Source organism: Sporolituus thermophilus DSM 23256 (genome assembly GCF_900102435.1).
In the GTDB taxonomy this organism is placed as follows: Bacteria; Bacillota; Negativicutes; order Sporomusales; family Thermosinaceae; genus Thermosinus; species Thermosinus thermophilus.
The window spans coordinates 1-57,671 of the sequence record NZ_FNBU01000012.1; the positions used below are offsets into that span (position 1 = coordinate 1).

At 49.7% G+C, this 57,671-nt stretch carries 48 protein-coding genes, 11 tRNA genes and 1 pseudogene (1 of these 60 running past the window's edge); 9 read left to right on the forward strand and 51 right to left on the reverse strand.

Annotated features, from left to right (window positions below):
- The 18 genes and pseudogenes from BLQ99_RS08250 to BLQ99_RS08335 form a co-directional block, all read right to left on the reverse strand.
- Positions 1-220, reverse strand: a pseudogene (locus BLQ99_RS08250) (ISLre2 family transposase); the annotation flags it as partial.
- A 241-nt stretch (positions 221-461) separates the two neighbouring features.
- Positions 462-1,205, reverse strand: a complete 744-nt coding sequence (locus BLQ99_RS15290) for a 3D domain-containing protein (protein ID WP_281240879.1) — start codon at positions 1,203-1,205, stop codon at positions 462-464.
- A 107-nt stretch (positions 1,206-1,312) separates the two neighbouring features.
- Positions 1,313-2,014 carry a 2-phosphosulfolactate phosphatase gene (locus BLQ99_RS08260; protein WP_171904637.1) on the reverse strand — a complete coding sequence of 234 codons (702 nt, stop codon included), beginning with the start codon at positions 2,012-2,014 and terminating at the stop codon, positions 1,313-1,315.
- 8 nt (positions 2,015-2,022) lie between these two features.
- Entirely contained in the window at positions 2,023-3,240 is a 1,218-nt protein-coding gene (locus tag BLQ99_RS08265; RefSeq protein ID WP_093689957.1) for a Zn-dependent hydrolase, read from the reverse strand.
- A 62-nt stretch (positions 3,241-3,302) separates the two neighbouring features.
- Positions 3,303-3,974, reverse strand: coding sequence for a nitrite/sulfite reductase domain-containing protein (locus BLQ99_RS08270; protein WP_093689959.1), 672 nt, complete (start codon positions 3,972-3,974; stop codon positions 3,303-3,305).
- Between the two features lie 108 nt (positions 3,975-4,082).
- Positions 4,083-4,214: a DUF2970 domain-containing protein gene (locus BLQ99_RS08275; protein ID WP_093689961.1), complete on the reverse strand. Its 132-nt coding sequence runs from the start codon at positions 4,212-4,214 to the stop codon at positions 4,083-4,085.
- Between the two features lie 134 nt (positions 4,215-4,348).
- Complete coding sequence (locus BLQ99_RS08280; RefSeq protein WP_093689963.1) at positions 4,349-6,124, reverse strand: ABC transporter ATP-binding protein; 1,776 nt, start codon at positions 6,122-6,124, stop codon at positions 4,349-4,351.
- Entirely contained in the window at positions 6,121-7,791 is a 1,671-nt protein-coding gene (locus BLQ99_RS08285; RefSeq protein WP_245690379.1) for an ABC transporter ATP-binding protein, read from the reverse strand. Before BLQ99_RS08285 ends, BLQ99_RS08280 begins: the two co-directional genes overlap by 4 nt.
- 181 nt (positions 7,792-7,972) lie before the next feature.
- Complete coding sequence (locus tag BLQ99_RS08290) at positions 7,973-9,886, reverse strand: type I glutamate--ammonia ligase (RefSeq protein WP_093689967.1); 1,914 nt, start codon at positions 9,884-9,886, stop codon at positions 7,973-7,975.
- Between the two features lie 299 nt (positions 9,887-10,185).
- Positions 10,186-10,274: transfer RNA gene (locus tag BLQ99_RS08295), tRNA-Leu, on the reverse strand.
- Positions 10,275-10,408: 134 nt separating this feature from the next.
- Positions 10,409-11,377, reverse strand: coding sequence for a bile acid:sodium symporter family protein (locus tag BLQ99_RS08300; protein WP_093689969.1), 969 nt, complete (start codon positions 11,375-11,377; stop codon positions 10,409-10,411).
- A gap of 18 nt (positions 11,378-11,395) precedes the next feature.
- The gene (gene ilvD, locus BLQ99_RS08305; protein ID WP_093689971.1) at positions 11,396-13,057 is read right to left on the reverse strand and encodes a dihydroxy-acid dehydratase; all 1,662 of its coding nucleotides are present in this window, start codon (positions 13,055-13,057) and stop codon (positions 11,396-11,398) included.
- 261 nt (positions 13,058-13,318) lie between these two features.
- A tRNA-Cys gene (locus BLQ99_RS08310) sits at positions 13,319-13,393 on the reverse strand.
- 6 nt (positions 13,394-13,399) lie between these two features.
- Positions 13,400-13,474 (reverse strand) — tRNA-Gly (locus BLQ99_RS08315).
- Positions 13,475-13,478: 4 nt separating this feature from the next.
- Positions 13,479-13,554 (reverse strand) — tRNA-Phe (locus BLQ99_RS08320).
- Between the two features lie 7 nt (positions 13,555-13,561).
- Positions 13,562-13,637: transfer RNA gene (locus BLQ99_RS08325), tRNA-Asp, on the reverse strand.
- 97 nt (positions 13,638-13,734) lie between these two features.
- Positions 13,735-14,139: a response regulator gene (locus BLQ99_RS08330; protein WP_093689973.1), complete on the reverse strand. Its 405-nt coding sequence runs from the start codon at positions 14,137-14,139 to the stop codon at positions 13,735-13,737.
- Between the two features lie 45 nt (positions 14,140-14,184).
- On the reverse strand, positions 14,185-14,865 hold the full coding sequence (locus BLQ99_RS08335; RefSeq protein WP_093689975.1) for a hypothetical protein: 681 nt from the start codon (positions 14,863-14,865) through the stop codon (positions 14,185-14,187).
- A 127-nt stretch (positions 14,866-14,992) separates the two neighbouring features.
- On the opposite strand from BLQ99_RS08335, the gene BLQ99_RS08340 reads away from it, so the two are divergent.
- Genes BLQ99_RS08340 through BLQ99_RS08350 form a run of 3 tightly spaced genes read left to right on the forward strand, consistent with a single transcriptional unit; the run spans position 14,993 to position 17,700 of the window.
- On the forward strand, positions 14,993-16,069 hold the full coding sequence (locus BLQ99_RS08340; RefSeq protein ID WP_093689977.1) for an ABC transporter substrate-binding protein: 1,077 nt from the start codon (positions 14,993-14,995) through the stop codon (positions 16,067-16,069).
- Positions 16,070-16,113: 44 nt separating this feature from the next.
- Positions 16,114-16,887: an ABC transporter permease gene (locus BLQ99_RS08345; RefSeq protein WP_093689979.1), complete on the forward strand. Its 774-nt coding sequence runs from the start codon at positions 16,114-16,116 to the stop codon at positions 16,885-16,887.
- Between the two features lie 15 nt (positions 16,888-16,902).
- On the forward strand, positions 16,903-17,700 hold the full coding sequence (locus BLQ99_RS08350; RefSeq protein ID WP_093689981.1) for an ABC transporter ATP-binding protein: 798 nt from the start codon (positions 16,903-16,905) through the stop codon (positions 17,698-17,700).
- A 145-nt stretch (positions 17,701-17,845) separates the two neighbouring features.
- On the opposite strand, the gene carB (BLQ99_RS08355) is transcribed toward BLQ99_RS08350, so the two are convergent.
- From carB (BLQ99_RS08355) to BLQ99_RS08475, 25 genes are all read right to left on the reverse strand, one after another.
- Positions 17,846-21,067: a carbamoyl-phosphate synthase large subunit gene (gene carB / locus BLQ99_RS08355; RefSeq protein WP_093689983.1), complete on the reverse strand. Its 3,222-nt coding sequence runs from the start codon at positions 21,065-21,067 to the stop codon at positions 17,846-17,848.
- The gene (carA, locus tag BLQ99_RS08360) at positions 21,046-22,134 is read right to left on the reverse strand and encodes a glutamine-hydrolyzing carbamoyl-phosphate synthase small subunit (protein ID WP_093689985.1); all 1,089 of its coding nucleotides are present in this window, start codon (positions 22,132-22,134) and stop codon (positions 21,046-21,048) included. Before carA (BLQ99_RS08360) ends, carB (BLQ99_RS08355) begins: the two co-directional genes overlap by 22 nt.
- A complete protein-coding gene (locus BLQ99_RS08365) occupies positions 22,131-23,420 on the reverse strand; it encodes a dihydroorotase (protein ID WP_093689987.1) in 1,290 nt (429 codons plus the stop codon). The genes carA (BLQ99_RS08360) and BLQ99_RS08365 overlap by 4 nt, the downstream gene beginning before the upstream one ends.
- The gene (locus BLQ99_RS08370) at positions 23,404-24,360 is read right to left on the reverse strand and encodes an aspartate carbamoyltransferase catalytic subunit (RefSeq protein ID WP_093689989.1); all 957 of its coding nucleotides are present in this window, start codon (positions 24,358-24,360) and stop codon (positions 23,404-23,406) included. Before BLQ99_RS08370 ends, BLQ99_RS08365 begins: the two co-directional genes overlap by 17 nt.
- Positions 24,361-24,851: 491 nt before the next feature.
- Positions 24,852-24,927: transfer RNA gene (locus tag BLQ99_RS08375), tRNA-Trp, on the reverse strand.
- A 1-nt stretch (position 24,928) separates the two neighbouring features.
- Positions 24,929-25,003: transfer RNA gene (locus BLQ99_RS08380), tRNA-Gly, on the reverse strand.
- 2 nt (positions 25,004-25,005) lie between these two features.
- Positions 25,006-25,081, reverse strand: a tRNA-Asp gene (locus tag BLQ99_RS08385).
- 167 nt (positions 25,082-25,248) lie between these two features.
- Positions 25,249-25,821: an orotate phosphoribosyltransferase gene (gene pyrE / locus BLQ99_RS08390; RefSeq protein WP_093689991.1), complete on the reverse strand. Its 573-nt coding sequence runs from the start codon at positions 25,819-25,821 to the stop codon at positions 25,249-25,251.
- A gap of 20 nt (positions 25,822-25,841) precedes the next feature.
- The gene (gene pyrF / locus BLQ99_RS08395) at positions 25,842-26,570 is read right to left on the reverse strand and encodes an orotidine-5'-phosphate decarboxylase (RefSeq protein WP_093689993.1); all 729 of its coding nucleotides are present in this window, start codon (positions 26,568-26,570) and stop codon (positions 25,842-25,844) included.
- A 13-nt stretch (positions 26,571-26,583) separates the two neighbouring features.
- A complete protein-coding gene (locus BLQ99_RS08400; RefSeq protein ID WP_093689995.1) occupies positions 26,584-27,504 on the reverse strand; it encodes a dihydroorotate dehydrogenase in 921 nt (306 codons plus the stop codon).
- Positions 27,501-28,274 (reverse strand): dihydroorotate dehydrogenase electron transfer subunit, encoded by a 774-nt coding sequence (locus BLQ99_RS08405; protein ID WP_425440875.1) that lies wholly within the window; start codon positions 28,272-28,274, stop codon positions 27,501-27,503. The genes BLQ99_RS08400 and BLQ99_RS08405 overlap by 4 nt, the downstream gene beginning before the upstream one ends.
- A gap of 455 nt (positions 28,275-28,729) precedes the next feature.
- The gene (carB, locus tag BLQ99_RS08410; RefSeq protein WP_093689997.1) at positions 28,730-31,951 is read right to left on the reverse strand and encodes a carbamoyl-phosphate synthase large subunit; all 3,222 of its coding nucleotides are present in this window, start codon (positions 31,949-31,951) and stop codon (positions 28,730-28,732) included.
- An 11-nt stretch (positions 31,952-31,962) separates the two neighbouring features.
- A complete protein-coding gene (gene carA, locus BLQ99_RS08415) occupies positions 31,963-33,018 on the reverse strand; it encodes a glutamine-hydrolyzing carbamoyl-phosphate synthase small subunit (protein ID WP_093689999.1) in 1,056 nt (351 codons plus the stop codon).
- 337 nt (positions 33,019-33,355) lie between these two features.
- Positions 33,356-34,663, reverse strand: coding sequence for an amidohydrolase (locus BLQ99_RS08420; RefSeq protein WP_093690001.1), 1,308 nt, complete (start codon positions 34,661-34,663; stop codon positions 33,356-33,358).
- Between the two features lie 47 nt (positions 34,664-34,710).
- Positions 34,711-35,964, reverse strand: a complete 1,254-nt coding sequence (dcuC, locus tag BLQ99_RS08425) for a C4-dicarboxylate transporter DcuC (protein WP_093690003.1) — start codon at positions 35,962-35,964, stop codon at positions 34,711-34,713.
- 213 nt (positions 35,965-36,177) lie between these two features.
- Positions 36,178-36,263, reverse strand: a tRNA-Leu gene (locus BLQ99_RS08430).
- 23 nt (positions 36,264-36,286) lie between these two features.
- A tRNA-Leu gene (locus BLQ99_RS08435) sits at positions 36,287-36,373 on the reverse strand.
- Between the two features lie 84 nt (positions 36,374-36,457).
- The gene (locus BLQ99_RS08440; protein WP_093690005.1) at positions 36,458-38,095 is read right to left on the reverse strand and encodes a peptide ABC transporter substrate-binding protein; all 1,638 of its coding nucleotides are present in this window, start codon (positions 38,093-38,095) and stop codon (positions 36,458-36,460) included.
- Between the two features lie 11 nt (positions 38,096-38,106).
- Complete coding sequence (locus tag BLQ99_RS08445; RefSeq protein WP_093690007.1) at positions 38,107-38,676, reverse strand: lytic transglycosylase domain-containing protein; 570 nt, start codon at positions 38,674-38,676, stop codon at positions 38,107-38,109.
- 63 nt (positions 38,677-38,739) lie between these two features.
- Complete coding sequence (gene coaE, locus BLQ99_RS08450; RefSeq protein ID WP_245690381.1) at positions 38,740-39,372, reverse strand: dephospho-CoA kinase; 633 nt, start codon at positions 39,370-39,372, stop codon at positions 38,740-38,742.
- A complete protein-coding gene (mutM, locus tag BLQ99_RS08455; protein WP_093690011.1) occupies positions 39,351-40,175 on the reverse strand; it encodes a bifunctional DNA-formamidopyrimidine glycosylase/DNA-(apurinic or apyrimidinic site) lyase in 825 nt (274 codons plus the stop codon). The genes coaE and mutM overlap by 22 nt, the downstream gene beginning before the upstream one ends.
- A gap of 17 nt (positions 40,176-40,192) precedes the next feature.
- Complete coding sequence (gene polA, locus BLQ99_RS08460) at positions 40,193-42,817, reverse strand: DNA polymerase I (RefSeq protein ID WP_093690013.1); 2,625 nt, start codon at positions 42,815-42,817, stop codon at positions 40,193-40,195.
- Positions 42,818-42,989: 172 nt separating this feature from the next.
- Positions 42,990-44,216 (reverse strand): L,D-transpeptidase family protein, encoded by a 1,227-nt coding sequence (locus BLQ99_RS08465; protein WP_093690015.1) that lies wholly within the window; start codon positions 44,214-44,216, stop codon positions 42,990-42,992.
- Between the two features lie 111 nt (positions 44,217-44,327).
- A complete protein-coding gene (locus BLQ99_RS08470; protein WP_093690017.1) occupies positions 44,328-45,464 on the reverse strand; it encodes a two-component system sensor histidine kinase NtrB in 1,137 nt (378 codons plus the stop codon).
- 349 nt (positions 45,465-45,813) lie between these two features.
- Positions 45,814-46,176, reverse strand: a complete 363-nt coding sequence (locus BLQ99_RS08475) for a hypothetical protein (RefSeq protein WP_093690019.1) — start codon at positions 46,174-46,176, stop codon at positions 45,814-45,816.
- A 158-nt stretch (positions 46,177-46,334) separates the two neighbouring features.
- Here BLQ99_RS08475 and BLQ99_RS08480 point away from each other — a divergent pair, with 158 nt between their 5' ends.
- On the forward strand, positions 46,335-47,264 hold the full coding sequence (locus tag BLQ99_RS08480; protein WP_171904638.1) for a DMT family transporter: 930 nt from the start codon (positions 46,335-46,337) through the stop codon (positions 47,262-47,264).
- Between the two features lie 91 nt (positions 47,265-47,355).
- Here BLQ99_RS08480 and BLQ99_RS08485 read toward each other — a convergent pair whose 3' ends face one another.
- A complete protein-coding gene (locus tag BLQ99_RS08485) occupies positions 47,356-48,588 on the reverse strand; it encodes an exo-beta-N-acetylmuramidase NamZ family protein (protein WP_143005888.1) in 1,233 nt (410 codons plus the stop codon).
- A gap of 123 nt (positions 48,589-48,711) precedes the next feature.
- A tRNA-Leu gene (locus BLQ99_RS08490) sits at positions 48,712-48,797 on the reverse strand.
- Between the two features lie 153 nt (positions 48,798-48,950).
- Here BLQ99_RS08490 and BLQ99_RS08495 point away from each other — a divergent pair.
- Positions 48,951-49,664: a M48 family metallopeptidase gene (locus BLQ99_RS08495; protein ID WP_093690023.1), complete on the forward strand. Its 714-nt coding sequence runs from the start codon at positions 48,951-48,953 to the stop codon at positions 49,662-49,664.
- Here the strand turns inward: BLQ99_RS08495 and BLQ99_RS08500 are convergent.
- Positions 49,661-50,107 carry a C-GCAxxG-C-C family (seleno)protein gene (locus BLQ99_RS08500; RefSeq protein ID WP_093690025.1) on the reverse strand — a complete coding sequence of 149 codons (447 nt, stop codon included), beginning with the start codon at positions 50,105-50,107 and terminating at the stop codon, positions 49,661-49,663. The two genes, BLQ99_RS08495 and BLQ99_RS08500, sit on opposite strands and share 4 nt — an antisense overlap.
- A gap of 116 nt (positions 50,108-50,223) precedes the next feature.
- On the opposite strand from BLQ99_RS08500, the gene BLQ99_RS08505 reads away from it, so the two are divergent.
- The gene (locus tag BLQ99_RS08505; protein WP_093690027.1) at positions 50,224-51,312 is read left to right on the forward strand and encodes an NADH:flavin oxidoreductase; all 1,089 of its coding nucleotides are present in this window, start codon (positions 50,224-50,226) and stop codon (positions 51,310-51,312) included.
- A 15-nt stretch (positions 51,313-51,327) separates the two neighbouring features.
- Positions 51,328-51,606 (forward strand): MoaD/ThiS family protein, encoded by a 279-nt coding sequence (locus BLQ99_RS08510; RefSeq protein WP_093690029.1) that lies wholly within the window; start codon positions 51,328-51,330, stop codon positions 51,604-51,606.
- A gap of 44 nt (positions 51,607-51,650) precedes the next feature.
- Here BLQ99_RS08510 and hcp read toward each other — a convergent pair whose 3' ends face one another.
- From hcp to BLQ99_RS08525, 3 genes are all read right to left on the reverse strand, one after another.
- Entirely contained in the window at positions 51,651-52,949 is a 1,299-nt protein-coding gene (hcp, locus tag BLQ99_RS08515) for a hydroxylamine reductase (RefSeq protein ID WP_216093647.1), read from the reverse strand.
- A gap of 122 nt (positions 52,950-53,071) precedes the next feature.
- Positions 53,072-53,578, reverse strand: a complete 507-nt coding sequence (locus BLQ99_RS08520; RefSeq protein WP_093690031.1) for an ECF transporter S component — start codon at positions 53,576-53,578, stop codon at positions 53,072-53,074.
- A gap of 18 nt (positions 53,579-53,596) precedes the next feature.
- Entirely contained in the window at positions 53,597-53,920 is a 324-nt protein-coding gene (locus BLQ99_RS08525) for a hypothetical protein (protein WP_245690382.1), read from the reverse strand.
- A gap of 125 nt (positions 53,921-54,045) precedes the next feature.
- Here BLQ99_RS08525 and BLQ99_RS08530 point away from each other — a divergent pair, with 125 nt between their 5' ends.
- Positions 54,046-54,390 carry a hypothetical protein gene (locus BLQ99_RS08530; protein WP_093690035.1) on the forward strand — a complete coding sequence of 115 codons (345 nt, stop codon included), beginning with the start codon at positions 54,046-54,048 and terminating at the stop codon, positions 54,388-54,390.
- Between the two features lie 51 nt (positions 54,391-54,441).
- Here the strand turns inward: BLQ99_RS08530 and BLQ99_RS08535 are convergent, their stop codons facing one another.
- Positions 54,442-55,329, reverse strand: coding sequence for a dihydrodipicolinate synthase family protein (locus tag BLQ99_RS08535; protein ID WP_093690037.1), 888 nt, complete (start codon positions 55,327-55,329; stop codon positions 54,442-54,444).
- Between the two features lie 734 nt (positions 55,330-56,063).
- Here BLQ99_RS08535 and BLQ99_RS08545 point away from each other — a divergent pair.
- Entirely contained in the window at positions 56,064-57,260 is a 1,197-nt protein-coding gene (locus tag BLQ99_RS08545; protein WP_171904639.1) for an MFS transporter, read from the forward strand.
- A gap of 181 nt (positions 57,261-57,441) precedes the next feature.
- Here the strand turns inward: BLQ99_RS08545 and cytX are convergent, their stop codons facing one another.
- Positions 57,442-57,671, reverse strand: the end of a protein-coding gene (cytX, locus tag BLQ99_RS08550; RefSeq protein ID WP_245690383.1) for a putative hydroxymethylpyrimidine transporter CytX. The gene runs 1,003 nt beyond the window's last position; only the last 230 of its 1,233 coding nucleotides appear in the window; its start codon lies beyond the right edge, outside the window — the gene reads right to left on this strand; its stop codon occupies positions 57,442-57,444.

The following is a 57,671-nucleotide window of genomic DNA, read 5'->3' on the forward strand; positions in this document are numbered from 1 at the left end:
CTACCCAGCCAGGACGAAGCATCTTATCTTGTTTGATCAGCTGGTCCATTTTTTCTAAAACCGCCTTGACGATCGTGCGCCCTACGTCATGTAGTTTATTTTGTAACAGCCGCTCAAATTTCTGAAAATCCATCTCATACAATAAACGCTCAAATTCTTTCTCGTCTTCTTCCAACTTCGAAAGGATAACCTCTTTGATATATCGAATAAATACTGTCATGAAGACATCACCCCTGGGTAATCTTTTTGGATTACTCATCCCGTCGAAGGATGGTGATGTCTTCTTCTTTTTTCTTCCTCAAAAATCCTACAGTAATTTTACACTAACACAATCAAAAAATGGAAATTTATTCCAAACCGTGAGCTAGTCGTCGTATAAACCATAGCTATGGCAATATATGCGTAAAAAAACGGTGCTTGGTAAGCCACCCAATGAAAAAGGATCGGATAACCCGATCCCCTTATTCAAGTACGTACACTTTTACTTTTTTAATGCCATAGTCAAGGGCTTCACTCCGCGTATTGAAAGCCAGGTCGATACGGTTACCTTTAATGGCACTACCTTGGTCCTCGGCAATCGCTTCACCATAGCCTTCCACCCAAAGCCGGGTCCCCATAGGGATTACATTAGGGTCAACCGCGGCAACGCCTTTGCGCACTTTGCCGCCCATATAGGTCTTATCTCCCCATTTGCCGTTATCCAGCGGACCGGGGGCATAAGCGGTAGCCGTCATATCCAGGACACGCTTATAGTTTTGTGGCGCTCCCATTAGAGAATTATTAGTGCGCACACTTTGCGGCGCCAGAACATTATTAAGATTAAACAGCATGGAGATAACGGCCAATTCCTTTTCATAAGAAACCAGACGGGCGCCTAAAGTTTGCTCGACTTCTTGCCGAAGGGCGGTTTCAACATCCTTATTTAGGTTCCTGTTCGCGGCAGAGGCGATAACTGCACCCGCTTCTTTCGATTGACTTGCTTTTTCCAAGGCTGTTTTGGCGAGTAAATCCCACAACGCTTCTTTCTTGCCTTGTTCTAAATCCTTCTTTACTCTCAGCAATTCTTGCACCCGTACCATATTGGGGTCGGCAGTGACAACTTCTGCGAGCTTGTCCTCAAGAAAAGCAGCATGTACCTGCGGCAATACAGGAGAAAACATATTGATGGTCAACGCCATCAAAGTGATAACTGCAGCTTTCTTCACAATTCATCTCCTTTCCCCTCTTGCTCCCCCCATTGTACCATATTGTTTACATAATTAACAAACGGTAATTTTAACAAAAAAACCGGCCAGATAATCGGCCGGCTTATTCAGGCTATTGTAATAATGCCATCACAATATTGGGGAACTACCGCAAAAATATCGTGCCGGAGACAAAAAGCCACATCATCGGCAAAACCGATTTCACGTAAATAACGCCCGTGCGACGAAGCCATCACCGTTTCAAGCAGCTCGGAGCGAACCCCCTCGTACATGGCACGGGCGGCAAGAGCTTTATCACTAAGAGTGGCCGATAAACCGCAACAGCGAACAAGCAGACCGGCACAGAGGACGTCCTCTATGGAAAAACGTCCTTCCGTACCGGCGCAGAGAAATACAACATCCCGCCCCATGTTGGCCAAACACTCACATACAGCCGTAGCATTGACAAATCCTGCCGTAAAAACGGCGGCGGCATTGCGCGCAAAGTTCAGCGCCCTAGTTCCGTTTGTCGTCGTCATAATAATCGTTTTACCATCCACTATATTGCGTACATACTCAAACGGGGAATTGCCAAGCTGAAAGCCAGGTATTATAAGCCCTTTTCTTTCACCCGCCAGTAATGCGTCAGGAAAACGATCCTGCTTTAAAGCAACGGCCTCTGCGACCGTCGCCGCGGGGACTAGCTTCCGGCAGCCATTGGCAAAAGCCGTGGCAATGGATGTTGTGGCGCGTAAAACATCAATAACAACGACAACACTAGCAGAAGACGCTAGATAATCATCTGGCGTAAAACATACATCGATTTGCAATAAAACACCTACTTTGCCAATTCATAGAGGACTTCCGTCAATACACGGATGCCTGCCTCAATATCCTGGGGAGAAGCGTACTCATCCGGATTATGGCTAATGCCGTTAGCGCAAGGAATGAAAATCATGCCGGACGGAGCGATTTGGGCTATATTCATGGCATCATGACCCGCGCCACTATTGATATGCCGGTAAGAAACGCCTAGCTTGCGGCAAGCAGTCTCGATGACTTCAATAACATCGGAATGAAGCTGAACGGGTTTATCAGAAGATAAAACTTCGATAGCCACAGGTGTTTCCTGCGCCTCGGCAATGGTACTAACCGCATCCTTGATGTCTTGTAAAGTCTCGATGATACTTTCATGATCAACACCCCGGATATCCACCCACATCTCAACCCGCCCGGGAATAACGTTCATGACATTCGGATAAACCTTGATGGCGCCGACAGTTCCTACTGTGCCCTTATGGGATTGTTCTGACGCAACCTCCTGGACGGCTAGTATCACCATGGCAGCACTAACCAGCGCGTCCTGGCGCTGATCCATTGGGGTAGTACCGGAATGGGCGGCCGTTCCTTTAATAGTTATTTTTAACCTGGTCGGCGCAGCAATAGCGCCGACAATGCCAATTTGGACACCCTCTTTTTCAAGAACAGGCCCCTGTTCGATATGCAGTTCCACAAAAGCTTTAATCTCGCCTGGCGACCGGCTAACGCCAGACAACGCTTCAAAATCCAGCCCGCAGCGTTTCAGTACGTCGGGAAAACTATTCCCTTCCTGATCCCGCGCTTTGCTCCAGGCCAATAGATTAGCGGCGCCAACCATTGCCTTGCTGCCCATGGTGGCGAACCCGAACCGGCTCGATTCCTCGGCAGCAAAAATAATCAGCTCCACGGGATGAGTAAGAGGCCCGCGTGCTTTTAATTCTTTAATAGCGGCAAGCCCCCCTACGACGCCGACAACTCCATCGTATTTACCGCCTTCGGGGACGGTATCAAGGTGGGAACCGGTAACAACAGCGGGAGCATTGGGGGCAGTGCCATCCATACGGCCGATAACGTTACCAATCTGGTCCACCCGTACAACCAACCCTGCTTCACGCATCAACCCCATTATGTATTCCCTCGCCTGAAGATCAGCGGTAGTATAAGCCAGACGCGTAACACCCTGTTCGCCCTTACCCCACTGCGCAATACGCTCAATTGTTTCATTGACCCAGTCCATTCTTCTCGCCCCCTTCATTTTACCTTATTGTGAGTATACCCCCCAATTGGCAATTAATCCAACTAGCCCAAAATATCTTGTTTTACCTTCTCAAAGCCGAGACGGTCAATCATCATACCCATACGTTCATAGTTACGAGCATTTTCTTTATAATATGTAATAATTCTATCAACTAATGGCAAAACAGCGTCCGGCGCTACATGTTCAGCCAACAGATTTGCCAGCCGGGGTTTTATGCCCGCGTTGCCGCCAATTAGGATATGGTAGCCCTTAGGCGTTCCGATAATCCCCAGGTCTTTGATCGCCGGTTCGGCACAGGAATTCATACAACCGCTAACGCCGATTTTAAACTTTGAGGGAAGGTTCATACCATGGTAACGCTCGTCCAAGGCAAGTCCAAGCGTTACCGCGTCCTGCTGCGCCCGCTTGCAGAAATGGGTAGCCGGACAGATTTTCACACTCCGCACACATAACCCTACCGCATGACCTTTGCTCATGCCGAGTTCTGACCAGGCGGCGTCAATTTTATCCGGCTCAATCCCAACAATGGCAATCCGCTGCGCCGACGTTACCTTGAGCGCTTTCGCCCCGTATTTTTCCGCTACGTCGGCTAATTTGCGCAAAAGATTAGGATCTAAAATAATGCCACCCGGTATGTGGGGAGCAATAGCATAGGTTTCGTTATCTCTTTGCAAGATTGCGCCTTTATCCAGCATATCAGTCTTTACTTCCATGATAATCCTCCTAAACATTAATTTGGTACAAATAATTATTTGCCATTAACCGTCTAATTCCTGCAAAAAAATAACACCGTTGCCGGTGTAGTAAGAAAAGCAGGTATTCTACATGACGAAGGAAACAACCATGGTAAACAAGATAGCGGCGGCCATTACCCCGCCGATAATTAGGGCGGTACGGTTGAGATTACTGACATCATTTTTGTGATAAGCCCGTTTGCTCGTACCTTTTACCACAGCGTATCCCCCTGGAAAGAAGAATATCTACTTATAATTTTACGAATTTTGGTTGTTTTGACAAGAGCTTACAGCATTTTGTTCATAAAACCGGCATCAAAACGGATAGTTAATAGACATAGCCTGCCAAAAAACTACTGGCTGCAATAAAGCCGATAATAAAAACCACGCCTGGCCATTAACGTTTCGTGGGTCCCCTCTTCGACAACCCGGCCTTTGTGTAAAATGAGAATTTTATCGGCCCGCTCGATTGTCGAAAGACGATGGGCAATAACCAGCATACTGCGCTTTTGCCCAATCTTTTCAAGAGCGTTTTGAATCATAGCCTCGGTTTGGCTGTCAACGCTCGATGTCGCTTCATCTAAAACCAAAATATCAGGCTGGACGGCTAATGCCCGGGCCAAAGATAACAACTGCCGCTGCCCTGCGGATAGCAGCGCCCCTTGGTAACCTACTTCGGTATTATAGTGGTGCGGCAGCTCCCGCACAAAACGGTCCAAGTTGGCCATCTTCGCCGCCCAAACAATCTGCTCCGTCGTCATGGCCGGATCATATAGACTGATGTTGTCGGCCACCGTCCCTTTAAAGACATGCACATCCTGAAATACCGCTCCAATTTTCTTGCGCAGCAGACGGGGATGTATATCTTTAATATCAATGCCGTCAATGGTAATCCGTCCGCGCTGCGGTTCATAAAACCGCAGCAGTAGCCGCAGGACGGTTGTTTTCCCCGATCCCGACAGACCGGCAATACCGACAAATTCGCCCGGCATGATTTCAAAAGAGAGACCGCGCAACACCCACTCCTGCTCCTGATAGGCAAACCAGACGTTTTCAAAAGCAATGCGCCCGGTAAAGGCCAAGTCGCGCGTATATTTGTATTGGTCTTGACCCTCGGCCGGCGCTGCGTCGGTAAGTAGGTCATATACCCGTTCGGCAGCGGCAATCGCCGACTGCAGCAGATTATACTTTTCCGCCAAATCTTTAATTGGCCAAAAAAATTTTTCCACATACCGTAAAAAAGCAATAACCACGCCAACATCAATGCTTCCTGCCTTTTGCCAACCGCTCGACCACAGTACCAAAATAATTGCAATAGTATATATAACTTCTACTAATGGCCGAAATATTGCAAAGGTTCGCATTTCTTTTAGCCCCGCCCCCAGGTAATCCCGGTTCAGGGCGGCGTATTCCTGTTCTGTCCGGTTAAAGCGGGCAAAGCCCTTGACGGCGAGGATACCGTTTAATGTTTCCTGAATGAAGGTATTAATGGCGGCTGTCCGTTCACGAACTAGACGATAGGCCTGACGGGCATACTTTTGATAAGTTGCTGCCATAACAACCATCAAGGGAACAACCGCAAAAGATATTAAGGCCATTTGCCAATCCATTACCAACATGGCGATAACGATGCCGGTCAGAATGATACTATCGCCGGCAAATGCCACTAATACATCGGTATATAGATCACGGAGGGCTTCTATGTCATTAGTAACCCTTGTCACCATCCGGCCTACCGGTTGTTCCGCCGCCTCCCGGTATGGCTGTCCGGTCAATCTGGTAAAAACTTTTTGACGGACATCAAAAATAATACGCTGCCCAATATACTGAAGAAGATAAGCTTGTCCATATGCTAGCACGGCACCGGAAACAATGGTAGCCACATAGATGCCGGCAGTACGCATAAGACCTGCCGCGTCCTTAACGGCAACCTGTTCATCAATAGCTATTTTTAATAAATAGGGGCGGACAAGGTCGGCGGCCGTTCCTAACAGCATTACCAGCAGCGCCGCCGCAAACAGACCTTTGAACGGCCGGGCATAAAGCCACAGTAGCCGGAGCATTCTTTCGTCAATTCGCCGGGCGCTGTCAGTAGTATCATAGTCTTTTCCGCGAAAGTACATGCTCATTCCATATCACCGAAATCGGTTTGTTGTTCATAAAGCCGGCGGTATAGCCCATTTCTGGCAACCAACTCGTGATGGGTACCTTGTTCCACTATGCAACCTTTATCAATGACGACAATTAAATCGGCATCTTTTACCACCTTAACCCGTTGAGAGACCAGGATAGTGGTGCAACCTTGAATTGTTTCCCGTAAATTAGCGAGCAGTTCGGCCTGGGTCTGGTAATCAAGGGCGGAAAAAATATCGTCAAGCAGCAATACCGGCGGCTTTTTAATAAGGGCTCGGGCAATACTGATACGCTGTTGCTGCCCGCCAGAAAGAACTCTTCCTCTTTCTGCTAACAGTGTTTCGAACCCGAAAATTTTTTTATCAATCGCCTCTTTTACAATAGCTTTCCTGGCCGCATCCTCAATCTCTGTTCGCGAATAAGCCTTATCAAAGCCGATATTGTCCCCTACCGTCCGGGCGAAAAGAATGTTTTCCTGAGGAACATAGCCGAAAGCCTGCCGTAAACCAAAACAGTCTATTTCATGTATTTCCCGGCCGCCGATATAAATGGTGCCAACCGGCGGTTCGTATAGGCGGAGAAGCAGTTTGAGTAATGTAGATTTACCGGCGCCGGTAGGACCGACAATACCAACCGTCTTGCCAGGCGGCACCGTTAACGAAAACTTTTGCAAGGCCGGTTTTTCCGATAATCTATACCGGAATGATAAATTTACGATTTCAATGGCACTATTACGCAAATCAGGTATTGATGCTTCGGCGTAACATTCGTCCGTCCGTTCTGTCAGAATATTGGCCAGACGGGTTAGCGACGCCGTGCCGCGCTGGATAATGTTAATCAAATAGCCAAGTCCCATGACCGGCCAGATAATAAGCCCTAAATAGCCAATAAAGGCGGTAAAATCGCCAACAGTAATTGTACCTTCGATAAGCAGTAAACCACCGACATACAGGGCTATGGCATAACTCACAAGCGGCGCCAGATGGGTAAGCGGTATATACGCCGCCTGTAACTTCGCCATAGCCATGTTACTGGCCATCGCCTTTTCGCTCTCGGCTTTAAATTTTGCCGCCGCCCTCTGCTCCGCGGCAAAACCTTTAATAACCTGCAGTCCGGAAAATATTTCCTGGGAAAACGCCGTCAAGGCGGCAAACTGTTCCTGAACGGCCCGAAACCGCCGGTGTACAGTATCGCCCATCCAGGTAGCCAATACTAAAATCACTGGCAGCGGTAGAACGGCCAATACAGTTAACCCCCAATGGATTTGGCTCCCCATGACCAAGAGCGACACCAGCCCCATAATAACAGCATCAACGAACAACATGCTGCCAAGCCCAACGGCAACCCGGACTGCGGAAATGTCGTTGGTAGTCAACGCCATAATCTGCGCCGGTCCGTGCCGGTCATAATAATCCATCGGTAAACGCAAAGCATGCTGGTACAACTGTTCGCGCAGGTAAAATTCTAAAAGCCGGGCGCTACCCATAATTCCTTCCCGGTACAAATACCGAACCAAGGCAATAGCGGCCGTAACGACTCCCAGCAGTATGAGGTCACGGTTTAAAGCGTTGTCTGTGGTAGCAAGATGATCGATAGCGTTGCCAATTAGGCGGGGAATATATAGTTGCAGGATATCGGCAACCATTAAAAAGATAATGCCCAAACAATAGCGCCGCCATATCTTGCGAAAAAAGGGATACAAAAAAAGTAAATGCTGCAGTAGACATCACCTCTTGCTTTTATACAATTAACCTTATTGACTAATAATCCCTTTCGAAAACAATAAAAACTGACCGCCAAAACAGACGGTCAGTTTTTATTGTTTATCTGGATGCTAAATTTTATTAGCAGTCATGAATCATATTTTTTTTGTATTGGGAGTAGAGGTTTTGCAACTCGACCATCCGCTCGGACATCTCGATCTGAAGATCGGAGGCAGTAGCGTAATCGCCGGCTTGGATAGCTTCTTTTATGCGACTAAATAGTGACTTGTGGGCCATAGAATCTTTGGCCAGATATACCCGCAGGCTATTGATTTTTTCCCACATATACATGTCATAATCACTGGCATTGGCCGCATCGTGAAGACATTTGCATTCCTTAACGATTTCAAGGTTCTCCGGAATTATGCGGTTGATAAGCTCAGTCCGCCACCGCAGCAAGGCGCCTGCCTTGAAAGCGTCGATAATTTCCTGACGGAAAGCGTTGCTTGCCTTAAGAACCGCTAACTTCTCCGGATACTTAGTCAGGTTTTGCATATTTTCCCAGACAGTGGCAGGCGGTTTACCAAAGAGACGGTCGCGCTCTTCCGGCGAATAATCGTCAAAGACGTCATGCTCACTACGATACGCCCGATCAGTCTCAAGATAAAAACCAGGTACACCTGCATCTTTTGAAAGTTCGGCTTCCAGTTCTTTCAGCGTTCTGCCCGATTCCAGAGCGGCCTTGATTCCATCCAGCATGGTGATGTAAAAAGCAGCAATGGCAATATACGTATTAGTGTAAGGGTTGGGTGACCGCACTTCAAAACGAGTAGCCAGCGGATTAGTAACGTCGCGGACGAGGCCGGCGAGAATGGTCCGGTTACGCGACGGCACTTCCGGCGAATGACCAAGCGAAGTCACAATGCATACCGGCGCCTCAAAGCCAGGCTTGAGCCGGTTTAAAGAGTCATTGGTCGCCGAAACGAAAGGATTAACTACCTCATAGTTCTTCAGTAGCCCCATGATGGCTCCATAGCCAATGGCGCTTAAAAAGTCTTTTTTCATGTCTGCGGGAGCAAAAAGATTGACAATTTTACCCGATTTTAGTTTAGCAGCCATACCGATATGGGTGTGTTCGCCATTACCCGCAACACCAATAATGGGCTTAGCCTTAAACGTAACATCCAGACCATTAGCCCGGAAAACTTCCCGGATTACAATGCGAGCTTGCAGTTCATTATCCGCGGTTTGCATCGGTGTGGAATAGCGCCAGTCAATCTCTAACTGCTCCATAACATGGCTGAGGTGCCCTGCTTCATCAATTTTCGCCTTGACACCGCCGACTTCCTTATGCCCCATTTCCGGTTCAAGCCCATAATTGGCAAGCAATAATAAGGCCTGTTCCATGGCGGTGCGGACTTCACCGCGCGTGCGTTGCCAGTATTGTTCCTGCATGACCTGTGATGCGCGCAATTCCTCAACCTGAGCTTTATTGGCCGGCGTCTTAACCCAAAATTCCAGTTCAGTGGCTGCCGTAAAGATAATGTCATCGATTTCGTCGACATTGACATGTTCTAAGCCGGGGATATGCTTATACTTACTGAATAATTTCATAAGTTCGCTTTTTACATATTCCAGCCCCGTGGCTAAAATCGAGCGCGAGTCAACCCGCACACCATTATGCACAAGGAAGGCTGGGATGCGCAAAGTACCGACCGGTTTGCCGGTTTCTTCATCAATATGTTCATAGTTATAATCAACAAACCAATTGACATTTGGATCGGCTAGCATATCAACTTTTGCATTGTTAAGAGTGGCAATTCCGGTCAGCACTACCGAAGAACCATCTGTTTGCACAGCCGTACCGTTAAAAAAGTCGTCCATATTTTCCAATAAAAACTTAATGGGAATTTTTTCATCCGTATCATTGCCTGCCAGGTCAATACCTACTAAAGAAGCAAATTTAATTTCCGGATGTTCCCGAAGAAGACTTAAAATTTCGTCTTTGCTGAGTTTGCCCGCGGGAACCACATACAGTAAATCTTTCTTAACCATCATGTTTCACCTCTGCCTTTAGTTTGTTACAGGCCACTCGTGTCAATACAAAATAAGACAAAACTCCCCCGCACTACGTACAGGGGAGTCTTCATTGACTCGAGTTATTCTTATGTTTTTATTATAGCAAAGTTTTTCTTTTTGTCTAGAGGGAAGTAAATTTTTTAGTTTTCAAACTGAATGTTGGGACAGCAAATATATATTCGCCCCAATATTTACAATATGTTGATCTTAATAATAAAGATAAAGACAGCCAAAAAACAAAAATGCTTCGCCAGTCCGCGAAGCTCTAATTCCATTGGTGCCGAGGACCGGAATCGAACCGGTACGGGTGTTACCACCCGAGGGATTTTAAGTCCCTTGCGTCTGCCAGTTCCGCCACCCCGGCGAATATCAGGACAATAGTAATTATAGCTTAAAAAACAATATTTAGCAAGCTGCCAGCGGCGATAATGTGATTATCTTGGATAATGTCACCTTGTAGATTAGCGCGATAAAATGCCAGTCGATAAAAACGGCCAATTATGCCCCTGTTTTGGCGTCCGGCGTTTTCATTGGCTGCTTGCCAGCCTGTCTTGCCCACCATGAAGCTAAGGCCGGCCCGGAGATGTTGTGCCATACACTGAAGATGGCGCTTGGCAGCGCGGCAACAGGTGATAAGTGTACCATTGCCAATGCCGCGCCCAGACCGGAGTTTTGCATGCCTACTTCAAAGGATATCGCCTTAGCCTTATACTCGCTCATGCCGCAGAGTTTGCGGGCTACGATATAGGCGAACAGATAGCCGCATAGGTTATGTAGCATAACGCCAATGATGACCAGCCCTGCTACAGAAGCCAGGCGCTGCGCGCTGGCGGCGACAACAGCGGCCACAATGGCAATGATAGCAAGTACAGAAATCATCGGTACGACTTTAATAAATTTCTGGACGGCGACCCCCAAAACTTGCCGGATGACCACCCCGGTGACGATAGGTAGCAGGACGATTTTCAGAATATCAATCAATAAAGCGGTGGCGTTAACGGGAATATATTTGCCCCCTAACCAAAGGAAGAGATACGGCGTGACAAAAGGAGCAATAAGAGTGGTAACGGAACTTACCGTGACAGATAGAGCTACATCGCCTTTAGCCAAGTAAGTCATAACATTCGAAGCCGTACCGCTCGGAACACAACCGACTAGAATAAAACCAGCCGCTAAATCAGGGTTCATACCAATGACGGAGGCAATCAACACCCCTAACAGGGGCATAATAATAAACTGCAGCAATACACCGATAACAACATCACGGGGACGTTCAAATACGGCCACAAAGTCATTTTTGGTCAGCGTCAGGCCCATGCCCAACATCACTATGCCCAGGAGCAGTGGAATGTGAGGGGTAATTTGTTTAAAAGGCGCCGGATTGGTAAACGCAAAAGCGGCGGCGGCGATAACCAGAAGAGCAAAATAATCGCTCAAAAATTTTACAACCCGTTCTATAGTATTCATTCTTCTACCACCTTCATCCTATTTAAGGATAGCACCCGTGCTGGCCGACGTTACCAATTTGGCATACCGGGCAAGATAGCCTTTTGTCACTTTAGGTTCGGGCCTGACCCAAGCAGCGCGCCGCCGGGCCAATTCCTCGTCGCTAAGCCGCACGTTCAGTTTGCGCGCCGGGATGTCGATCTCAATAATATCACCTTCTTCAATCAAGGCCAGATTGCCGCCTTCGGCGGCCTCAGGCGAAATATGTCCGATAGCGGCCCCGCGCGATGCACCCGAAAACCGGCCGTCAGTGAGTAATGCTACATCTTTATCAAGACCCATACCGGCGATTACGGCTGTCGGATTAAGCATTTCCCGCATACCTGGGCCACCTTTTGGGCCTTCATACCGGATGACAACCACATCGCCCTTATTAATTTGCTTGTTGATTAAGGCGGCAATAGCGTCCTCTTCCGAGTTAAAAACGCGCGCCGGACCACTGTGGCGCAACATATCCTCTGCTACGGCACTCTCCTTAACAACCGCCCCATCCAGCGCAATATTACCACGGAGAATAGCAATTCCGCCTGTCTTACGATAAGGGTTCTCTACACTACGAATGACATCTGGCCGTTTAACTGCCGCACTGGCAATATTTTCGCCTACTGTCCGGCCATTAACCGTCAGGATTTCCGTATTAATGAGGCCCAGCTTACTAAGTTCTTTCATGACAGCAGCAATACCGCCTGCTTCGTGCAGATCCTGGATGTGGTGCGTTCCGCCCGGGCTAAGTTTCGTAATATAAGGTGTCTTGCCGCTGATTTGGTCAAATAGTTCCAACTCTAAAGTAATACCAGCTTCATGAGCGATCGCCGGCAGGTGAAGGACGGTGTTAGTGGAGCCGCCAATGCCCATATCCACGGTAATCGCGTTTTTGAACGCCTCCAACGTCATTATGTCGCGCGGCCGGATATTCTGACGGACAAGTTCCATTATGCGTTTACCCGCTTCTTTAGCTAGCATTCGTCTCGCGCCAAAATTAGCGGCGGGAATCGTGCCATTGCCCGGCAACCCCATGCCTAACACTTCCGTTAAACAGTTCATGGTGTTGGCAGTAAACATGCCGGCACAGGAACCACACCCCGGACAAGCGGCCATCTCCATCTCATGGAGTTCCTGGGCGGTAATTTGTTGAGACTCATAAAGGCCGGCTGCTTCAAACATATTACTTACGCTAATGTCACGGCCGTTGTAGCGTCCGGCCAGCATCGGCCCGCCGCTGACAACAATGGCCGGAATGTTGAGGCGCGCCGCTGCCATAAGCATGCCGGGAACAATCTTATCGCAGTTAGGAATTAGTACTAATCCGTCAAATTTGTGGGCAATAGTCATCGCTTCGATGCTGTCGGCAATCAGTTCACGACTGGCCAGAGGGTACTTCATCCCTTCATGCCCCATGGCGATGCCGTCGCAAATACCGATGGCGGGAAATTCAACAGGCGTGCCACCGGCAGCAATTACGCCGTGCTTGACGGCCTCGGCGATGGTATCAAGATGAATATGACCGGGAATAATTTCGTTTTGGGCGTTCACGATGCCGATAAGCGGCTTTGCCAGATCTTCCGGCGTATAGCCCATAGCGTAAAATAAGGAACGGTGCGCGGCCCGGGTAGAGCCCTTTTTGACTTCGTCACTAATCAATTAAATCACCTCATTGCTTTTTTTAGGAAATTTATTTCTGTTTTTATAATTTCATTCGTCATAAATCTCATCAATCCTCCTGTAGAAAACAACAGTGTATACAAAATGCATATAAAACGTAAACAAGACTAAATAAACCCTTTATTTTCTATGAAAGGGCAAAGATTTACAAAAAAAGGGTACCTATCAGGCCCCCACAATCTATATTTCCCGATATAGCAAAAAACTCCAGTCCCATGTAGACTGGAGTTTTTTGCTGTTTGGAGGCGGCACCCAGATTCGAACTGGGGAATAAAGGTTTTGCAGACCTCTGCCTTACCACTTGGCTATGCCGCCATAGTATGGAGCGGAAAACGGGATTCGAACCCGCGACCCTCGCCTTGGCAAGGCGATGCTCTACCACTGAGCTACTTCCGCCCGATGGTGCCTCAGGGCAGAATCGAACTGCCGACACGAGGATTTTCAGTCCTCTGCTCTACCAACTGAGCTACCGAGGCATTAAGATGGCGACCCCGATGGGACTTGAACCCACGATCTCCGCCGTGACAGGGCGGCATGTTAACCACTACACCACGGGGCCACGATGCAATCGCATTAGTTATTATATAAAATCAGAAGGTTACTGTCAACACCTAATTTTCATGTACGCTGGCCATAACCTTACTGCGGATAATATATTATCCCTTTTTGCTGTTATTGTCAAGTGTTTCTGTGAAAAATCGTGATACCAACACTTTATTAATGGTCTCCACAACCTGACTAGGAACAAAAGGCTTTACGATAAAATCTGACGCACCGGCTTTTAATGCCTCCGTAATAATACTTCGCTGGCCAACCGCCGTTACCATTATAATCCGTGCGAGCGGATCTTCTTCATGAATAAGCCTGACAGCTTCAATTCCATCCATTTTCGGCATTGTTATATCCATTGTCGTAAGGTCGGGCCGGTACTGCCGGTACATTTGAACGGCCTGTCTACCGTCACTAGCTTCCCCTATCACTTCGTGGCCATGATCTACGAGCACTTTCTTCAGCATCATCCGCATAAAGGCAGAATCGTCACAAATAAGTATTTTGGCCAATGTTTTAGCCTCCTCGTCCTGTAGCACCACCAATCCCCAACTGCATTAGTCAGATACCTTTTCCATATTTAGCTGCTTCCTTAAATTTTGCAGCGTGATCTGGAGATTAGCTTTAATGTTTTCTTCCAGCTCGGCAAGCGTCTTGGCATCAAAAGCGCTTACAACCTGCGGCGTTCGCCGCACGCGCAGCTCGCCAAAAAACTCATCACGATAAATGTTATAAAAGATAAGCAAACCGCTTTCAGCGGCAAAATCGCTATAATCAATTATAATATATGACCCGTTGATCCCCCTAACCGGCTCAGTAGGACGGATAAATAAATCAAATCCGGCTACTTTCTCCGGGAGCTGGCCGCCAAAAGGCCACTCGATGATTTTCTTAGCCCGAAATACACTACATAGTGAAGTCTGGTCAAAACCGGCGAGACTACGCAGCGACTGCTCCATGTTGGCCGCTAAAAGGGTTTCGAACGTATTGAGATCATCAGCGATAAAACGGATATCGTAAAATTCCGTTAAGCCAATGACAAGACGCACAAAATACTCTTTCGTAGTTTGGTCATAGAGAACCGAGAAATTCCGGCGCCGGTTTAGATTGCTGTATGTAAATATGCGGTACTGAGTTCCGTACTGCTTGAGTTCTACGACAAGCCGAAAATCCATCATCGTTTCGGGCAATTGCCGTAAAAAAGGCCATTCATTTATCTGCTGAATTATTTTCTCCATATTTTATCCTCTCACCTGTTTACAATAATTATTTCGGTGTCTGCTGAAAAAAACCTGCTTCATGGTAACCTCTGATCGCCATCCTGAATAGTATGAAGTAGTTTTTAAGAGGCTAGGAGGGATTTGAATGAAGAAACGTCTACTGGCAGCATTGGTGGCCCTAATTGTAGCGGCCCTGCTTATCACGGCTTGCGGCCAAAAACCATCCGCTCAAGTAACGCCGCAAAAAGGGCCGGCATGGGCGCCGAGTCTCGCTCCCCTGCCCCAGGAGGTAGTCGTCAAAGTCGGCATGAAGCAGGTAGTTTCGGATGCCGGCATCTTAATTGGTATGGCAAAAGGTTACTACCAAGACCTGGGTATTAAAATCGAACCTGTTCAGTTTAATTCCGGTCAAGAAATGATCAACCAGTTAGCCGCCGGTCAGCTAGATGTCGGTGCGACCGTCACCGCATCAGGCCTATTTAATGCCATGTCACGTGACATCCCTGTCAAAATTGTGGCCGACAAGGGCATTAACGTTCCCGGGAAAGGTTATTACCGCCTTGTCATCCGCAAAGACCTTGTTGATACCATAAAGGACTATAAAGACTTGCGTGGGCGAAAAATTGCCATCGTTGGCACCGCATCCCTTGATGAAATTGCCCTCGTACGGACCCTGCAAAAAGGCGGCCTAACCACCAAAGATATTGATCTACAGGTAATCCGCGCCTTCCCCGATATGCTGGTATCCCTCGGCAACAAGAGTATCGATGCCGCTATGGTGATTGAACCCTTCGTTACACAGGGAATGGTTAAAGGAATTCTTGACCCCTGGAAAGATCCATCAGAATATGATCCCGATGCGCAAACGGCCCTGCTCGTATTTGGTACCAGCATGACGAAACGTCCCGAAGTGGCTAACCGCTTTATGACAGCCTATGTCAAAGCGCTGCGTGATTATAATGACGCTTTCTTCAAAAACAAAAATAAAACCGAGATCGTTGATATTCTGTGCAAATATTCGGTAGTAAAGGATCCAGCCCTGTACGATAAGATGTTTCCGACAGGACTCAACCCCGATGGCTATGTCCGCATGAAAGGCATTGCCATGGATTTAGAATGGTATAAGGCCAACAACCTCCTGAAGTCGGATATTAAACTGGAAGACGCGGTAGATAACAGCTTTGTTGACTTTGCCGTCAACGTATTAGGTAAATATAAATAATCAACTTTTAAACTTTTACTTACATTTTCCGGGAGGTGAGGTGCATGGCAAAACTGCCGCACAGCAACCTAATAATACGCATCTTATCTGTTCTATCGCCACTGACCATCCTCTTGCTGTGGGAATTCCTGACCCGGATTAAAGCAATTGATACACGGTTGTTTTCGAGCCCCAGCCTGATATTGCAAACCTTTTTTCCCCTGCTGCTGTCAGGCGACCTGCTATATAACACCTTCATCAGCATTCAGCGCGTCCTTTGGGGATTTCTGGCTGGGGCTATCCCCGGCATTGTCTTGGGAATGAGCATGGGACTGTCACCAATATTGCGCTCGGCTATTGAACCAATGATTGCCGCTACCTACCCTATACCGAAATTGGCAATTATGCCGCTTATCCTGCTGATTTTCGGCCTAGGTGAAGCCTCCAAAATATTTACCATAGCAATTGGCGTCTTTTACCTCGTCGTCATTAACACAATGGCCGGTGTACTCAATATCGATAAAATTTACATCGATGTTGCCAAAAATTTTGGCGCCAGCCGCAAAGATTTTTATCTTACCGTTGCCTTTCCTGGCGCGTTGCCGATGATATTCGCCGGTCTTAAACTTGGCATGGGCATGGCCCTTATCCTTATTGTCGCCGCCGAACTGTCGGCGGCCAAGGCCGGGGTGGGTTGGATGATATGGCGGGCCTACGACATGTTCGATATCGAGCAAATGTTTGTCGCCTTAATGATGTTGTCTGTCCTTGGATATTTGTTCTCTCTGCTACTTGACCTAATTGAGCGTTTGGTCCTGCCATGGAAACAACAATGCTGACAGGAGGTCGGTGAAATGCCTTATGAAAGCGACAGTATCATAATTCGCAATGTCAGCAAGGAATTTCATACCCGGTCCGGCAAAGTAACGGCGCTCCACAATATTAATCTTACCATTGGCCAAGGTGAATTTTTTTGCATTGTTGGTCCAAGCGGCTGCGGAAAGACGACATTGCTCAGAATTTTAGCCGGGCTGGAAACGGCAAGTGAAGGCGACGTCATTGTTAAAACCATCGATGCCAACCGGCCCGTCAACTCGATGGTCTTCCAGGAACAATCAATTTTCCCGTGGATGACGGTGATAGAAAACGTCAGTTACGGATTGCGGATACGGGGAATCCGCAAGAAGCTTCGTGAAGAAATTGCCGAAAAATACATCCGGATGATCGGGCTTTCCAAATTTGCCCATTCCTATCCCTGCCAATTGTCGGGCGGCATGAAGCAACGCGTAAGTGTCGCCCGTGCTTTTGCCAACGACCCGGAAATATTGCTGATGGATGAGCCCTTCGGCGCTCTCGACGAACAAAATCGCATTATTTTGCAGCAAGAACTGCTAAGAATTTGGGAGCTTGCCCGTAAAACGACAGTTTTTATCACTCATAGTATTGACGAAGCCCTTTGCCTGGGCGACCGCGTCATGGTAATGACCGCTCACCCAGGAACCATCAAGACAATTATCGATGTTGATCTACCGCGTCCCCGCGATATTGCCACTATTCGTACCAGTATGCGTTATAACGAACTCTATCAGACTATCTGGTGCAACCTGCGGGACGAAGTAATGAAAGTTAAAGCCCAAGAGCTAAATGAGTAATTTTGTATATAAAAACCCACGGAGTGCAGTTTCCGTGGGTAATGTTGTTTCGCCAAGAGCAGTAGGACTCGCCCCCATAACCAACGGTTTGGAGACTACTGCTCCCCTATTGAGGTATGCTCCTATGGAAGGAAAAAACAGAATTTTAGACAAGAGCATCTCCATTGCTTACGTAATCTTGCATTGCCAGGACATACACCAAGCGGCGCTCTGACATGATCGACAGGGCGTTCATCACCTCACGGGCGGTGTCAATAGAGGTGAGGCAGGGTATAGCATATTCAACGGTAGCCCGGCGTATTTTAAAGCCGTCTCGCTCCGGCTCTTTTCCACGGGTTAACGTATTGATGACCATGTTAATTTGCCCCTGTTTGATCATGTCAATAATATTGGGATGATGTTCGCGCACTTTATGGACGGTTTCAACATCAAGGCCTAATGCCCTCAGGTGTTTCGCCGTACCGGCGGTGGCCACGAGTTTGTATCCCATTCCGGCAAAGCCCTCAGCAATTTCGCCCACTTCTTCCTTGTCTTTGTCAGCCACGGTAAACAAAACAGTTCCTTCCCGGGGTATGTGCAGTCCCGCCGCGGTAATAGCTTTATAAAGCGCACGGGGATAGTGATAATCAATACCCATGACCTCACCGGTCGATTTCATTTCCGGCCCTAAGGAAATATCGACTTGCTGCATTTTAGCAAAGGAAAAAACAGGAACTTTGACGGCTGTATAACCTTTCGGCGGCAACAACCCTGTTTGGTAGCCCAGCGATTTAAGCGATTGCCCCATTGCCACCTTTGTCGCCAGGTTTACCATAGGCACATTGGTAACTTTGCTTAAGAACGGGACGGTTCGACTTGAGCGGGGATTTACCTCGAGGACATAGAGCGTACCGCCGGCAATAACATACTGAGTATTTATCAGGCCGCGCACGTTCAGCCCGAGGGCCAAACGCTTAGTATAATCAACCACCGTATCAATCATTTCCTTGCTGAGAGATTTGGGAGGATAGACGGCTATGCTGTCGCCGGAATGAACGCCCGCCCGTTCAATATGTTCCATTATTCCCGGAATGAATACATCCTGTCCGTCAGCAATAGCGTCAACCTCAATCTCAATACCCTGCATATACCGATCTATCAGAACCGGGTGTTCAGGCGACGCCTTAACGGCATGAGTCATATATTCAACAAGCTCGGTTTCGTTGTCGACAATTTCCATAGCCCGTCCGCCCAGCACGTAGGATGGACGCACAACGACAGGATATCCTATCTCCCGGGCTTTAGCTATAGCTTGGTCGACGCTTGTTATACTCGCCCCCCGCGGGCGCGGAATATTCAATTTTTCCAGAAGCTGGTCAAACTTTTCCCGATCTTCCGCCCGATCGATATCCTCGACGCTTGTGCCCAAGATTTTCACGCCTGCTTTGGCAAGTGGTCCCGCCAGGTTTATCGCCGTTTGCCCGCCAAATTGAACAATTACCCCCTCGCACTTTTCTTTGTCAAGTACGTTTAAGACATCTTCGACCGTGAGCGGTTCAAAGTAGAGGCGGTCGGATGTGTCAAAGTCGGTACTGACCGTTTCCGGGTTATTGTTGATAATAACCGATTCAATTCCCATTTCCCGCAGAGCCCAGACAGAATGCACTGAACAGTAGTCAAACTCAATTCCCTGTCCGATTCTGATCGGTCCGGATCCGAGAACAAGCACTTTACGTTTTGCCGTTGTCGCGACTTCGTCTTCCTGGGCGTAGGTAGAATAATAATACGGCGTCACGGCTTCAAATTCAGCGGCGCAGGTATCGACCATTTTATAACACGGCTGAATCTGAAGGCGTAGCCGCATCTCGCGGATCTCTTCAGGCGATTTTTTCGTCAGGTGGCCCAAAGTCCTGTCAGAAAGCCCTATCTTTTTGGCCGCTGCTAGCAGCTGAGGCGACAAACCATCGCGCTGAATACGTTTTTCCATGGTGATAATGTTGCGAATTTTCTCCAGGAAGAAGCAGTCAATCCCGGTAATTTGATGAATTTCATCTACCGTAATGCCACGACGCAAGCTTTCGGCGATGACGAACAACCGCTCGTCATTGGCCAGGTTCAACTTGCCGCGAAGATCATCCGTGGTCAACGCAGCTATTTCCGGCACATGCAAACCATGCAAACCGATTTCCAAAGAGCGCACGGCCTTCAGCAATGCGCCTTCAAAGCTCCGGTCTATTGCCATGACTTCACCGGTGGCTTTCATTTGAGTACCAAGAATGCGATCGGCAAAGTTAAATTTATCGAAAGGCCAACGCGGAAACTTCACGACAACATAATCCAGGGCAGGCTCAAAGCAGGCCTTTGTTTGCTTGGTCACAGCATTGGTTATCTCGTCTAAGTGGTAGCCGATGGCAATTTTGCTTGCCACCTTGGCGATCGGATAACCGGTCGCTTTCGACGCAAGAGCGCTGGAACGGCTTACCCGAGGATTTACTTCGATTACATAATACTTGCTGCTGTTGGGATCAAGGGCAAACTGGACGTTGCACCCGCCCTCAATTCCCAGGGAACGGATAATTTTTAGCGCTGCGCTGCGCAGCATTTGGTATTCATAGTCATTCAACGTTTGGGATGGCGCGACAACAATGCTGTCGCCGGTGTGGATGCCGACCGGATCGAAGTTTTCCATATTGCAGACCGTTATGCAGTTGTCAGCGGCATCACGCATAACTTCGTACTCGATCTCTTTCCATCCGGCGACACTGCGCTCTAGTAGCACCTGACCGATCAGGCTGTACTTTAATCCCCGCGTGACGACATCAACGAGCTCAGCTTCATTGTAGACAATGCCCCCGCCTGTTCCGCCGAGAGTGTAGGCCGGCCGAACAATAAGCGGATACCCGATAGTTTCCGCAAAAGCCCGAGCGCTTGCCACGTCGGAAACAATAGTGCTTTCCGGGACAGGCTGGCCAATTTCCTCCATCGTTAATTTAAAAAGCTCCCGGTCTTCCGCTTTCTTAATCGCCGTGAGCGGAGTCCCCAACAATTCAACGCTGTATTTCGCCAAGACACCTCTTTTGGCAAGTTCTACGGCAAGGTTGAGCCCGACCTGGCCGCCCAGTGTCGCCAGAAGGCCGTCAGGGCGTTCCTTAGCGATTATTTCCTCCAGGCAGTCAGGCGTCAAAGGTTCGATATAAACACGGTCGGCAATATTGGCATCAGTCATTATGGTGGCCGGATTGCTGTTTACCAGGACAACCTTGATCCCTTCTTCCCTTATGGCCTGACAGGCTTGCGTGCCCGCGTAGTCAAATTCCGCCGCCTGACCGATGACAATTGGCCCGGATCCTATTACCATGACTTTTTTTAGATATGCCTTCTTCGGCATGTTATTTCCCCTCCTCGCAAGAGAGCACGAAACTCTCTGAACAGATAAGTGTTGTCATCCGGACCTGGCGCCGCTTCGGGATGATACTGTACCGAGAAGACCGGCAGCGTTTTATGTCTCAATCCTTCTACCGTTCCGTCATTTACCGCCCGGTGGGTAACGATAACATCCAGATCGGCCAGCGACTGTTCATCTACTGCATAACCGTGGTTCTGCGAGGTAATAGTTACTCTTCCGGTAAAGAGATCCTTGACAGGATGGTTAGACCCGCGATGGCCGAACTTAAGCTTGTAGGTATTGCCGCCCATGGCCAACGCGAGCAGTTGGTGGCCGAGGCAAATGCCAAAGATTGGTTTTTTCCCTATCAACTCTCTTATTGTTTTAATAGCGTAGGGAACATCCTTAGGGTCTCCCGGACCGTTTGAGAGAAAAACGCCATCGGGATCAAGACAGAGAATATCTTCTGCGCTGGTGTCCGCAGGAACGATCGTGAGATCGCAGCCAACCCCGGACAAGGAATTAAGAATATTTTTCTTTACCCCGTAATCGACGACAACCACACGCGGCCCGCTGTTTGGCATCCGGTATATCCGCTTGGTGGTCACTTCTCTTACCGTCTCCGTTTCGGTCGGAGTTTGCAAAAGGTGTTTAATTTCTTCTTCAGGAGCATTGGCCGGAACGATTATTCCCTTCATGGCGCCCTGCGAGCGGATTCTCCTCGTTACGGCCCTGGTGTCAACGTTATAGAGGCATGGTATATTCCGTGAGCGCAGATACTCACTTAGGCCGCCTTCAGCCTGCCAGTTGCTCGGGTGGGAGCAGAGCTCGCTAATGATAAGCCCGCGGACGTACGACTTTCTGGACTGGTCGAAAATAGCGGCGACTCCATAGTTGCCAATCAATGGATATGTCAGGGTTACGATTTGTCCGCAGTACGACGGATCGGTGAGAATTTCCTGGTATCCGGTCATCCCCGTATTAAAAACAACTTCGCCGACAGACTGACAAGGACTTAGCAATTGCCCGTAAAAAACGCTGCCGTCTGCTAAAATGAGTTTGCCTTTCACCTAATCACCTTTCCGTTCTTCATAACTATTTTACCCCCTACGATGGTTGCAACTGCCTTGCCCTTAAGCTTTTTGCCCTCAAACGGCGTGTGCTTGCCTTTGGTATAAAATTTGTTGCTGTCAACCACCCAATCAAGGTCGGGATCAAAGATCGTCAGATCAGCAGCCCCCCCAATCCTGATGACACCAGCATCAAGTCCCAGAATACGTGCCGGATTATAAGCCATTAATCTGACAATCTCCATAAGGCTTAGCTGCCCCGTATGATACAGCGCTGTCAAAATTACGCCCAGGGCCGTTTCCAGCCCGGCAAAACCACTGGGGGCGTAACGGTACTCCATGTCTTTTTCTTCATAGGCGTGAGGGGCATGGTCGGTAGCGATCGCGTCGATCGTGCCGTCTTTAACGGCCTCGACTAGTGCGAGGACATGGTCTTGGGACCTTAAGGGCGGATTGACTTTAGTAGCGGTATCAAATCCTATAACCGCCTCATCCGTAAGACTCAGGTGGTGGGGCGTTACCTCCGTTGTAACCTTCACCCCGCGTTTTTTCGCCTGACGGATAAGTTCAACAGCCCCTTTCGTGCTCACATGAGCGATATGAATGGGAGCGCCCACATATTCGGCAAGCAGGATATCCCTCGCAACAGCTATGTCTTCGGCAACAGCGGGGCGTCCCTTCATTCCCAGCATGGCGGAAACGGCGCCTTCGTGCATGTATCCGTCGGAGACCAGGCTTTCATCTTCGGCATGGGATATAATAGGTTTGCCAAACATTCCGGTGTACTCAAGGGCTGTTTTAAGCAACCTGGCGCTGTCCACATAACGACCGTCATCGGAAATGGCTACGGCGCCGGCTAAAATCATATCGCCAATTTCCGCGAGCTCTTTTCCTTCCTGTCCTTTGCTCAGGGCCCCGATGACTTTTAGGTTCACAATCCCCTCGGCTTGCGCCCGCTGGGTCAGTCCGGCAACCAAAATAGCATTATCAACAACTGGCTTGGTATTCGGCATGCAGGCTATGGTGGTAAAGCCCCCGGCCGCCGCCGCATTTGTACCGGAAACAATATCTTCCTTCGCCTCAAGACCGGGTTCGCGCAAGTGAGTGTGCATGTCAACAAAGCCGGGCGCAACCACCAATCCCGCGGCGTCAAAACACTCCGCGCCGTCAGCGGAAAGTGCCTCGCCAATCGCGGCTATTTTGCCTTCAGTAATCAATATGTCTTTAACAGCATCCATGCCATCCGCAGGGTTAATCACCCGACCGTTTTTAAGCAGAAGTTTCAAGGTTCTTCCCTCCTGTCAGCACTAAAAAGAGCAGCGCCATCCGTATTGCTAAACCGTTTTTTACCTGCTGCTGAATAACTGACTGGTCGCCATACGCCACATCCGGCGCAATCTCAAGCCCCCTGTTCATAGGGCCAGGGTGCATCAATAGCGCGTCAGGCTTCGCCAGCGACAACCTACTGGCATTAATGCCGAATATGCGGGCGTATTCCCGGGCGGTGGGAAAGAGGCCTTTTTGCTGGCGTTCGCGCTGAATACGCAGGACGTTGACTACGTCTGCGTTTTTTAAAGCGTCCTCAACCCTGGTGTGAACAGTTACGCCTAATTTGGCGATTTCCCTTGGCATCAGCGTTGCCGGGCCGGCAACATGCACCTCGGCCCCTAGCTTTAGAAGGCCGGCAATGTTTGAACGGGCTACGCGACTGTGCAGGATGTCCCCAATTATTGCAACTTTTAAGTCTTTTATTCTTCCCTTCTTTTCCCTGATTGTGAAAATATCCAGCAGCCCCTGAGTAGGATGGGCATGAGCTCCGTCCCCGGCGTTGATTATTATCGGTTTTACGACTTTGGCCGCGAAGTGTGCCGACCCTTCCGCTTCGTGGCGCATGACGATTACATCCACCCCCATAGCTTCCACCGTAAGCAGGGTGTCCCGCAGGCTTTCTCCTTTTACTACGCTGCTAGCGCCAACCGTTATATTCACAACGTCGGCGCCAAGATATTTTCCGGCCAATTCAAAAGAGGTCCTGGTCCTGGTACTAGGCTCAAAGAAAAGGTTGATGATCGACTTGCCACGCAGCGTAGGCAATTTCTTAATATCCCGGTCGATGATATTTTTCATCTCTTTGGCAGTTTCCAGAATAAGTTCCATCTCGTGGATCGTCATGCTCTCCATATCGAGAATGTCCTTATCCCGTAGCGAAACCTGGCTTTTTTTCACGATAAAATCCTCCTTAACATAAAACTCCTCGCTATCGGCAAGGAGTTAATGATAATCTGGCTTTGCCAGCACTACCCTTGCCGACCTCACAGGGCCGACTTAAAGGGACACTTGTATTTAATTTGTATAAAACCTTCATAACTTATGATGAACAAACAGGTATCTTCGGTAATAAAAAAGCCTTCTTGGCGTGTGAGGCGCACAAGAAGGCATACTTATCTCCCGTATTACTCGGTATACTCCTTGCCAGCCTCACAGGACCGGCTTAAAGGATCCCTATATATTTTAGCTATAGTTTATCAAGGCCCTCTAGCATTGTCAACTAAAAATTAATCGTCTTCTTGCTTTTTATATACCGCTTTTTGGTCTTTTTCCTTTTCCATCCCGCATATCTCGCCTTCTAAACTTTTACATGTCCGATCCTAGCGACCATTATCAAACAAATACAAAAAATGACGCAGGTAAAAAACCCGCGTCATTCCTGATTTTTCTGGCAGGGGCAGTAGGACTCGAACCCACAACCAACGGTTTTGGAGACCGCTACTCTACCAATTGAGCTATGCCCCTATGGAGCGGAAAACGGGATTCGAACCCGCGACCCTCGCCTTGGCAAGGCGATGCTCTACCACTGAGCTACTTCCGCATTGGCGACCCCGATGGGACTTGAACCCACGATCTCCGCCGTGACAGGGCGGCATGTTAACCACTACACCACGGGGCCGTTCCCGGTAAAGACTTGAAGCCCCTTACCGGAATTTTATAATAACATACCTTTACTTTTGCAGCAATCCACCTATAGCATCAGTATACAAAATTAGATCGCGCTAACGCTTTTTTTGTCGCAATATCTTCACATTTTACCTATCGCCACAATTTTATCAAACCAGGTTATTTCCGGCTTCCCGGTTTAATCAATGGTAATCCTTGCTTGCACAAAGGACAATCATGCGGGTCATAGTTATTCATACCGATAGTAAGCAGCGCCGTGTAAGGCACACTGATTTTGGCCGAACCATTGCTTCTGTCCACAATTGCCCCCACGCCGATTACCTGACCGCCCATGCTTTCCACCAGGTCGATAACCTCCTGGGATGACAGGCCGGTGGTAATGACGTCTTCCACTACTAACACCTTTTGTCCCGGCTTTATACTGAACATTCGCCGCAGAACTGTTTTACCGTCCTCTTTTTCCGCGAAAATTCCGGGGACACCCAATTGTCGCGCCACCTCGTAAGCTACAATTATACCTCCCAAGGCCGGACCGATCACCAGGTCAGGCTTAGCTTGCCGAAAACGTTCGGCAATAACAGCGCAAATTTTTTCCGCTAAGCGGGGTTCTTTCAGGAGAAGGGCGCATTGAATGTATGTATCGCCGTGAAGACCGGAACTGAACTTAAAATGCCCCTTGCGGAAAGCTTCAACCTCTTCAAGAATGGCCAAAACTTCGCTTTCAGTTAACATGTAATTCCTCCTCTTGTTTCTTAAAATTTCAAACCGCTTTCAGCCATTTCCCGTATCACTTGACAGGCTGCTTCAGCAATGTTCGGCGCCGCCGTAATAGGACGACCGATTACAAGATGAGTGGCTCCTGCTGCCAAAGCTGCCGACGGTGTAGCTATGCGGCTTTGATCGTCTTGGATAGCGCCAACCGGCCGAATACCCGGTGTAACAACCAGAAAATTGTCGCCACAGGCGCGACGGATAAGCGCCGCTTCCCGCGGCGAAGCCACGACACCATCCAAACCTGCCCTTTGCGCCAATTTGGCGAGATGAACGACTTGATCAGCCACAGGCGTTTTATGTCCCAAAGCCGTCCACTCACTTTCATTTATGCTAGTCAGCACCGTCACGCCGATTAATTTGGGCCTTGGAACACCGAGTTCCGCCGCTTTTTCCGCTACGGCCATAGCAGCCGCCCGCATCATGGCCGGTCCTCCACCAGTATGCAGCGTTAGCATGGAGGCGCCAAGCCGCGTTAGTATTCCTGCACCTTGCGCCACTGTATTCGGTATATCGTGTAGTTTTAAATCAAGGAATATTTCTTTCCCCATCCTCTTTAAATAGTTAATTACTGTAACACCGACACTATAGTACAGCTCCATCCCCACTTTATAAAAAACAACCCGTTCTCCCAGCGCCTCTACAATTTCACAGACCTTTTTCATATCGTTAACATCCAGAGCCACAATTAAACGTTTATCAGCCTGCATATATATCGCTCCTTTAGATACGGACTTGTCCTACCAACTGGCTTACATGACACAATCCGCGTTGTCTTAGGTAGTCGGCTATTCCTTCCGCAATTTGAGTGGCAGCATGAGGATTTATAAAATTGGCCGTGCCAACCGCTACCGCACTGGCTCCTGCCAGTAAAAATTCAACGGCATCTTCAGCAGTCATAATCCCTCCCATCCCAATAACCGGCACTTTAACGGCTTTAGCTACCTGCCAAACCATGCGCACCGCAATCGGTCTTACGGCCGGCCCGGACAGCCCGCCGACAATGTTTCCTAAGACAGGACGCCAGCTGTGTACATCAATAGCCATGCCCAGCAAAGTATTTATCAAAGAAATGGCATCCGCTCCGGCGCTTTCCACCGCCCGGGCCATAGCAACAATGTCGGTAACGTTCGGTGACAGCTTGGCAATAACCGGGACCGCAGCGTATTTTTTTACCTCGCCGACCACTGCGGCAGCGCTGTTAGGATCAGTGCCAAAAACCATCCCGCCTTGTTTCACATTAGGACAGGAAATATTTATTTCCAGACCGGCAATACCGGAATTGGCGAGCTGTCTGGCCAATTCGCCGTATTCCTCAATGGTACCGCCGGCAATATTGACAATTACCGGTACCTGATACTGTGACAGTTGGGGGAAAATTTCTTTTAAAAAGCGGTCTACACCGGGGTTTTCCAGCCCTATCGCATTTAGCATGCCGGCAGGAGTTTCAGCTATGCGTCGCCCCGTGTTGCCATCCCGCGGCTTAAGGGTCATCCCTTTTACAACTACCGCACCGATTTGATTTAAGTCCAGTAGGCCGGCATATTCCACGCCGAACCCAAAAGTGCCCGATGCCGCCATTACCGGAGTCTTCATTTTGATACCGGCAATGTCGACCGCCAATGCTGCATTATAACTATTCATGGCAGCACCTCCTCAGCCCAAAATACCGGGCCGTCACTGCAGATCTTCCGGCGTAACCCGTCCGTACCGGAACAAGTACAGGCCAAACAAGCGCCTATACCGCAGGCCATATGCTCTTCCAGCGAGACTTGACAAGAAATCTTGAATTTCTTAGTTATTTCAGCTACCCCAATCAACATTGGTCGCGGTCCGCAGGCGTAAATTCTATCGAACTGCCCGTCGGTTAAAAGCTTTGGCAGTAGGTCGGTCGTAACGCCACGCCGACCGACCGAGCCATCGTCGGTTGTAATTGCAACATTTTCGCATAGAGGCTGAAACAATGCCGGCCAAACCATTTCCGCGGCAGTTCGTCCGCCTGATATGACCTGTACCGGTCGGGGACAAAGGCGCCGCGCCAAGAACAACAGCGGCGCCAATCCCATGCCGCCTCCGACCAGCAGTGGTTTATGGCAATTTAGTTCAAACGCTTTGCCTAGCGGTCCCAAACAGTTAACCTGGTCACCATCTTTTACTTTTGCCAGTAATTCTGTACCTGCCCCTACAATCCGGTAAATAATACTGATTGTTCCTGCTTGGGGATCGGCATCGGCGATGCTAAAGGGGCGCCTGAGCAGGGGATGATAACTATCGGCAACGCGCATATGAATAAACTGTCCTGGCTCGGCACACTGAGCAATAACGGGAGCCCGCAGCGTGAGCATCTTAATGGTGCTAGCCAGCCAAAGGTGGCTGACAACACCTGCTTGTTCCATTTGCTTCGACACAAGCATTCCCTCCTCTTACATAATCTTGAATGGCTTACGTATGCGTCTTTTCCTCGCTTCAATCAATATCATTTTGGCACACGCAAATACACTATATCCAACTTTAAAGGAATGACATAATAAAACTCCTTGCCGGACGGACAAGGAGTTGACATGGCCAAGTAAAGTTATATTTTAGAGTAGCCAAAATCCTTGCCGGCCTCACAGGACCAACTTAAAGGAAATTATTAAATTTTTATTCAATTAGCTAGTTTTACTAAAAAATCTACCATTGTCAATAAAAAACCTTCTTGCCTGTGAAAACGCAAGAAGGCCTACCAACCCTTACAAAAATCCCCCTTACCAGCCTCACAGGACCAGTTTAAAAGGCCTAATTTATTTACTTAATGGTAACAATTTATTAATTAGCTGTCAAGCAAATATTTAGCCCTGGGCGGGGGGAAAATCAATCGTTGGATAAACTATACATAATCATCACCTTTCCCCACATAATCCTGCAGGGCAAGGACATAAACCAAACGCCGTTCACGCATACTTGCAAGAGCGAACAAAAATTCGCGGACCGTATCCATGGATGTTAGGCAGGGTATGCCGTATTCCACTGCTATCCGGCGTATTTTAAAACCATCCCACACCGCTTGCTGGCCGCGAAGCCGGGTATTGATGATCAAACTAATCGTGCCATCCTGGATCAGTTTCAAAATACGGGACTGACTGTCCAAACCGTCGCCAACCGTCTCGACGCGTAGCCCCTGCCCCCGAAAAAACTCGTCCGTACCAGGTGTTGCCAGCAGGCGATACCCTAGGGCCAGAAAGCCGGCCGCCACTTGCACCGCTGCTGCTTGATCCTGCTCGTCAATGGCAAACAGGACGGCGCCGCTTGGCGGTATGGCCAGACCGGCTGCCGTCATGGCTTTGTACAGCGCCCGGGCATAATGATAATCGATACCCATCACTTCGCCGGTCGACTTCATTTCCGGTCCAAGCGCAATATCAACCTGTTGCATTTTTGCAAACGAAAATACGGGGGCTTTTACCGCCCAAAACGGTTTTGGCGGTAGCAGACCTGTTGTATACCCCATCCCGGCAAGGGTTTCGCCCATGGCGATCCGCGTGGCGAGCCGGACCATAGGTATGCCGGTAACTTTGCTGAGAAACGGCACCGTCCGGCTGGAACGGGGGTTAGCTTCAAGAATATAGACCTGTCCGTCGGCGATAACAAATTGGATATTAATAAGTCCCCGCACATTAAGGGCCAGTGCCAGCCGCTGTGTATAATCGACAATTCGGGTAATTTCGCCCGGTCCGAGGGTGCGCGCGGGATAAACGGCGATGCTGTCGCCAGAATGAACACCCGCCCGTTCGATGTGTTCCATGATGCCCGGAATCAATACGTCTTGCCCGTCGGCAATGGCGTCTACTTCCACTTCCGTACCTTGAATGTACCGGTCAATAAGCACCGGGCGGTCCGTAGACGCTTGAACCGCTTTGGTTAAATACTCAACCAGTTCGTTTTCGTTGTAAACAATCTGCATGGCCCGGCCGCCCAGAACATAGGAGGGACGAACCACGACGGGATAGCCGAGAACAGCTGCTTTTTCTCTGGCCTCAGCCATATTCGTCACACTCACCCCGGCCGGCCGCGGAACACCAAGACGCTCAACAAGGGCGTCAAATTTTTTCCTGTCTTCGGCACAATCAATACTTTCCACACTGGTTCCCAAGATGGGCACCCCGGCCCGCGCTAAGGGGCCAGCCAGATTAATTGCTGTCTGCCCGCCAAACTGGACAATGATACCATCCGGCTGTTCTTTCTCCACGACGTGGAGTACGTCCTCCGGTGTCAATGGTTCAAAATACAGCCGGTCGGCAGTATCAAAGTCGGTACTGACCGTTTCCGGGTTGTTGTTGATAATAACCGTTTCAACGCCCATCTCCCGTAGCGCCCAGACAGAATGGACAGAGCAATAGTCAAACTCTATGCCCTGGCCAATGCGGATCGGGCCGGAACCAAGGACAGCCACTTTGCGGCGAGAACCGGGCGGTGCCTCGTCCTCCTGGGCATAGGTCGAATAAAAATAGGGTGTAACTGCTTCGAATTCAGCGGCACAGGTATCGACCATTTTATAACATGGAATAATGCCTTCTTCCTGGCGCAATTTCCGGATTGCGGAAGGGCATTTCTCTGTTATAGCGGCTATTGTCTGGTCGGCAAATCCCATCCGCTTGGCCGCCGCGAGCAGGCGCGGCGATAGTTTTTCCTGACGCAGCTTTTGTTCCATTAAGACTAAATTCATGATTTTGGCCAGAAAAAAACGGTCAATGGCCGTGATAGCATGAATTTCATCGATACTGACGCCACGCCTGAGCGCCTCGGCCACAAGGAATAGACGCTCGTCACTGGCGCTATGAAGTTTTTCGCGGATTTCCGTTGTGCTAAGACATGCAAATTTCGCAACGTTCAGACCATGCAAACCGATTTCGAGCGACCGGACAGCCTTCAGCAAGGCAGCCTCAAACGAGCGGTCAATGGCCATGACCTCGCCGGTTGCTTTCATCTGTGTCCCCAACAGTCGGTCAGCGTAAGAGAATTTATCAAAAGGCCAGCGGGGAAATTTCACGACAACATAATCAAGAGCCGGTTCAAAACAGGCCATTGTTTTCCCGGTTACAGCATTAGGAATTTCGTCAAGGCGATAACCGATCGCGATTTTGCTGGCGACCTTAGCAATGGGATAGCCCGTCGCTTTGGAGGCCAGCGCACTAGAACGGCTGACGCGTGGATTCACTTCAATCACGTAATAACGGCTGCTGTGGGGATCTAACGCAAACTGCACATTGCAGCCGCCTTCGATGCCCAAAGCCCGGATGATGGCAAGCGCTGCGCTTCGCAGCATCTGATATTCTTCATCTGACAGTGTCTGCGAGGGGGCAACGACAATGCTGTCCCCGGTATGAATGCCGACGGGATCAACATTTTCCATATTGCACACAACAATGCAATTATCGGCGCCATCACGCATCACTTCATATTCTATTTCCTTCCACCCTGCCAAACTTCGTTCTAACAATACCTGGCCAATTAAACTGTGTTTTAGGCCTCGGGCCACTACTTCGCTTAGCTCCGCATCATTGTGCACGATTCCACCGCCAGTTCCGCCCAGTGTATAGGCAGGCCGGACAATAAGAGGATAACCAATGTTTTTGGCAAAATGCAAAGCTTCGGCTAAAGTTTCGACAATGATACTTTCCGGCACCGGTTGGCCGATCTGTTGCATCGTAGCTCTGAACAACTCGCGGTCTTCGGCTTTCTTTATAGCGGCGAGAGGAGTACCCAGCAGTTTTACACCGTACCTTTCAAGAACACCCCGCTCGGCCGCCGTAACCGCCAGGTTGAGGCCGACCTGGCCGCCTAAAGTAGGCAGAAGCCCATCGGGGCGTTCTTTGGCAATTATCTCCTCAATGAAATCGGGGGTCAACGGCTCGATATATACACGGTCAGCAATATTGTCATCCGTCATGATGGTAGCCGGATTACTGTTGATGAGAACTACCTTTAGACCCTCTTCCTTCAACGCCCGGCAGGCCTGAGTGCCCGCATAATCGAATTCAGCGGCCTGACCAATAACAATCGGGCCAGACCCGATTACCATCACTTTCTGTAGCTCTGCTTTTTTCGGCACCGCTACACCTCCTATATCATCAACTGATAAAACTGCTGAAATAAATACATATTATCGTGTGGTCCTGGCGCTGCTTCAGGATGGTATTGTACAGAAAAAACGGGTAGTGTACGGTGTCTAATCCCTTCTACCGTCCCATCGTTGACAGCCCGGTGTGTAACGACCAAGTCAGTGCCGTGAAGCGACGCTTCTGCCACCGCATAACCGTGGTTCTGCGACGTAATGAAAACACGCCCTGCTATTAGATCTTTTACCGGGTGGTTAGCCCCGCGGTGTCCAAATTTCAGTTTATAAGTGTCCCCACCTAAAGCCAGCGCCAGAATTTGATGGCCGAGGCAAATACCAAAAATAGGCTTTTTCCCCACAAGTTTTTTTACTGTTGCTATGGCATAGGGCACCTCCTTGGGGTCGCCGGGCCCATTGGATAAAAATACCCCATCTGGCTCCATGGCTAATATCGTCTCGGCCGTTGTTGTGGCCGGCACGACGGTCAAGTCACAGCCGGTCCTGGCGAGAGACTCTAAAATATTTCGCTTTACCCCAAAGTCCATTACCACTACCCGCGGGCCTGTCCGGGGCAGCCGATAGACGATTGGCGTGGTAACTTTTTCAACCAAATGAACAACGTCCGCGTTGCTAAGCAGGGCGAGAACCTCCTCGTGTCCCATGTTGGCAGGCGCCAGTACCCCCATCATCACACCGCTGGCCCGAATCCGCCGGGTAAGCGCCCGGGTATCGACGCCATATAAACAAGGAATACGGTGCCGCTTTAAAAACTCCGCTAGCGAGCTCTCTGCCCGCCAGTTACTAGGCGTATAACATAGTTCTCCGATAACAAAACCACGGACATATGGTCGCCGTGACTGGTTAAAATAAGCGGCCACGCCGTAATTGCCGATTAGCGGATATGTCATGGTCACGATTTGGCCAGAGTACGACGGATCAGTCAACACTTCCTGATAGCCTGTCATGCCTGTATTAAAGACCACTTCACCAACGGTATGCATTGACTCCAGCATTGTTCCCCAAAAAACCGACCCGTCAGCAAGAATAAGTTTCCCTTCCATTGATCTACCTCCCGGCAGGCATAGTACCTGCAAACTGCTAATCTTGGGCCGAATAACCTCTCCTTTGTAACATAAAACTCCCTGCCAAAAAGACAAGGAGTTTCCCCCGTTTCCATGCAGGAGGACCAGAGCAGTTCCTTACAGCCGCGCAGAACCAATTGTAGCTTCTGAATAATTATTCATTATTATTTTATATATATACTAACAGACATACGCGCGCCTGTCAACATGGTAGAAAAAAAGCCTTATTGTACAGCTTAAATTGCACAATAAGGCAAAACCATCTGAAACAGGTTATGTATTTTTATGTTTTCGGTTTGGCAGCAAGTCCGGAATATTATTTGCCGGTGAGCAAGTCGGCGGCGACGCCGCTGATAAAGGCCGACGCCAGGACTAGGGCTTCTTCATTAAAATCAAATCGGAAATCATGATGCCCAGCCGCCAGCTCAGTACCAACCATTACATAGGCAGCTTTTCCACCGCGCTGCTGCACCCGCTCCATGAAATAGGTACAATCTTCGCTACCGCCAATATTGCCGGCAGCCACAATTTCTTTGAATAAACCCATCCGCTCGGCGGTTTGCCGAATGCGCGCCACCAATTCGGCATCGTTGCCGCACCCCGCAGCACCGCCCATCTCTTGTATTTGGACTTGACAACCGTGCATTTGGGCAGCAGCCTCGATAATACGTACCGCTTCGTTATACATATACTCGTTAATGGCACTGGTAGTCCCCCGCGTTTCCAGCTTAATAACAGCATTTGCGGGAATGACATTGCGCCCCGTACCACCCTGCATGACACCGACATTGATACGCGACGCGCCTTGACTGTGCCGCGAGATTGCGTGCAAATTAAGCAAAGCGGTGGCGGCCGCAAGCAGTGCATTCCGGCCTGTTTCCGGAGCCGCGCCGGCATGGGCCGGAACCCCGGTGAAACTGGCGTCCAATTTGGTTGTGGCCAAAAAGCCTTCCGTCTGGCAAGCTACCTGTCCTGTTTTGCGCAGGGTAACACCGAAATGCATGCCAAGCAAATAATCCACGTCATCGACAACGCCTTTGACAACCATCGCCTTGGCGCCCCGTACGCCTTCTTCCGCCGGCTGGAAAATGAGCTTCACCCGCCCGGCCAAATCTGCCCGCAAAGCGGCCAAGATTTCGGCAACGGCCAGGCCAACGGCAGTATGACCGTCATGCGCACAGGCATGCATGGCTCCCTTGTTAACAGACGCAAAGTTTTCACGATACGGACGATGGCTTTCATCTTCCGCTTCAACGGCATCATTGGCATCGATATCAAATCGCAAGGCAACGGTCGGCCCCGGTTTGCCAAAATCCATCACGCCCACTACACCGGTTTTGCCGCCAAGCATTTTTTCTACCCAAACCGGATTTGCCCCCTGCGCAAGGGCCCGTTGGCGATGACGCTCCAGCTCATTGGCCGGCGGCACGCCCATCATCGCCTCGGCCGCAACAACATCGTCCCCGATCAGCACCTCATATCCCAATTCGGTTAGAACATCGGCAACTATCGATGCGGTGCGAAATTCAGTCCAAGCCGTCTCGGCGTAGCGGTGAAAATCGCGGCGTCTGGCAATCGTTTTCGCTTCTAACGTCTTAGCCAATTCCACTATCCTTGCGTCCATGCCAACTCTCCTTTTTTATAGTAGTAATATAGGAAATAGATATAAGATTACAGAAGTAATAGCATCGTGACTAACGCGGCCAAAATCATACCTAAGGCGTTGCGCTTGGTCAGTTCAAGGGTATTCACCCCGGCCAGCTGAGCACACACGATAGCAGCACCGGCCACAGGTGACATGGAACGGCCAAGGGCGCCGCTAATAAATGCCTGGGAACCCATTTGCGTAATACCAAAGCCAAATTGTTGCGCATAAGGCGTAATGGCCCCGTTGAAGGCGAGTGTGGCCGCATCGCCGGAGCCGGACAATACCGCGATGATGAACGGTCCGAAAGTAGCAGCCGCCTTGGCGATATGGGCCGACTGCTTCATGGCAGCTATGAGCGCACCGGTAAGGCCGATAAGTTCCATTCCCTTGGTAAAGACGGCGGCGGCAACAATAATGCCGATAACATTGGCATAAGCTTCACCCATACCGGCAAAAAACTGCTTCGAAATTTCCTGGGGATTAGTGAAAGTAGCGACAAAGCCTAGTATGGCGCCAAAAATCATGGCCTGCGGCACCGTAACTTCGGGGATAAGGTGTACCTGTTTGCTGCCCAGTACCAAAAGTGCAAGTGGAACAAGGGGAACAAGCGCCTTAAGATAATTAACCTTAAATTCTTGCTTATCGTCCAGCAGGTTAGCGGCGCCCTGATACCCGCGGTCTTCTTTGCGGAAGAAGGCTACGGCCGTCAAAGCGATAGCGGCGACAATGGCGCCGGCAATAGCTGCCTGAGTATGACCGGCAATGACGGTCATTACGTCCACATTTGCCAGCTTGGCAATAAAAGGATTGTGCGCCGAACCAGGACTAAAGACGCTGCCCCAAGTACCGGCAAGTACGGCGCTGGCGGCAATAGCCGGGTGAATACCGGCACTTATTAAGGCAGGGATCAAAATAGCGCCGACTGCTGCCGCGCAGCCTGCCGCACTTGGCAGAGCAATGTTAATCGCAAAGGTAACCAATACCGTACCCGGAATAAGAATGGGGCGAAACTTGGTTAAGAACCCGGCCAGGAGATGTACTAAATGCATATCACATTTTGTCAGCTTCATCACAAAGGCAAAACCCATAACCGTGGCGATAACCGGAACAAGGCCGCTGTTGATCATCGCCGCACTGAAGGCATCAATGGCGGCAAGGGGTTTGCCGGACAAAAGCGCCATTAACAGACCGGAAATAAACAAGACTAACCGTGTCTCATACCGTTTGATAATTGCATAAAAAGTTAAGAGAACAATTAAACCTCCAACCCAAACCATAAATGCACCTCCTTTTGCTTTAAAAAATCAGGCCAACCGATCAACCAGGATTCCTCCCACTCCTTTCGCGCTAAGGTAAAGTTACCCAATAAAATTAATTCTGAAATTCCTCAAAAATTCCTGCATGGCCGGAAGTATTTTACAGCCGAGTTAATTCGCTAATCAACCAAAATACAAAAACCTACGAACACAATGTTCGTAGGTTTAAATAATTGGTGCGGTTGGTGAGATTTGAACTCACACGCCTTTTGGGCGCCACCCCCTCAAGATGGTGCGTCTGCCAGTTCCGCCACAACCGCATATTAGAAGAGATATTAAAATGTGGTGCGGTCGAGAGGACTTGAACCTCCATGGAGTTGCCCCCACTAGATCCTGAGTCTAGCGCGTCTGCCAATTCCGCCACGACCGCATCTTTACTCATATGCCGCCTCTCACGGCGACACAATTATATTACCATAACATCTCCGCTATCGTCAAGCGTTTTTCCCAAAAATTATTTAGCCACCAATGCCCATTCCCACGCATTCCATAGGTTGCCGGCCGGCGTCGGATTAGGCCGGTAGTTGACTACGCGGGATTTGACCGCATCAATGTTGGCCCGGAAATAGAGGGGAACGACAGGAACCTCCTGGACAATAAGTTCTTGGAGGCGAAAATAGATTTGCCTACGACTCCCAAGGTCGAGTGTACTCGCCCCCTGTTCGGTCAGAACATCCACTTCCGGATTGCGCCAACCGGGATAATTCTGTCCCTCATAACCGTTAGCTCGGCTAGGAATTTTTTTTGAATGCCATAAGCTTTGGTTATCAGGATCCAGACCGGCTACCCAGGCGTACATTGCCGTCTCAAACCGGCGGTTTTTCAGTACATCGCCAAAGAAGAGCGGTGCATCGACCAGGCGCAACTCCCCTTGTATGCCTACTTCTTTTAGTTGTTGAATAATAACTTGCCCAACCGTTTCCCGGATTTTATTGCCCCCGGTTGTAACGAGCGAGAAAGCCAACCGTTGCCCGTCTTTGGCAAACACGCCGTCCGGCCCCTGTTTCCAACCGGCCTGGGCCAGGAGCTCACGCGCTTTGTTCACATCCCTTGCCGGGGGCTTAAGCGCCGGATTATACGCCCAGGAAAGCGGCGGCTGGTCAGCTACCGCCGGACTGGCCACATTCTTCAGCACCGTAGTAATGATACTCTGCCGATCGATGGCCAGCGCGATAGCCTGACGGACCCGGACATCCTGAAACAATGGATTGTCCAGATTAAAATCCAAATGTTCCCAAATCATGTTTGGCGTAATAAAGGTCTGGACTCCGTCAATTGCTTTTACTTGTTCAAGTTGAGCAAAGCTAACATTACTTACAATATCAACTTCGCCGGCTTTTAGCTGGGTCAACAAAATATCGGGGTCGGGGATTATTTTATAAATAATACTGTCCAAATGGGGCTTGCCGTGATAGTACGCGGGATTGGCCTCCAAAATAATCGCTTCGGCCAACCGCCATTCCTTGAATTTAAAAGGTCCTGTGCCTACAGGCCGGCGGTTAAAGCCCGCTTTGTTATAATCTTCGACCCCCTCGAGAATATGTTTGGGAAGAACAGTGCGAAATAGGGTAAGATAGGGTGCATAAGGCTGCTTAAAACGAATCACCGCAGTATAAGGGTCGGGAGTCTCTATCGCCTTAATCCGGTCATAACCGTCACGGGAAATAACATTTACTTTACGGTTCATGATATATTGCCAGGTAAACTGGATGTCGGCGGCGGTAAACGGCTGACCATCATGCCAGGTAACCCCCTGCCGTAGTTTATATATTACGGTCAAGCCGTCAGGACTGACACCACCATTTTGAACGGTAGGCACTTCTACCGCCAGATCAGGTACCCATTCTCCTTTGTCATTAACAGTAATTAGACCACTGAAAATAAGACTGCCCACTTCGGCTGTCGCTAAAAGGTCGGATAGCAGCGGGTTCAGCGTGTTTGGCTCACGCAAACTGCCATAAACAAGCTGACCGCCTGGCTGCAGCTGCCGTGTACCCTGTCCCTCGGAATTAAGTTTTGTTCCTCCGCAACCAACGGCAAGCACTAGTATTAGCGACAGAGCGGTGGCAAGCCATATCTTGCCCCAACGCAAGACAGCACCTCCTATTGTCCATACAACTCCTGATAACGTCTTTTATTATGCAGCACCTTTGCGACATATTCGCGCGTCTCACGGAAAGGGATTTGCCTTATGTCTTGGAAAGACATATCCCAGCCATACTGGCGCATCCACTGGCGCACATTGCCCCTTCCGCCGTTATATGCGGCGAGAGCCAGCACTTCGTTATCCTCAAATTCGCGCTTAAGTGACGCAAGGTACCAGGTTCCAAAAGCAATATTTGTCTCCGGGTCAGTCAAATCCTGCACCAGAAAATCCTGTCTCCCGATCTGTCCTGCCAGCCATTGACCGGTTTCCGGCATTATTTGCATCAGTCCCAGCGCCCCTTTCGGAGAGACAGCCTGAGGGATAAACTTGCTTTCCGTGCGTATAACACCGGCTACCAAAAAAGGATCAAGATTATGCTCCAGGGAGTATTGATAAACTAAATTCTGATACGGAAATGGATACAGGTATTTTTTTTGAAACCAATCGCTGTTGTAAATGGCATAACTCCCGGCGGCCAATACAAGAAGCCCTACAACCAATGCGTTTAGCCAGGATAAAACGCGCAAAATCAATCACTCCGTCATATTACTTGCTACAAAGTATGTATTGACTAATGCAATCATTCGTTATTATTTAGCGGGGATTTTCTGCCAGGCGGCCAGCACCTGGCGACGCGTGGCATCGATGCTACCGCTGTTATCAATTATGACGTGGGCTCGCTCTGCTTTTTCCCGCAGAGACATTTGCGCGCTTATCCTTGCCCTGGCTTCACCTTCGGTCAGTCTGTCCCGCGCCATAAGCCGCTTAAGCTGCGTCTGCTCATCTACATACACTACCCAAACGGCGTCGGCAAGATCGTCCCACCCTTTCTCGATTAGCAGCGGTACGTCCAGCACCGCTACCCTTACTCCCGCTTTGCGGGCTGCTTCAAGAGCGGTTTCAACCGCCGCTTGGATGCGAGGATGGGTAATTGCTTCCAGCTTGGCGCGCTGCTTGGCATCGCTAAAAACAATCTCCCCAAGAGCCTTGCGGTTAATACTACCGTTACCATTCAAGACGCTAAGACCAAATTCGTCTTTTATCTCCTGCCAGGCTGGCTTACCGGTCGCTACAACCTCCCTGGCAATTTCATCGGCATCGATAATAACGGCTCCCAACTCTTGCAGCATAGCGCTCACGGTACTTTTACCACTGCTGATACCACCTGTCAACCCAATCACATACATTTGACCTACCTCGTCTATCGTTGGCAATTTGGACAAAAATGGGTACCCCGCCCGCCCACTTCCGTGCGGACAATTGGCGTGCCACACCGCTGGCAAGGCTGTCCCTTACGGCCATATACCCGCAAATAATGCTGGTGACTGCCGGTTTGTCCGACTCCGTCGCGGTAATCGCGAAAACTTGTCCCCCCATGGACAATACCTTCTTCGATGACCTGATTTATGGCGCGATAGAGCTTATTGGCTTCGTCCTCGCTAAGACTGGCGGCGGAGCGCGTTGGCGCAATGCCGGCCACAGCTAAACTTTCGTCTACATAGATGTTGCCCAAACCGCCGATAACCTGTTGATTAAGCAGAACGGCCTTAATCGACGACTGCCGCTTTTTCAACATCATCCGGAAATAATCGAAAGTGAATTCCGGTGAAAGCGGCTCAGGCCCCATGGTAGCTAACCCGGCAATTCGTCCCAGTTCAGCACGGTGTATGGCATAAAGGGTGCCTAACGTGCGCGAGTCGGCATAAATCATAGCATCATTATTATCGAGATCGAAAACGATATGCGTAAATTTATCGTGCGGATAACCGGCCGGTACGTAATACAGCCGGCCGGTCATGCGCAAGTGTACCACCATAACCAGGTCGTGTTCAAGGTGAAACAGCAGATATTTGCCGCGTCGATCAAGGCGTTCAATTTTTCGGCCTGTTACCGCTTCCTTAAATTCAGAAACCGAAGGCCACTTAACCAGACGGGGCAAGTTAATCTTTACCGCCTCGATACGTCGGCCTACAACCTTGTCAGCGAGCGTGCGGCGGATGGTCTCTACTTCCGGCATTTCCGGCATTTTGTGTGTCACCCCATTCATTTAGCCTGAGCCCAATTTGCGCCGGTCTTAACGTCAGCAACCAACGGCACCGCCAAAGCGACGGCGTTCTCCATAGCTTGTTTGACAAGTTGAGCCACTATCTCCCGCTCCGCTTCAACTACTTCCAGAACCAGCTCGTCATGAACCTGGAGCAACAGGCGGCTTTTCAGGCGCCTGTCCCTTAGCTGCCGGTAAACCGTGATCATGGCTTTTTTAATAATATCGGCAGCCGTTCCTTGAATGGGCGTATTCATGGCCGTCCGTTCAGCAAAGGCCCGCTGGTTGAAATTGCCGCTATTAATATCAGGCAAAAAGCGTCGGCGCCCAAATAAAGTAGTTACATAACCTTGCTGTCTGGCCAGATTAATAACATTGTCAATATAGTTTTTCACACCCCGGTACTTGGCAAAATAACTGTCGATATAATGACCGGCCTCTTTCCGGCTGACGCCAATATCGCGTGACAGGCCAAAATCGCTGATACCATAGACAATACCGAAGTTGACAGCCTTAGCCCGCGCCCGCATCTGGGCCGTTACCTCCGTCATCGGCACGCCAAATACTTCGGCCGCTGTACGGGTATGTATGTCCTGATTGTGCCGAAATGCGTCAATCAGATTATCATCTCCCGCCATATGGGCCAAAACCCTGAGCTCGATTTGCGAGTAATCGGCAGACATGATTAAGTCATAACCAGCCCCGGGCACAAATAATTCCCGAATGCGACGGCCGATTTCGGTGCGGATGGGAATGTTCTGCAAGTTTGGTTCCGAGCTGCTTAGCCGCCCGGTCGCCGTCACTGTCTGGTTAAAATGGGTGTGGATCCGCCCCGTATCGGCCCGGATAAGGTCGCGGAGGCCGTCTAAATAGGTGGATTTCAGCTTGGTCAACAGCCGGTATTCAAGCAGACGGTCAATGAGCGGGTGCTGTCCCGCCAGTTTTTCCAAGACTTCGGCATCGGTCGAATAGCCGGTTTTCGTCTTTTTTATTACCGGTAACTTGAGAACCTCAAACAAGATATGGCCTAACTGCCGGGTAGAGTTAACGTTAAACTCCTGCCCTGCTAACTGGTATATCTCGGTCAGCAAGGCCTCAATTCTATCCGTAATTTCCTGCGCCAAGGCATCGAGCTGCGTCAAGTCCACCTGGATACCGGCGATCTCCATTTCGGACAGCACCGGGACAAGCGGCAGCTCGATTTCTTCGTACAGTTCAGCCAGCCCCGCCGCCACAAGCTTTTCCTTAAGTACCGGATATAACCGCTGCGCTACTTTAGCCGCCCAAACCGCATAATCAGGCGTGTCCAAGCGCTCTTTATCCATTTTGCCGGCGACGAGACCTAAATACTGGCACGCAAGCTCTGTCAGCGGATACTCTACCGCTGTCGGCTCCAAAAGATAAGCCGCAAGTTGAATATCAAAACATAGCCCCCGTAGCTCCGTTCCCTTAGCCTTGCAGGCATTACAAATTTCTTTGGCATTATAGGTGACTTTGGGGATAGTCTCGTCGGTCAACAGGTCCCACACCAACTCCCAGCCGTCAACATCATGCGGGATGTAAATTGCCTCCTCGCCTACCCATAGGGCTAAGCCGGTTAATGTAACCGCAGGGATTTTTCCGCTGGTCAAGGGAAAAAATACCATCCTGCCTAACTGTTTTATCCGGGCCACGCTCTCCCTAATTTCGGTAAATGAAGTAAGCACCTTAGCAGGAGACAGCTCCATGGCCGTTTCGGTCGGCGGCAAAGCCTTGCTGTCAAAAAGGTCAGGCAGCTTAACCAGCAAACTCTTAAACTCCAGTCTTTGAAAAACTTCCCTTACACGCGCCACGTCAGGCGCTGCTTTGAGCGCTTCCAGTGAACAATCTAGCGGCACATTGCAGTCAATGGTAGCCAGTTTTTTGGAGAGCAACGCCAGTTCCGCGTTAGTCCGTAGGTTTTCCTGCAATTTTTTGCCCGAAACCTTATCAATATTAGCCAGTAGGTTCTCTACACAACCGAATTCACGCAGAAGTTTGTCTGCCGTCTTCTCGCCAATTCCCGGAACGCCGGGAATATTGTCCGACGCATCACCCATCAGACCCTTGAGGTCAATAATTTGTGCAGGCGATAACCCGTATTTTTCCTTTAAAACATTGATATCGACCAGCTCGGTTTCCGATATGCCCTTGCGGGTAAGCATAACTTTGGTGCGCGGACCAATCAGTTGCAATGCATCCCGGTCGCCGGTCACGATACAAACATCATAATCTTGTTTAGCGGCTTGAACAGCCAATGTACCGATAATGTCATCGGCTTCATAACCCGGTTTTTCCAGTACGGGAATGCCGAATGCCGCCAGCACCTCGTGAGCAAGCGCGAACTGCTCCGACAATTCCCTTGGTGTGGCCTGACGGTGAGCCTTATACTCGGCATAAACCTGACTGCGGAAAGTCTCTCTCCCTTTATCGAATGCAACCGCAATAAGATCAGGTTTGTTGTCGCTGAGCAGCTTTACCAGCATAGTTGTAAACCCATATACAGCATTGGTATATAGTCCCGCCGCCGTGGTCAGCGGCGGCAAAGCATAAAAGGCCCGGTGCATCAGGCTGCTCCCGTCGATAATTATCATTTTCTGCGGCATATGCCTATCACCCATTAACAATTAATAAGCTTGTACCAAAAACATAATCTTTATATATTTGGCCGTTTATCGGGAAATCCCTTTCTAGTTTTGAAAATCATGCTCTAGGTTATGTACCGAAACGAAAAGTCAATCCCCCCCGGCCAAACAAACGACAAAAAGGGCGGAAACATTAATCGTTCCCACCCTTGACGTTAAAGGGGTAAGTCAGTTCAATGCTGCGGGCCGGCTCGTTCCAATATACATAGGCTTGAAAATAATCGTAGATTTTCGTTATTTGAAGATAAGGTTGACCGCCAATAAAACCAATCGGCAGCGGTTTGCCGTTCATGGTCGCTGCTTTTTTCATCGCATCCCAGGTGACTTTCTGACCGATGGCATCAGCCAGGGCAAGCAGCGGTATGGCGAGGACGCCGTCAAGCACCCGCACATCACTAGTAAAAGTTTTTCCATTTAACGCAACGGTGAGCCCATTAATATCCAGGCGCCTTTCTTCTTGCTGCCAACTCTGCTGACCGCCAAATAAAACCTGGACGTTGTCGGACGTAATATACAGGATGTCGCCCTTAACAATGCCAGGAGCGCTGAAATTGCCGGCACGGACGGTCTTAGTCTGTTCATCCCATTGAATATTGCGCTTAAGTGCAGCGGCAATGGTCCAGACGGGTACGAACAACGTGTTCTCTTGGTAAACAGCTCGCTCAACAAGAGTTTTGCCATTCACGCGGATTTGATGGAATTGGGCAATTACCACCTGCCGATCCGGTACCTCACGGATGAGCCCTAATAAAAAATCATCGCTTACCAGACCGGCTAAGCCATACGCCGCAAGCTTGCGCTTTACCTCGCTCAACGTGACGTCACCATAACCGTAGATATCGGGGTAAATTCCGACCGACGCGTTGCCGTGAGCATCCACCCTGACCTTGACGCGGTCATAGGTGACCTTTACCGGTGTGCCGTAAGGCACTACCTCATACAGTTCCTCCACATCAGCCTCATGCATTCGCACGCAGCCGTTAGAAACGGCCGTACCTATTGCCCAGGGCGCATTAGTGCCATGAATGCCGTACATGGGCAGAAACCCCATCCAGCGATAGCCTAAGGGATTGTCAGGACCGGAAGAAACTGCCGTCCCGCCGCGCGGCGGGAACCACCAGGGATTCACCTCCTTGTTAATAATACTAAAAGTCCCCGTTGGAGTAGGCGTGGAAGGTTTGCCGATCGCTACCGGGTATACTTTGATAAGTGTACTCCCGGAATAAAATTCGAGGGTACGGCTAGGCAGGTTAATTACAATATTGGGTGATGCGATATCGGGGTCGATCTGGGCATGGACTGGCAAGATTGCAAGAAACAGCAATAGGACAGCGACCGCTGCCCCTCTGCCAACAGCCACGAGGCATCCCTTCTTTACTGTTTTATAACAGTATCATATATGAGGGTGCCCCTTGGCATATGACAAAGGAACAACACGAAAAAGGACCGAATTCTATCCGGTCCTCCACAGCTATTGCAAGTTTAAAATTTGTTGATGCACGACCGTCAGATGACGTATTCGGTCATCGGTGATGGGTAGATATATATGAACGCGGGTGCCTTGATTTTCAGAACTGACATTGATAAACCCGCCATGTTCGGCGATAATGCGATGAGCCACCGGTAGCCCCAGTCCCATCCGGTCCAGCTTGGTAGTATAAAATGGTTCAAAAACCCGTGACAGAATTTCCGGCGGAATTCCCGGGCCGGTGTCGGCAATGGCCACGACAAGCATGTTGAGATCAGCATGGAGCCACGACTTCAGACTTAATGTCCCTTCCTCCGGCATCGCCTCAATTGCGTTTTGCATAATGTTGATAAAAGCCTGCTTAAGCATATTGCCATCGGCGCAAATCTGCGGCAAGTTTTCCGCCAGTTGCTTATCGATAATGATATTTTCACCGCCGAGCTGCTTAAAAGTCAGGCGCAGCGCCTCTTCCAGCAGACGGTTGAGGTTAACCCACGGCTGCTTTTGGATTTGCGGTTTGGCAAACAGGACCAGTTCTTTCACCACCTTATTTATATAACCAACTTCATCAAGCAGCATTTCAAGGATTTCCCGCCGAACGGTATACTGATCGTCCTCCAGGCGGTTCAGCATAACCTGGAGATAACCACTGATAGTTGTCAGCGGTGTCCGGACATGGTGGGCCACCCCGGCGGCTAGTTCGCCGAGGGACATGAGCATCTGCGTTGTTTGAATTTGCTTGATAGCCGCGCGAACCGCCGAGACATCTTGCAAAATAACGATCATCCCGCTTATGCCGCCGGTTGAATCACGTAATTTTAAAGCGTCAACATGAAGATAAGTTATTTGTTCCTTGACCTTCAATTTCAGGCTAGTGGTATAAAGATCATCATACTCGGACAGCGAAAAAATGCGCAGAAACTTTTCTCCATGATGGCGGAAAACATGGTCAGACCGTTTTCCCAATACCGCCGTGCGATCAATGCCACAGAGTTTCTCGGCCTCGCGGTTGAGGTTTTTTATCCGTAGTTGGCCGTCCAAAAATAAAATTCCTGTTTTCACATTTTCAAAGTAGTCACTATATTCATCCTCTTTATTTAAGTATACAATTTTATTTTGAGGAGCTTCAGCAGAATACACAAGTCGTCATCCCCTTCAAAACATCCAATGCTATTAAGGTGATGATTAGAATTCTTGTAAATATATGTATTTCCTGCCAGGATAGACCAAATAGTTTTCGTAAAAATACGACATTTTACTTGCAAAAAAATGGCATGTTGTCGAAATTACATGCCATTCAGCTACTAAGTCGGATTTTCCTTGACCTATGGGCTTCTCTCTTTTTCGACATAAAACCACGCGACCGCTCGGTTTTTCCTCCTAATGTTTTTCAAAACATTGTATTAATTTCCATTTTTAGTAACAATTGCCATATTATTCCAAATATTGCGCTTTTCCGAAAATAAATGCCGGTCTGCACCGGCCGAAATTACTCGCCAACATATTTTTGGTAAAAATAGTCCGGATCAATTTCGTCGGGGACAACGGCATGAAAACGCAACCATTCATTGCCGGCAATACCCTTTGTTAACAGATAGGTTTTGGTTGGAAAATCGCGGTCGTCCACTGCCAGCAATTGATCGTCAACCACCACCGAATCTAAATCGTCGCGCGAAAAATTATCCGTATAAAAGTACTGGTCAATGGTCAGCAAGCTGCCGTCACCGTCATACACTGCCCCGAAATAAACAGCTCCACAGTCGATGGTGAATTCAAACGTATTATTGTCGTCAGGGGTGCGGCTGTCAAACAGGATGCGCTTTACGGGTATACGCGTCATTTTAATGGTCACAAAAAGCCCTCCATTCCTTCTTTTCCCTAGAATTATTCCCAGGAAACGCCTGCTTATACCTTGCCCTTTCCCGACCAATGCCTATTGACGCTGTTAAACGAGGAAATGGCATACATCTAAGCGAAGTATATACGACAAGAAACGGAGGCGTCGTAGCAATGTATGGCAAACGTTTAATCGAAGCACTACTCTGGATGGTTGTCCTAATTTGGGCTGGCAACTATACTTTGGGAAAAGTGGGAATGCGTGAGTTTTCGCCCGCTGCGTTCACCGCCCTGCGTTTTGCCATCGCTACCCCCTTTATGTTCTTGTTACTACGATGGCGTGAAGGCGCCGTGCGCTTTTCCCGGCCGGACTTACCGCGTCTGGTCGTCGTGGGGGTAATAGGGGTTGCGCTGTACCAAACGGTTTTTATCGCTGCCGTAAAATATACTACTGTTACGACAGCTTCGCTTATGCTTGGTCTCTCCCCTATCTTTACCGCCTTTTTTAACGCACTCTCAGGCCATGAGAACCTACGGCCGTCCTATTTGCTCGGGGCGGGAGTAGCTTTTGCCGGGCTAACCCTGGTTATCAGTTCCGGCCCAGGCGAGCTGGGGCTCAACGCTGCCACCTTAAAAGGTGACATCCTGGCGTTTATCGCATCTGTCCTATGGGGACTCTATCCTGTTTTAGCAACACCCATCCTAAAAAAGCATTCCGCCCTGTGGGTAACGGCTCATTCCAGTTTAATCGGCGTCGCCGTTCTGCTGATTTACTCTACCCCTGATCTTGGGTCCATGAACTGGCCTGCTGTGTCCCGGGCGGCATGGGCATCACTGCTCTACGCAGCCATTCCTGTCACAGTTATTTCGCTGGTAGCCTGGTACTACGGTATTGAAAAAATCGGTGCCAACCAAGTCATGATTTATATGTATATGATTACGCCGACGGCTATGGCCATTGCGGCCTTGACCATCGGCGAAACAATCAACGCTTTTCAGATCATTGGTACCGGCATTACCTTACTGGGCGTTTATCTCGTCAAACGCCAACCGGAAAGCAAACGGCCTGACCAGGCCGAAGCAGAAAACCCTGCGCCCAAATAGGCGGCCCTTGCCCGCAAATCACTACCGCATCCCCCCTTAGGATTGCCAAACCCGGGCCGCCCCTTTCCGGATCATGTTAGATCATTTTTTACTATTCATAAAGTAAATATGGTTTAGCCTTTTGCCGAAACCGCTCTGCTTCCGCCTCCCACGCGGCTACGATTTCATTGAGCGTAAAGCGCCCCAAGCGCAGCGAATCGTCCCCGGTGGCCAAGTCGATATTAGGCTTGCTGCCTTCGCGGTACGGGGCGTTAAAGCTAAATTTATCGCCGCTCAGTTCTATAACGGTATATAAAAGCGCCAGCCCAGTCCGGACCGCCTTGTAGGCTTTCCGGTCCACGACATGGATTTGTACGCCGCCGCATACTTGTCCCTTATACTTGGAAAAAGCGGGTGTAAAATAAGCCGGCCGGAAAATAACCCCCGGTAAGTGCTGGGCGTTCATTCGGTCGGCCAACTCTTGGGCATCCAACCAAGGTGCACCTACCAGTTCGAAAGGCCGGGTGGTTCCTACCCCTTCCGAGATATTCGTTCCGCCAAATATACCGGTACCGCTGTAGACAAGGGCAGTGTCGACCGTTGGCATGTTCGGAGAAGTCATGACCCAGGGAAGGCCGGTTTCATCATAAAGCATGTCGCGCCGCCATCCCGTCATCTTAACGACATGCAAATCGCAGTTGATGCCAAACTCGCTGTTAAACAACTGCGCCAATTCCCCTACCGTCATACCGTGGCGTATCGGTATGGGATATAAGCCGATAAAAGACTGAAACTCTGGTTCTAGCACCTTTCCCTCCACTTGTACTCCTCCTACCGGATTAGGGCGGTCCAAAACCACGAATGTCTTGCCCAACTCACTAGCGGCCTGCATGGCATAGGCCATGGTGTAAATGTATGTATAGAACCGGGCGCCTACGTCCTGAATGTCAAAGACCAGAACATCCACATTCGCCAGCATTTCCGGCGTTGGTTTCTTGGTGGCGCCGTAAAGGCTGTATACCGTTATGCCTGTTCGCTCGTCCGTATAAGAACCTATGGTGGCGCCGGCCGGGATATTGCCCCGGATCCCGTGCTCGGGAGCAAATAGCGCGACCAGATTGGTCTTTTCTTTCAGGATATCCACCGTACTCCGAAAGTTGCTGTCAATGCCCGTATGGTTGGTAATCAGTCCAACCCTTTTACCTTGAAACAAATGCAGGTAGTGATCAATGTTTTCCACCCCAAGCCTTACTTTGGCCGCTGCCGCTGCGATGCCGGGATAGCTGCCCATGCCCAGAAGAACACATATCACCAATAATACAGATAGCCAAGAAACGCGTTGCATCGTCGGCCTCCCCGCTTTACGTTTTTATTATCATTATACCTTACCGCCACTGCCTTGTCCTCAGGGTCTCACAGGCGAAAATAAAAAACTCCAAGGTACATACCTCGGAGCTTTATGACTAAATGGTGCCGGAGAAGGGACTTGAACCCCCACGGGGAAAACCCCGGCTGATTTTGAGTCAGCTGCGTCTGCCGTTCCGCCACTCCGGCACGAATTCAATTGTACAATGGACATTATGTATAATATCACGGCTATACCCTATTGTCAAGCGATTAGTGATAAAATTGTTCCGGTTAGTTTGGAGGAAACAAGGCATAAAATAACTAACTCTAATATATATTCCTTCGGAGAAAGGTGAAAGCGTGCCGCAGATTACCCTTACCGGCCAATCGATAACTTACACGGTAACATATAGCAAACGCCGTAAAACGGTGCAGTTAAAGATGATTTCTCCGTATGTGGTGGAAATAACCGCCCCGGCCCGCTGCTCGCAAGCTTATCTGGAAAAAATACTGTGCACCAAGGCAAGATGGATCGCGCAGCAATCGGCCCGACTCGCGAATATCGCCGAATGTCCGGTTAATCGTTCGGTGGAAGCAGGAGCGCCAATCCTATATCTGGGGCAAAGTTATCCAATTTGTTTATTGTCTGATGGCGCCCCTGCAAGAGTAACCCTGGACCACGACCGCATTGTCATTCGCGGATGCTCCGAACTGGCGGCTAGCTGTCCGGAATTTTTAAAGCAATGGTATCTTGAGCAAGCACGAATCATACTTACCGAGCGTACTGCTTATTGGGCAAAACGGATCGGCGTCCAGCCCGCGCGCATTACCCTCCGCGATCAGAAAACCCGCTGGGGCAGTTGTTCATCAAGGGGAACGATATCGTACAATTGGCGCGTGATTATGGCCCCGCCCAAGGTTATTGATTATTTGGTAGTCCATGAGCTTTGCCACCTTTTAGTCCCAAATCATTCCGAGCGGTTTTGGCAACTCGTGACCAAGCACCTCCCCGACTACAAGACGGAACAAAGCTGGCTGCGCCGCAACGGTCACCTTTTGACAAGAATTTTTTAGTTTGTTACGCCCGGCATAAGTTCTTTTTCCCGCAAAAATTCTTCTAACAAACTTGCCGTTATGCCCGTAATCTTCAGGCAGTTGCGTAAGTGCTCCCGGGTGTCAAAGGGGTGGGAATTAAGTACACGACAGCAGGTAGCGCCAAACTTTGCCGCAAAACGCTCATGAAACTCACGGGTCGTTTGGTACACAGGCTCGCGGCTCTCTTCCTTACTCACCCGCCCCTGGAGCAAACTAATCACCATGACGGACGCAGTCAAAGCGCCGCACATGCAGCCGGCATGGCCCAACCCCCCGCCAAAACCGGATGCAATGCGGATGGCTGCATCGCTGAGTTCAAGATTCAGCACGTCCCGGAAAGCCCGTAAAATTGCTTCAGCACAATTGTATCCTTCCTTAAAATTCTGACCGGCCCGGTCACGGGCACTGGTGATCGTACTCATGGTCACACCCCTCTTTTTCTTTTCTTAGCTAAATTCGTTTTTTGCTCCTCACTTCCTCTCTCGGCTACATGCCGTCAAGTCTTTTTTCCACGCAAAAAGATATAAAGGAGGTCATTATGAGCATGTTGTTTACTCCCTTTACCATCGGCAGTCTGACGGTAAAAAACCGCTTTGTCCGCTCGGCTACTCAGGACTGGCTAGGCCATGAAGACGGACGGATTTCCGAAGCCCAAGTAGAACTTTATGAAAACCTGGCCCGCGGCGACGTCGGCATGATTATCACCGCCCATGCTTATGTACAACATCCGCTTGGCCGGGCAAGCATTCGCCAAAACGGTATCTATGACGACCGGTTTATTGACGGCTATCGTTTGCTGGCCCAAGCGGCGCACCGCCATGGCGCCAAACTAATTGTGCAGATCTCTCACGCGGGTCGGCAAACTTCACCCGATTTGACGGAAGGTGAAACACCGGTAGCGCCATCAGCCGTCATTGACAGGAGTACCGGCATTACCCCCCGGGAAATGACCGGTGACGAAATCTGGGCGCTGATTAACGCATTTGTCACTGCGGCCGAGCGGGTAAAAAAGGCCGGCTGCGACGGCGTGCAGCTCCATATCGCGCATGGTTACTGCCTTTCGCAATTTTTGTCACCTTATACCAATCGGCGACAGGATGAATGGGGCGGTTCAATCGAAAACCGCACCCGCATTATCCGGGAAATTATGGTCCGCTGCCGTGAAGCGGTAGGCAGCGATTTCCCCATCCTTGCCAAACTTAATTGTACCGACGGTCTTTCCGGACCAGGCTACTTAACGCGCGAAGACGTTGTTTACACGGCCCGCTTGCTCGAACGGCTCGGAGCGGCGGCAATCGAGGTCAGCGGCGGGATCCGTGAGGCCAAAGGCGTCATGTCGCGTCCCAATATCCGTAGCGAAGAAGATGAAGCATACTTCGCCGCCGATGCCTTGGCGATAAAGGAAGCTGTCCGTATTCCGGTAATTTTAGTAGGCGGCTTGCGTTCAATGGCTACGATGGAAGGCTTGCTGCAAAACGGCTATGCCGATATGATCGCCCTAAGTCGTCCTTTTATTAAAGAACCGAACCTTGTCGAGCGGCTGCGTGCCGGCCAGGCAAAAGCAAAATGCATCTCCTGTAACGCTTGTTTTAATCCTGCCGGCTTAGCATGCCGGTATGAAAAATAACAGAGGGCAAACATTATGAAAAACACAATTGAACTTCGAGGTTTTGCCCGGCTAATGAATCTCTTTCAAGAGCGCGGCTGGCCTTTTCCCTACCACTATCCCCTCTCCGCTCCCGTATCAGGGTGCGAACTGTTGGAACAATTGGCTATTGATAAAGACCAGGTAGAAGCAATGTTTATCAATGGCCGCGCCCAGCCATTGGACGCGGTAATCAATCCCGGCGACCGCGTGGCCCTTATTCCTCCTGGCACGCCCGGCCCTTACCGTATTCTGCTAGGAATACGGTCGACATGAAAAAATTCCCGGCAAAAAAACTTTTTGCCGGGAATTTTCCATTATTAGCCCAAAATAGCTTTCAAGTCTTCGTCCGGAGTTGTAATAAGGCGCAGACCATATTTCTCGTTAAGCAGCTTGAGGACATTCGGTGTGAGGAAAGCAGGCGCGCTGGGGCCAATGCGGATGTTCTTAATACCCAGGTGGAGCAGGGTCAGCAGGATGGCGACTGCCTTTTGCTCATACCAAGACAGGATAAGGGACAGCGGCAGGTCGTTTACGCCGCAGTTAAAGGCTTTAGCCAACGCCAAGGCAATTTGGATACCCGAGTAAGCATTATTGCACTGACCAAGGTCAAGCAGACGGGGAATACCATCAATATCGCCGAGATCAAGGTGGTTGAAACGGTACTTACCGCAGGCCACGGTAAGAATGACGCAGTCTTTGGGTATTTTCTGGACAATTTCAGTGTAGTAGTTGCGGCCCGGTTTTGCGCCGTCACAGCCACCGACAAGGAAGAAACGTCTGATTTTGCCGGCCTTTACGGCTTCTACTATCTTATCGGCCAGACCAAGTACGGCATTATGATGGAAGCCGGTGGTCAGTGTATACTCGCCTTCTTTTTCTTCAGCCGGCGGCAGTGATTTGGCCTTGGCGATAACGGCGGAGAAGTCGCGGGTAGGCAGGTGGGTAGCTCCTTCCAGCCCGGTAATTGTCCGGGTGAAAATGCGGTCGCCGTAAGTATTCTTGTCAGTAGGCGGCATGACACAGTTGGTCGTCACCACAATCGCACCCGGGAATTCTTCGAATTCCTTGCGCTGGTTCTGCCATGCCGTACCGTAATTGCCTACCAGGTGCGGATATTTTTTCAGTTCGGGATAAGCATGGGCGGGCAGCATTTCCCCGTGCGTGTATACGTTAATACCGGTTCCCTCGGTTTGCTTGAGTAACTCTTCCAGATCGAGCAGGTCATGACCGGTGATCAGGATGGCATGACCCTTTTTCAAACCAGTAAATACCTTGGTGGGCTCAGGTGAACCGTAACGGGCAACATGGGCTTTGTCTAAGAGTTCCATTACCCGTAGATTCATCTCACCGCATTTTAGGACCATTTCGATGTGCCGTTCAAGATTGAAGTTTACATTAGTAAGGGTAAAGAAAAGCGCATCGTGCATAAAGGCATCAACTTGCTCGTCGCGCACACCGAGTTCACGGGCGTGATGGGCATAAGCGGCAATGCCTTTAAGTCCGAAGATGAGAGTGTCTTGGAGACCGGCAATATCTTCATTCTTTCCGCAAACACCAACCTTGGTGCAACCAACGCCGCCGGCCGTTTGCTCACATTGATAACAGAACATACCCACTCTAAATTCCTCCTTCGCAATATTGCTCTTACAGTTTCTATTGTAAGGAGGATGGCTTTTGCCCGCCGTGATATATATCACAAATTGCCATGATTTTCATCACAAAAGAGCTACCGCTCAGGTCAATTCACCGGCCGCAAGCGTCGTACGACGATAGCGGTAAGGATCCCGCCCACCAACGCTGTTATGAATTGAGGCCAGCTCATGGCGAAGAGCAACCCGGCGGCGATTTTGGACGGAATGGCAACCCAGGTGAACAGCCACACAAAACCAAGGTACAGAAAAACCGCTTTAGCCGCGGCTGCAGCGACAATAGCCAACCAACGCGACAGCCTCAGGCCGGCGATATAACATATCACCAGGAGAAAATTGCCGCCGGCAACAGGAACAATGAAAATCGGCAGCGGCAACAGCTGCTGAAAATAGGCGACGACAGGTGCAATTACGCCGATTAAACAAGCGGAGCGCCAGCCAACCGTTTCGGCTGCTATCAGCAAGCAACTGTTCACAAGACTTCCAATAATAAAAGTAGAAAAAACAGTGGGGATGGGAATAAAAAACCGCAACGACTGAAACAGCAGCGTCAGCGCCAGCAATAAAGCCGTTCGCGCAAAAATTCTATTGTTCACAACCGCCACCCCTTACACCTACTTGTGCCATTTATGGCGGAATTTCGGTGGGCGATTGCCGCTACTGCCAAAGAGCAACCAGCCAATGACGAGCAACAGGACCAAATTAGCAGCCATACCACCGAGTAGACCGACATCCACCAAGATATTGATTAAGGTTAAACCCCCCAAAAAGAGTAGGCTTTTTTTTACATTAATATAGGGATAACGTTTGAGAACGAGATAGCAGAGGCCAAAGACAACCAAATCAATGACAACCCAGGCAACCCAACTGGCAAACAAGTATTTAGCCACACTACCGCTAACCATTATCGCTAATAAGTACAACCAAATCTGACTCACAAAACGCACCTCTTTCGCTCTCTTTACTCCATTATACCGAAAAACCGTGAAACTTTGACAGATGTTTATATCTTTTAAAATTGGCGCATACTGTTAATAGAAAAAAATAACAAGGAGTGAAACACATGGAATTTTCGTTTACTCTGTATCAACCAAAAAAAGAGCGGGCGCCGAAGGAAATGGCGGCACAAATTGAGATTCGCCCCAACGGGCGCATTGTTTTTAATAAAAAAGCGGCAGAACTGTTGGCCGACCGTCATTTCTGCATGCTAGGCTATGATCGGGAAAAAAATGCTTTGGGTATAATGCCGGTGACGGAGCAACAACTTAATTCATTCCCCATTCGTTATGCTTCGAAAGGCGCCTATATCGGAGCCAAAAAATTTTTTAAACATTTCAATATTTTGCCACAAAAAGTTATTCAAAACTCCCCCGTGCACACCGGTCAATTCATTGGCGTTAAACTGTAAGCAAAAATAAGAAACCAACGTCACATGACGCTGGTTTCTTACTTATTGTAGTTATACCTCAAGACCCAATCTGCGCATCCAGGCCAGAATTTTATCGTGAATTTCCGGGCCACCCGCCAGGCCGAGAGGAGCCGACACCGTAGGACCGCAAATCCCCAAGCGGCTGAGCCCGAATTTGATAACGGCGGCATTGGCGCCAAATCCTCCCATAAGCGGAATAAGCGAGGCGATTTTTTGCAGGCGGAGCGCTTCTGCCAAATCGCCGTTGGCAAAGGCTTTATAAACATCGGCGCACAGTTTCGGTACCAGACTGCAACCGGCATAAATACCGCCCTTGGCACCGTGCAGATAGGCGGCTAATCCGAGCGCCGGATTGCCAGACATGACGGCAAAATCGCTACCGGCAGTCACCTCGAGATAGCGCTGCATGCCGACAAAGTCACCAGCGCTGTCTTTAACGCCAATAATATTCGGGTGGCTGGCAAGTTTGGCCAATGTATCAGGAGCAATGGAGATTTTCGTCATTTGCGGGAAATTATAAACCACTACCGGCAATTCAGAAGCATCGGCCACCAAGCTGTAATGCCGGTACACTCCTGCCTGATCCAACGGATAATAGTAAGGAAGCGCAACCAATACCGCGTCCGCCTTTGTCCGTGCTGCGGCGCGAACTTGGGTGATAGTCTTCTGCGTGCTCGTATCGCCGCAGCCAATCAAAACAGGAACCTGTCCCCGCACTTCGTCAAGAGTGACTTCAATAGCTTCCTGCCGCATCGTTTCCGTCATGGCCGGAAACTCACCTGTCGAACCGAGAACCACCACGCCGTGAACACCGGCATCCAAACAATAGCGGACTACTCTGCGCATGCCTTCTTTATCAACTGTTTCATCGGGATTGAGCGCCGTTACCATCGCCGGATAAACGCCTTTTAACTCCACTGTATCGCCTCCTAAAAAAAAATTGCTATGAAATTTAGTACGCCCCTTGGCCAGAATATTCCTGCTTTATCATAAAATTTCCGCCTTTGGTGACATAACCGCCCCGGATAATAAAAGCATGGAACGTAAAAGAAAAGAGCAGGCACCGCATCCTGCTCTAAATACCCCATTAGCTGCAACAACTTCGCTGGGGAGGCAACCCTTTAAGCACTAACTTCTTGGCAAACAAAAACCCTTCTAAGTCAATTTCCAGATCCCCTGAACCTTCCATGCCAACGAAGGAGTTATGGATATAGAGTTCAATATCACGGACATTTTTGCATACAAACTCTTCGGCTTCGTGAGCTTGTGGTTTTCCCAATCGCACGGACGGGTAAGTCGTAACCCTGGGACCCCCTCAGCCAAAGCTCATTTTCTGTTCCATTTTAACAGTAACTACGCCATCTTGTTCTTTAATAAAACTCAGCGCTTTATCGCTTACTTTCCAAGACATTGCTACACCCCTTTCTCCCCCTCCCCAAAAGGGGGGGGCTAAAATTATTCTACTATGGCTTCAAAAACCAGTCAAGATCATTAGGACATATGACTTCGGGCCGGACAAGCCCCGGATTAAGGGAATGCACGGCGCCAAGTGCCGTATGCGCGTTTCTAATATTGACTTGCTCTGCTCTTATAATAATCTACTCACTCCATGCTATAATAGTATAAAACTCTGCTGGCAAGGAGTGGTATTGTTGCTTCGCGCGCTAACCATGGGCTGGGCGGTAATCTACGCCGACCGTACCTGTATGTACCCATTGCTCTCTGTTATGGCCGCCAGTATGTCCCTATCTTCCACACAGGTAGGAGGCCTAACCAGCGCTTATTTTTTTCTTTATGTTTTAATGCAAATCCCCGCCGGCATCATCGGCGACCGCCTCGGCCTTAAAACAGTACTCATTGTCATGTACGGCGTGGCCGGTCTTGGGTTGCTTGGCCTCGGTCTCTGGGGCGTAAACTATTCCCTTTTACTGCTGTTCGCAGCCCTTCACGGACTGGGGGCCGGCGCCTATTACCCCGCCGCCTATGGCACCACCCTGCAGGTTGTTCCCCCCGAACGCCGCGGCTATAGCTCGGCAATTATCGGCATGGGCATGGCTCTGGGATTGCTGGCCGGTTTAGCCGTCAGCGGACCAGTCTATGAAGCCCTCGGTGATTTTCACGCTCCTTTTGTCCTCATGAGCATCCCCACCTTTTTAATGCTGCCCTATTTCTCTAAGTCGCTTCCTAATATCAAAGGTGATCGGACACCGACCTGGCAAGACTACAAGGCCATTCTCCGGGATAAGCAGCTCTGGCTCATCAACGCCGCGACCTTTGCGGCTCTCTATGGCTTTTGGGTTGCCATAACATGGGGACCCACCTATTTAAAAGTTGAAAAAGGGTTCAGTCTTGGCCAGGCTGGTTTTTATACCGGGTTAATGGCGGTAACGGCTGTTCCGGCAGCCCTGTTATGGGGAAAACTTTCTGACCGCTTGGGGCGCAAGCCGGTAGCGCTGGCCGTGCTCCCTGCAGCCGCCCTGAGCCTTTACCTGCTGGCCCATGTGGACAGCAAGCCGGGGATTATAGCTACACTGCTCCTGCTAGGTCTTTTTACCAACTCGGCCTTTACCCCCATCACCGTTGCCTGGACAGGTGATATCGTTAGCACCCGTTATCCGGGCCGCATGGGAGCGGCCGTGGGTATTTTCAATTCTACCATCATGTGCGCCGCCATTGTCGCTCCTATTGTTTCCGGCTATCTGCGTGATGCCACCGGTTCGCTGGCTGCGGCCATCATTGCCGGCAGCGCCGTGATGCTGGCCGGTACGCTACTTCTATGCCGACTGACCGAATGCAAAACACCGGCCCGGAACTCGCCACCCGGAAATATGACAAACCAGCAGGATTAGCCCCTAAGCCTCACACTCTGTACTTTTAAAACCTTCAGACGTCAATGCGCATATTTACCTCTGTAAACATAAATAAACAATAGAAATATACTGCAGAAACCAGCGTCATCGACGCCGATTTCCCAAATTACATATCACATTGGGCACAGATCTACCAGGATGATCAACGGCCTTTATGCCTTCATCCGCAGCAGGGTTTGGGCGTTTTCTTGCAATATACCCATTTGTCTATATACCCCCCTGTTACCAGATAAAGCAGACCGGTAGCAAACATTACGGGGATGGTCGCCCCAAATACCAGGTCAAGTTTAAGGAACCAATAGTATAATGCGACGCCTATAGCCCAAACGGCCAGCGCTCCCCAGTTGGCCAGCAATTGGGGGTTAATACTCCGCTTTTTGCGAATGAAAT

Excerpts from the sequence above, each read along its gene's own strand:
- BLQ99_RS08265 (WP_093689957.1), bottom strand. The coding sequence starts at position 3,240 with ATGGACTGGGTCAATGAAACAATTGAGCGTATTGCGCAGTGGGGTAAG.
- BLQ99_RS08270 (WP_093689959.1), bottom strand. The coding sequence starts at position 3,974 with ATGGAAGTAAAGACTGATATGCTGGATAAAGGCGCAATCTTGCAAAGA.
- BLQ99_RS08280 (WP_093689963.1), bottom strand. The coding sequence starts at position 6,124 with ATGAGCATGTACTTTCGCGGAAAAGACTATGATACTACTGACAGCGCC.
- BLQ99_RS08290 (WP_093689967.1), bottom strand. The coding sequence starts at position 9,886 with ATGGTTAAGAAAGATTTACTGTATGTGGTTCCCGCGGGCAAACTCAGC.
- BLQ99_RS08300 (WP_093689969.1), bottom strand. The coding sequence starts at position 11,377 with ATGAATACTATAGAACGGGTTGTAAAATTTTTGAGCGATTATTTTGCT.
- BLQ99_RS08335 (WP_093689975.1), bottom strand. The coding sequence starts at position 14,865 with ATGGAGAAAATAATTCAGCAGATAAATGAATGGCCTTTTTTACGGCAA.
- BLQ99_RS08340 (WP_093689977.1), top strand. The coding sequence starts at position 14,993 with ATGAAGAAACGTCTACTGGCAGCATTGGTGGCCCTAATTGTAGCGGCC.
- BLQ99_RS08345 (WP_093689979.1), top strand. The coding sequence starts at position 16,114 with ATGGCAAAACTGCCGCACAGCAACCTAATAATACGCATCTTATCTGTT.
- BLQ99_RS08350 (WP_093689981.1), top strand. The coding sequence starts at position 16,903 with ATGCCTTATGAAAGCGACAGTATCATAATTCGCAATGTCAGCAAGGAA.
- carB (WP_093689983.1), bottom strand. The coding sequence starts at position 21,067 with ATGCCGAAGAAGGCATATCTAAAAAAAGTCATGGTAATAGGATCCGGG.
- pyrE (WP_093689991.1), bottom strand. The coding sequence starts at position 25,821 with ATGTTAACTGAAAGCGAAGTTTTGGCCATTCTTGAAGAGGTTGAAGCT.
- pyrF (WP_093689993.1), bottom strand. The coding sequence starts at position 26,570 with ATGCAGGCTGATAAACGTTTAATTGTGGCTCTGGATGTTAACGATATG.
- BLQ99_RS08400 (WP_093689995.1), bottom strand. The coding sequence starts at position 27,504 with ATGAATAGTTATAATGCAGCATTGGCGGTCGACATTGCCGGTATCAAA.
- BLQ99_RS08405 (WP_425440875.1), bottom strand. The coding sequence starts at position 28,274 with ATGCTTGTGTCGAAGCAAATGGAACAAGCAGGTGTTGTCAGCCACCTT.
- carA (WP_093689999.1), bottom strand. The coding sequence starts at position 33,018 with ATGGAAGGGAAACTTATTCTTGCTGACGGGTCGGTTTTTTGGGGAACA.
- BLQ99_RS08420 (WP_093690001.1), bottom strand. The coding sequence starts at position 34,663 with ATGGACGCAAGGATAGTGGAATTGGCTAAGACGTTAGAAGCGAAAACG.
- dcuC (WP_093690003.1), bottom strand. The coding sequence starts at position 35,964 with ATGGTTTGGGTTGGAGGTTTAATTGTTCTCTTAACTTTTTATGCAATT.
- mutM (WP_093690011.1), bottom strand. The coding sequence starts at position 40,175 with ATGCCGGAAATGCCGGAAGTAGAGACCATCCGCCGCACGCTCGCTGAC.
- polA (WP_093690013.1), bottom strand. The coding sequence starts at position 42,817 with ATGCCGCAGAAAATGATAATTATCGACGGGAGCAGCCTGATGCACCGG.
- BLQ99_RS08480 (WP_171904638.1), top strand. The coding sequence starts at position 46,335 with ATGTATGGCAAACGTTTAATCGAAGCACTACTCTGGATGGTTGTCCTA.
- BLQ99_RS08485 (WP_143005888.1), bottom strand. The coding sequence starts at position 48,588 with ATGCAACGCGTTTCTTGGCTATCTGTATTATTGGTGATATGTGTTCTT.
- BLQ99_RS08500 (WP_093690025.1), bottom strand. The coding sequence starts at position 50,107 with ATGAGTACGATCACCAGTGCCCGTGACCGGGCCGGTCAGAATTTTAAG.
- BLQ99_RS08505 (WP_093690027.1), top strand. The coding sequence starts at position 50,224 with ATGAGCATGTTGTTTACTCCCTTTACCATCGGCAGTCTGACGGTAAAA.
- BLQ99_RS08510 (WP_093690029.1), top strand. The coding sequence starts at position 51,328 with ATGAAAAACACAATTGAACTTCGAGGTTTTGCCCGGCTAATGAATCTC.
- BLQ99_RS08530 (WP_093690035.1), top strand. The coding sequence starts at position 54,046 with ATGGAATTTTCGTTTACTCTGTATCAACCAAAAAAAGAGCGGGCGCCG.